Consider the following 57,671-nt stretch of genomic DNA (forward strand, 5'->3'; position numbering starts at 1 on the left):
CATTGATCATGCCAGGCGTTAGTTTGGCTACCACCTCGTACCTTCCAGAAGCGTAATAATTTTTGGTAGCAATACAAGCACCCACATGTATCTTACCATTACCTAAAAAATTGGTGGCACCATTTACAGGACCATCGTATAAATCACCATGGCCATGGAAACGTATGCCACCGGTATCAAGCAATTCAATATTTTCCGGTACTACGCCATTGTTGTTTTGTCCCCATGTTTTTTTTACTACCAGCCAATTATTAAAAGATAGGGGCTGGCCAGCTATTCCTGTAAAATGCTCTTCAAAAATACCAGGAGGGGCATGCGGATAAGATGAATTTACAAATGGATACATGGTGCCGTTATTCAACAATTCAAGGTTATCAACATACAGGGAATCCCTATTACCGCGGTAATAATAAAGTTGCATTTGTGACACCAATAATTGCAATGTATCAGGCACGGTAAATGTAAAAGAATATAAACGCCACTGGGTATCGGGCCGTATTAAAGTATCAATGAATACGCTCCAGCCGTTAATGTAATTAAGTCTTACCTGAAAGCTGGCTTCCGCGGTATGAAATGATTCTGGGTGTTCAGAACGCATATACGCACGCACAGTATAGGTGTTACCCAATGAAAGATTCGGTATCACTTCCGATAATAAAGCATCACCGTCCATGTTTTCGCGCGAAATCAATTTCATGCAAGTAGCTGAACCCTTACAGCCGTTACCGGAAAGCAGTACACGAGAAGCATCCGGTATTTGCATCCAGTCGCCAATGCCACCTTCAAAATCGGCATTGGCCACAAGGTTTGGATTTTGAAGAATGATATTATCTACATAAACGGTATCTTGAGGACCTTGATTTAATAGTACCTGGACCTTTGTTGCCTGCACATTACTTTGGTTAGGTACCGTGAAATTAAAGGAATATTGTTGCCATACATCCGTCGGATAAAAACTGGCAGGAATGACAACAGCGTTTCCGGCACTATCAATAATGATTAACCTTAAGGTTACCGGTAAGGTGTTGTTAACTGCGTGGTTTGATTTTAAATAAGCAGACATAGTGTATGTATTGCCTGTAGTAAGGTTCGATACCGTCTGACTAATAAGCGTATTTCCGCTTGCACTATCCGGGCTGATCATTCGCATGACATGGGCATTTGTATCGGAGGTTTCTCTAACAACTGATGCCTTAGATTGATCCGGGAAAAATGTCCATGCGTAATTGCCCCATTCAAAATCCATGTTTTCAACAACATTATTATCTGACCCCACAAACTGTATCTTCTTGCTGTAAGGTGTTTTGATACATGAATTTTGCGCTATAGCGGTATTGACTAAGGCAAAAAGAACGCATGCGCCTACTAGCAATCCTAATTTTCTCTTCATAACATGATAATTGACTTGTCTTAAGAAATTGTATTGAAGCAAGCAGGCATAGGATTGCGTTGCCAGCGGAAGTTGATAACCGGATATAATTGTTCTACTAAAATTATAGGATTATTATTAATTATGAGAATTTTCTCATTGAGAGTTGTTTGTAAATTATTTCATTAATGGTTATGGCTAAATCTTTTAAAGTAGGCTCCGTTTATGAAACAGCAGCAGTAGAGCAAAAAAGGGAAATCATAAGTTCGATGTTCCCGGAAAAATGGATCAGGTCCTGGCGGGTAAATGTGATCCCGTGAAATTTATTTTTTCTCGCAGCTAGAAAAAATAGAAAGGAGGTTACACACAGTATGAAGGACATTTGCCCGTGTCGGGAAGATAGGATGATCTACAATGATCCTCGGATGGGGGGAGTCCAAAAGAAATAAAGCTTGCTGCGCGGCTTTTATCTTTTGCCCCTTCTGTCCGAAAAAAAGTTTCTGACATTCGTGTCAAAAGAAAAAGCCCACGCTTTCGCGTGAGCTTTATTTCTTTTGTCGGGAAGACAGGATTCGAACCTGCGACCCCCTGGTCCCAAACCAGGTGCGCTACCGGCCTGCGCTACTTCCCGTATCCGGGCCGCAAATGTAAGTGAATAAACCGGATTGCAAAATTTTTTTTAGAAATCTGGCAAGGTTTTTTTCTAAAGTCCGCAATAACGGAGGTTCGGAAGCCACGAAAGTGCAAGGAACCATGCATAATATACGATACCCAAAAGCGGTTATCCTGCGCAACAATATACCCCTAATGGTGCCTTACCGGACCGCCACCGGTCCTATCCTACCTGCTCGGTCTGCCGCAACATCCGTAGTGCCTCCTGCTGGCTTAATATCATCCTCCTGATCTCCTCTTTTAATTGCCGGATGTCCTGCGTTAATACTTCATGTGCTTCTATAAGCACCTGTATCATCGCCGGGTTACCAGTGCCGGCAACAGCAGGACCGGGAGTATTCGCTTTTTCTTTCACCAGCAATACATCCAGGTCCACATTAAGCTTATCTGCGATCGAAGTCAGCAACAGGATGTCCATCGACTTTTTCTCACCCCGTTCTATTTTGCCGTAGGTACGTTCATCCATATAAAGGCGCTCTCCCATCTCTTTTTGTGTTATGCCTTTAGCGATGCGAAGCGACCTGATCTTTTCCCGTATGTAATTCGTGTTCATGGTGTGTCTATGGGCTTTTCTGAATACAGATGCAGGGTGTACAGACGTCCCGGCAGGAGCCGGAACAAGGATCAAATGATGAGGTAGACGGCTGATTACCGCCAGGTATTAGCAGCCAGCCTAAACGGATGACGAAAAACCAGAGATTTTCCTGCTATGACAACCGCCTGCAGATAGCAACCAGGCTGTGTTTCCACGATAGCATAACCCATCATTCTCCCGCTGTTACCTGTTACCGTAACTGTGCACAAAATTGCAATTTGCGCCCCGTCACTACAATACCGTGAACAGGGTATTTTACCGGGCTCGATTTAATACTACTTTTACGCCCGGCTACTTATCGTTTTTTATTATAAAACCAGTATGCTACTCCATGAAAATAACCGTACCGCTCCAGCAGCGGGTTCTATATATCATCTTGCTTTTACTCCTGGCCGGAATATCCTGCGATATACGGCCCGGGAAGACAAACCATGCGCAGCAAAGACTTATCGATTCCGCTATCCGGGTCTGCAGGCAATATCAAACCCTGCCACTGGACACTTTTAACCGGTACAGCAGCCTGGCCCTGGCCCTGGCAGCACAAAGCGACAACCGGTATCTACAAGCCGAGTCGGAACTCTGGAGAGCGCAATACCATATCAATGCCGGACAGTACGATTCCGCATTATCGTTTTCCGAAAAAATAACAGAACAGACCCTGGCCCATCATAACTCCGGTGATACCCTGTTTATCTACAATAGAGGCGCCGTAACAAAAGGCGTAGCGCTGTACTTCAAAGGAGCGGTGAAAGAGGCGATGGATTGGTATTATAAAATACTGCCCGGTATCGAAAACGACAAAGACCGGGATAACTATTACAGAACCTGTATTAATATCGGCTTGTGCAATGTAGCCCTGGACAGGTTCCGGGAGGCGATCAATAGCTATGAGAAAGTTTATAGGCATAAAAATGTCCCGCCTTACCTGCTGACTTTGAGCTATCATAATGCGGGCGATGCCTATGCCAACCTGGGCCTTACAGACTCCGCCCTGAAATATGAAAACCTGGCCTTAAACATCGCGCGGGACAGCAATTACGTGGTGGTGCTGAACAACGCATTGAATACGCTTGGCAAGATCTATTACGAGCAGGGAGCATACGAAAAAGCACTGGCCATCGTATTAGCATCTGTAGAAAAGAGAAAAGAGAACAGCAATGTATTTTACGAGGTAGTCGACCTGTGCCAACTGGCCCGTATTTACAGCGCCCTGCATAAAGACAGCCTCGCAATCGATGCCGCAGAAAAAGCCTCGAAAATAGCGCAGGACAATAGCCTTAGTTCCTTGTACTACTCGGTCGGATCATCTTTATATATATCCTATTACGGGGCCGGGAACTATAAACAGGCATCGGAAAAAGTGTATGGCCTGTTGGGTATTATGTACCGGTACAACGAACATGCTTCTGCAGAAGCCCTGGCCGAGCTGGAAGCCAGATACGAAGCACAGAAAAAAGAGGCGCAGATCCTGAATCAAAAGGCGAAAATCGAAAAACAGGAAATCATTATAGCCGGTGCAATCGGGGTATTCCTGTTAAGCGCCGCTGCTTTATTTATCCTGTTCAAGAACTACCGGTACCAGCAAAAGCAAAAACTGCAGGAAGTGACGATCAAAGAGCAGGACCAGGCCGCAAGATCGATCCTGCAGGCCGAAGAACGGGAACGCAAAAAGATAAGCCAGAACCTGCATGACAGCGTGGGTCAGTTGTTGAGCGGCCTGAAGCTTAACCTGCAGGCACTGGACGAACGTATTGAGACCCGGGAAGATGCCAACATTTTTCAAAACAGCATGAAACTACTGGAAGAGTCGATTAACGAAGTAAGGAATGTCTCCCACCAGATATTACCCAACAATATTATGAAGCTGGGATTGGTGCACTCGTTACAGTCGCTTATCCGGAAAATAAGCCAGGACAAGCTCCGGATCAGCTTCCAGGCAGAGGGTCCTATTGATGACATAGCACCTGATAAACAATTGATGATCTACCGGATGCTCCAGGAAAGTATCAATAACGTTATTAAACATGCACATGCCGAAAACATGGAGATTGCGCTACAGCTGAAGAATGAACGTTTAATGGCTTCGGTAAAAGATGACGGGGTCGGGTTCGATACCGGGAAGCTGAACCCGGATACCGGTATCGGTCTGGGGAATATCAGTACGAGGATCCGTTTCTTAAAAGGTAATATGCATATCCAAAGCAAGCCGGGGCGAGGTACTGTTATTCAGTTCGAACTGCCACTCCATCAACAGTCTTAGGCAAAGAGGCTTTTTAAACCGCAAGCCCGTACCATAAACCGATAAAATAATGCAACAAACCGCTACCATAAATATTGCCATCCTGGACGATCACCAGATTATCGTCGACGGGTTGAAACTCGTACTGCAAAACAAAGAGCATATCGAAGTGGTATACGACTGCACCGACGGTCATCACCTGGTCGAATACCTGGCCCGTACTCCCTCAGCTGTCAACCTGCTGATCATGGATTTAATGATGCCATCTATCGACGGATATGAAATGGCGCTTATCCTCCGGGAACAATTCCCCGAAGTAAAGATCATTGTTTTATCGATGAACACGGAAGTAGACCTCGCCTATAAACTGATCGAAGAAACGGACATAAAGGGATACCTACCCAAATCGGTAGATAAACATATTTTACTGGAAGCCATTTACAAAGTAAGCGCGGGTGATTTCTTCATACATGATGATATATTAAAAGAACTCGAAGGATATAAAGTAAATGTATTCGAACGGGAACAGTTAATACTTTCTCCCCGGGAATTGCAAGTCGTAAAACTGATCTGCGCGGGAATGAGTAACAAAGGCATAGCAGAGGCCCTGTTCCTGAGCGAACACACGGTAGCCACTCATCGCAAGAATATTTACAAGAAAACGGATTGCCATAAATCCGTTGCGCTTGCGGAACTGGCGGCAAGATTAAAACTCTGGTAAGAGCGAGATAGCAGTCTTTGATGCCTGATGTCTAAAACTATTTTTTGAAAAGCCTGATAGCATAGTCCAGCACTTCGTCTGTCCCGGCGCTGATCCCTTTTATGGTCGGCCTCACCACCCTGTCGATTTTTAATCCTGCTTTTTGCGTTTCGGATCTGTCGGGATAATAATACCCTATCCCGGAAATACCGGTTCGGATATTGCCGGGTAATACGATGGCACTATAGTCCCCGTCTGCACCCGCAGTCCGGGTACCTACAACGGTACATCCCGGCACGGTTTGTAATGCCATGGCCGTAAACTCTGCCTGGCTTTGTGTTGCCTCATTGACGAGCACAACGATCTTCCCTCGGTAATAGTCCTTGTTCCGGACACCATTGGCAAGAGGCCAAAAGCAGAACAAACCGGGTTGCTTAGGATACGGCCTTGCCATTTGTGCAAATACCGACTCCTCTTTTTTGAGCCATTTGCATAAATCGTGTACCAGGTAGTAAGCGGGGTAACATCTTAGATCAATGATCAATCCCCGCATGGTAGCATAAGTGGTTCTTAAAATATCGATATCATAATTCTTTAAACTTCCTGCATAGACATATACAAGGCTGTCCTGCAGCAGCCGGATCGCTTCCTCCGGCGCTTTACCGGGAGGAGCTTGCTTACCGGCAGCCGCAAAAACAGTTTTTAAATAACCTGAGCGATCGCGGATCGTCAGTGCTATAGCATCTTTCGAGGTTCTGAACGGTGATTCGTTGCCTGCAAGTAAATAATACCGGAGTGCACTACGATTCGAGGCCGATCTGAGCGCAGCGTATCGATTGATAAGGGTGTCGGTTGCAACACCAGCTATGGCCGTAATGATATCGCCCCTGTTGATGCTGGCTTCCCCTTCAGCGGGGTAAGGCGCAGATACCACTAGGGTATCGTCTACAAATTGCGTTTCCAGGGCGACGACCTTGGTACCCGGGTTGGCAAGCAGCGGTATACTTCTATCGACCTGGGCATGTCCGTCTTCAATTTTTGCCACCAGCTTTAAACAGGCGGTAGTATAGTCATTGGCATTGCGGGCATTAAGAAACTCGGGCAGGGATGCCATTAGATTTTTATTCCAGTCTTCCGTCATCAGGTAACGGTATGGAAAATAATACAGGATAAAGTTCCAGTACCGGAACAGGGCCAGCAGGCGGGTGCCGGCATCAGGAAAATCATGCTTACTATAGAAAGGGTTTTCATGATTCATGATAGCATTGCCATCTATGTCCACGTAATACTGGTTGCCTGTCCGGTCACAATCCTTAAGGACTGTTAACTTCCGGCGAAGCGAGGGACTTAAAAAACCGGTATCGAAAAGATAACCATAGTCCGGGTACATTTTGATATCTTTTTTCTTCAGGGTTCGTTCTGTCATTTTGGGAAACCCGCCTCCCAGGCGGTCCACCCAGGCTTCCAGGTATTGGTTCACTTCCTCATCCGTGCCTTGCACCTGCATCCCGGGAAGTATGCGAAAAAGTTCGGCATCCCAATTCAACTTACCCGTAACGACAGACGGATGATGATATTTCAAAAAGCCCCACAACATTCCCAGTTTGGTATAAGAACGGAGCGTAAAGGCATTGACCGGCAAAACTTCAATACCGGAACCATAGGTAAATGCCGTGTCCCGCTCCGCAGGTAGCTGCTCCCGGTGCCGGGCCATATCTATCGGAACACCGTCGATGTTACATTTAATATCATCAACCCATAAGCTACCGGGACCATTCAGCGTCAGGATTACTTTAAAGGATTTTATACGGGCCGTATCGACAGGTAGTATACAATGGTATGCTTTCCAATCTGCGGACATCCTTATATCTTCAGTTTGATGTGCCAGGATTTCACCGCTGTTTCCTATAGCTACAAACACCGCAGTGGCCGAACTTTTTTCCGGGAAGGCAGCCTTCGCATAAAGCGACCATGCCGCCTCATTGCCGGCAAAATCACCAGGCAGCAGGCTAAAGGCACATACATAATCGTTATCCGGGTCGTTTGTTTTTCCCGCCCTGAGCAACAAAGCTTGTTTTCCTTCTTTGCGCACCGCTGTATCCAGCACCACCGCAGCATCATCGCTGTTGGAAATAAGCGTACGCCATTGTGGAGGACAGCCTGTACCAGACTGTTCAAAATCAAGGTTAAAATGATCGGTCTGTGCGCAAAGCGGGCGGGCGAAGAAAACCCAGGCCGTAGCCAAAACGCACGACAGGATACTCCTGCAGGAATTCATACTCATTTCATATAGGATAATGGCAGGATCTGCTCTTTTGAAAACAATAAAAGCGGGAAACCCGGTCTTTCATTTACAGACAAAACATAAAGCGCTGCCAGGGCATTGGATGGCTGAATATACAGCTTAGGCCGGTCCTGGCCAAACACAAGGCCATCTGTACCCTACCATAAATTTATTTCTGTAACTGTAACCACATCGCCGGCTTACCTAACTTTGCCGGGAATAACCGGTCCGTCGTGAAACCCTATAGACGGATTAAATTCGTTTACACAGAAAAAGATATACCATGAAATGGTTTAACGAAGTCCGATTAGAAACAGAACATACCCGGCTTGTTCCCATCAGCCGGGACTACAAAGACGACCTGTTAAAGGCCGCTGCCGACGGTAACCTTTGGGAGCTCTGGTATACCTCCGTACCATCGGCCGGTGATATCGATGCCTATATCGAAAAAGCCCTGTCCGATTTCCAACAAGACAAAGGCCTGGGCTTCGTTGTGCTGGATAAAAAGGATGGAAAGGTGATCGGTACCACCCGGTATACCAATGCCACACCGGAACACAGGCGCCTGGAGATCGGTTATACCTGGTATGCGCAAAGCTACCAGAAAACCCATGTCAACTCGGAATGCAAACTGTTGTTGCTGACCCATGCCTTTGAAACCTTGCAGGCTATTGCAGTAGAGTTCAGGACCCATTGGTATAACTTTCCGTCCAGGAATGCCATAGCCAGGCTGGGCGCCAAACAGGACGGGGTATTACGCAACCACCAGGTAGGCCCCGACGGTATACTCCGGGATACCGTTGTGTTTTCGATTATCGAAAGTGAATGGGCCAGTTGTAAACGGTCACTGCATTATAAAATAGCCGCACTGCACCAAAAGGAAACCGGGGCGTAGCACTAGCTTATACCCCTACCCGCCCGGCAATTGCCAGGTTAAGATGCAACAGCCGCTTCCAGGAAGCGGCTGTTGTTGTATCCCGGCCAGCCACTTGTGCTGCCGGCCGGCCTTAAACCCGGGCCGCGTAATTATTTGCACCGAATTAAAGAAAACTTAACCTAGCACTGATCCGCTGAAACGCAGTCCCAGTAGCCAATTCAGCTCCCATTGACCGCTACCGGCCGGTTGCCGCGGTAACCGCTTCCTTTTTCAGGTATAAATACGCTTGTATATACCTTTCCCAGATATTACTTTTGATGCGGGATACAGGAAGCTCCTACCCTGCACGATCACGCCGGGTACGACTTCTTATCCTTACCAACCAACCACAAAACCAACAACTATGGATGCCCGTTTAATCTACTGCATGGTATTTGCACTGCTGCTTTTCCTGGCGATCCTGTTGCAGAAAAAGTTTTCCATCATCTGCGACACCAGTGCCAATACCCCCAAAACCTATAGCTACTCCCGCCTACAGCTGCTTTGGTGGACCTTTATCGTATTTGCATCGTTTATTACCATTCTCCTGGCTTCGGGACAGGTGCCGGTATTCGATCCTTCCACAATCATCCTGCTGGGTATCGGGGCGGCGACCTCGGCCAGTGCACGCCTGATCGACATCAGCGATCAGCAGCAATATGATGCCGAGCAGGCCAGAGTACAGGCGGCAAAAGCAGCGGGTGCCACCGAGGTGCCCGAGCCCAAAACCTTAAACAAAGATTTTGCCTCGCAAGGATTCTGGCTGGATATCCTGTCGGACCGCAACGGCGTAAGCATCCATCGCCTGCAGGCGGTACTGTTCAACCTCGTATTCGGTATCTGGTTTATCTACCAATCCGTACTGCACCTCAAAGGCGTTACGACACAAACACCGGCAACAACGCTCAACAGTATTATCCCCGTGATTAAAGAGTACAACCTGGTACTGCTGGGCTTAAGCGCCGGTACCTATGCCGTCATCAAAACCACGGAAAACAAATAACCGCGCACAATCACCAAACCATGAGTAATATCTACTATCTCCGCAACAACCAGGATCCCGTATCCTTTGAAGTACAGATCGGTACCATCGGCAACCCGGCGACCAATGTAACGCTCCGCAGGTCAGGCAGCAGTGTTAAAAAGGTAAGCGTAACACTGGACGCAACAACAGCACCGGCATCACCTCCCGGCGACACAAACACCCCGGTACCCCTTGACCCCGACCTGGCTACCTTTAATATCCCGCCTACGCGGCTGGGCATTTCGGCCGAACTGGTAGGCGCTACGATGGTGGTCACCCTGGCGATATTGTTTACGGCACAGGATGACCTCAAGCAGGCACTGGCCAGCCTCACCATGACCGTTTACCTCAGCGGCGGGCTCGACGGCACGCAATCCTATACCCTGCAGGATTCGGATAAGACCCTGTATGCAGGCCAATTACTGATCGTAGCCAGCCAGGCGATCAAACTTCAAACCAACTAATGCACCACCATGAAAAAACTGCTCTGCTGCCTGTTATTCCTTCCCCTGCTCCCGGCCTATGGCCAGGAGACCGATACCATACCCTTCCTGGACCTTACCCCGCCGGCATCGCCGGCATTTAACCTGCTGGACGTATCGCCCACTACGGTGGAACGGCCGGCCACGGTACGGGCCTTCGCCCTCAGTGTCGCCAATGCTATTGGTAACGGGGCCAACGGTTTCCCCAAGAACTTTGCCCTGCAGGTTGCTCCCTATTGGCTGTTTGCGCATCCCAATATGAATATCTATAAGTACAACGGCCTGGTGATGGATAAAAATGCAGCATCGGCCGACCGCTTACAGTTTAAACAGAATATCTTCTATGGACTGAGAAATACAAGTCTCTCCGTGGCTTCGGTCAACAAGGACAGTGCGCAGAGCAATACCGCCGCCGTGAATTTTATGGCCGTAAGCGTGAAAGCGAATGTGATCAATATCAGGAGGAGAAGAGTAATGGAAGCTATGGCCAATTCGATACAGGGTATCAACCGGTCGCTGGCCGGTAATCTTACCGTCGTTGTGCCCGGCTGTCTCGACCAGTTTGAACCGACTTCGCAGGCCTACCGGGATTGTATCGCCGCTTCGGTATTAAGTGTCGACAGCGTAACCATAAACAGCCGCAGGGCCACCTACGACTCGCTCCTGGCGGTAAGACCGCTGTTTTCCGTCGATATAGCACTGGCGACCTCGATGGGTTTTGCCAACAATAATTTCAACGACAACCACCTGTACCGCACCGGGGGCTGGATCACGGCCTGCTTTTCCAAACCGCTGGATAAAAATTCGGAGCAGTCGCTCTCTGCCCTGTATAAGGCCAAACATTACCTGAACCTGTACGGGCTCTTCCGCGTGCTTTCCGAAGAAAATACAACCGACTTCAAAAGCTTTACCACCCAAACGAATATCGACTTCGGCGGCCGGCTGGAGTTTGAGCTCAACAGTGTGGCGATATCATTCGAAACGGTATACCGGGCTGTAGCCAACGACAAAAGCAGCAGTACCGTACGTAACGTGGCCATTGTACAATACAAATTAAGCGATAACCTGTTCCTGACGGGCACTTTCGGTAAGAACTTCGGCGACCAGAATAACCTGGTATCCTTCCTGGGCCTGAACTGGGGCTTTGGTAAGACCGCCCTGTTCAAACAGGTATCTTATAAATAACCGGTAATACACCAAGCAAAGGCCCGTGCTTGTGCACGGGCCTATGTTATTATTGCCAGTCTTCCAACCGGATCACGTCGGCCTGCCGCGGAAAGACCTTTTGCATCAATATCTCGTGCACTTCTGCTTCTCGGTCGGCACAACAATCGGCAAGCACAGTAAGCCGGTAATCCTTATCTGCAGCCTCGCGCAGCGTAGACAGCACCACACCGCTGGTAGCGATACCCGTAAGTATGAGGTTCCTGATGTCCTGCGCGCGCAGCAATACTTCCAGGTCGCTGCCGGTAAAAGCGCTGATCCGCCGTTTGGTAACTACCGGTTCGCCTTCCTGTGGCGCCACCCCGGGATGGATCTGCACCCATTGTTCCGCAAAGGCGGGCGTCCATCTTTCTGCACCGCTAAAGGCCGAAAATACCTTGTTATCGCTACTGATCTCCGGGGCGCCGGGGCGAAAACCGACCACCACGTAAACGAATAAATACCGGGAGCCGCATTACTGCGGCATGCTGGCTTGTTCCTGCTTAGTTTGTGTTGTTAGTGCCTCCTGTCTGAGCCTTTGTTTGCGGAACAGGCGGGAAAATACCAGGGTGATCGCGATGCCCGCAAAACCCTGGAACAACAGGGTTAAGGGCGCGCCGATATGTTGAGATACGGCGCCGATAACCAGGGCGCCCAGCGGCAGCATACCGAATATAGCCGTGAGCAGGATACTGATGGCACGTCCCCGCATTTCGGGTGCAGACTCGTATTGTATTATAATATTGCAAATCGTAAACTGGGCCACACTGCCAAAACCCGTAACTGCGGCAAAGAGCATGGCCAGCGGGAAATAGCCGGTCAGCGCAAAGCCAACCAGCCCGGCGCTCAGGATAAATGTATTGACCAGTAAAGCCCTGCGCAGCGAGGCGGCCTTTTTCCAGGAAGCCAGCATGATCGTTCCCGCTACGGCGCCCGCGCCGATAAAGGCCGAGATATAACCATAGGTTGCCGCATCGCCCCGGAAAATAACTTTGGCAAAAACAGGCACCAGGGTATCGTAAGGCAATACCAGCAGCCCCGTAAGGCTCAACATAACGATAACCAGGCCAAGCGAAGCTTCGCGCCGGAGATAAACAAAACCCTCGGCCAGTTCGGTAAACACATTTTTACGAACCTGCCTGGGGGGCTGTTTAGCAACACGCATCAATGCGATCGATACCATGACCGCCCCGAAACTGGCGGCATTGATGATAAAACAAACCGCGGCGCCGGCTGTTTGCAGGATGATACCCGACAAGGCCGGCCCCAGCAGCTTGGCCAGGCTGGCGGTAGCCGCGCTGAGCGACAGTGCACTGGGCAGATCGGCAGGATCGGTAACTACCTCGTTGATCATCGATTGGCGTGCCGGCACATCGTAGGCATTAATAATGCCCAGGATAACACTCAGCAATAAGATCAGCCAGACCGCATCGAGCCCCGTTATCACGAACACGGCCAGCAGCACCGCCTGGATCATCGAAGTGATCTGGGTAATGTTGACGATCTTATAGCGGTCGTAGCGGTCGGCGGCGATACCGCCGAATACCGAAAAGAGGAAAGAAGGAAACTGTTCGGCAAACAGCGTAAGCCCGAGCATGAAAGCGGAATGCGTTTGTGTATAAATCACCCAAACCACCGCGGTACGCTGCATCCAGGTACCGAATTGCGATACCGACCTGCCTATAAAGTAGAAGGTATAGTTATTACTCCGGAAAGCCCTGAAGGTACTGATGTCGGTGATACGCATAAAATAAAAAGAAAACAATTTTTACGATTTGACATTTTTAGTAAAAATGTCAAATCAGGAACAAAAAAAACGGGGCGCTAGCCCGCCTGCTCCAACCAGCACATAGCCATACCGGTAAGTGTATCTACAGCGGGTTGCAACCTGGTAAAGCTATCCTCCTGCAGCAACTCGCGGCGGATACCGCGGATACCGCTGAGCAGGATAAAGATCAGCATCTCCTGTTCTTTGGGTTTAAGGCTGCGGATAGCGCCGGCCGATACGGCAGCAACCAGGGCGGCTTTCAACAAAGCGCCTTCGGCACGCATCAGTCGTTTATGTATACTGCTGATGATCTGCGCATGACGCGAGATCTCGTCGGCGTTCATACCCGCTTCGATCGCGGTGAAGAAAGGTCTCCGGTCTTCGGATGTCTTTACCTTGGTCAGGCAGAAGGCACGTAGTTTTTCCTTCAGCGTACGGGCTTTATCCATCGCAGCTTTGATCTCAGCCGTGACTTCTTCGATCAGCATAGCCATCACCGCTTCGAAAATATCGTCGCGGTTCTTAAAATAGTAGTAGAGGGTGCTCCTGCTTTTGCCGATCGCCCGGGATACATCATCCATAGTCACCTTCTTCAGGCCGTGCTTCTGGTACAATTGAAGCGCAGCCCGGAGGATCTGGTCGCGGAGTATATCTTCTTGCTCGATCGTGGACATACCGGAAATGATTAAGGCAACAAAGATACAGACATTTTCAATAATTTGACAAAAAACTAAATTTTGTCAGTATGTTAATATTGAATGCATGCCAGTGCCTGCCCGGATCAGTAAAACCCTTGCCTGAAGGCCAGCGGCGACTGTTGGGTTTTACTTTTAAACAGCTTGCTGAAGGATGCTGCATGCCCGAAACCCAGTTCATAGGCGATTTCGTTTATGGACAGACCGGTAGTCGATAGCTTTTCCTTCGCCTTTTCAATGAGCTTGTCGTGTATATGCTGCTGGGTACTGCGTCCGGTCAACGTTTTCAACAGGCTGCCGAGGTAGCTGGCAGAGAGATGCAGGTTTTGCGCCACGTACTGAACATCCGGCAAGCCTTCGCTGGCCAGGTCATCGCGGTCGAAGTAAGCAGTAAGCAAGGCTTCGAGGCGATCGAGCACTTCGTGGTTAGCAACCTGCCGGGTAAGGAACTGTCGTTGATAAAACCGTTCGGCATAATGCAACAGGGTTTCGATATGGGCAATAATGATCTGTTGGCTGAACTTATCGAGGTTACCGCTGTACTCCTGCTGTATATGTCCTACCAGCTGGTCAAGGGTTGCTTCTTCCTTTTCGGAGAGGAACAGGGCTTCGTTGACCGCATAGTCAAAATACGCGTATTTCTTTATATTTTTTGCCAGCGCCGTATTGCGGAAGAAATCCGGGTGGATCAGCAGGATCCACCCGGTATGCTCCGGCCTTGCCTCTTTTCCGTGTTCGATGCGGAATACCTGGCCCGGCGCCATAAAGAATAAAATACCGTTGTCGAAGTCATAGTCCTGCTGTCCGTACCGTATCTTGGCGCTGGTCGTCCGCTTCATAGAAATGGAATAGAAGTGCATTACCCAGCTATCATAAGCATTCCGGGCCTCCGGTTGTATCAACCGGTAATCCACCACGCTGATCAGGGGATGTCCGGGCCCGGGAATACCGCGCAACCGGTGAAAGTCACGGATTGTTCTGATCGGTACAGGCGGCTGTTGTTTCATAGCTAAAATTACTTATTTACTGCGAAATGCACGGGCGAATACCGGCGCATAGGCATCCAGGCTTATACTACCGGTAACAGCGACCTGTTGATCGTAATCTTCCCGGAGCTTGCCGGTATGTAAAGCCAGGCCCAGCTCCACGAGGTTTTCGGCTGCGTTCTGCGGCATACCATGAGCGATCAGCCCGGCCAGGACCTGCTCCGGGGTCAGCGTTTGCCATTCCAGTTCCGGCATACCGATCGCCTGCCCCAGCACCGCAGCTACTTCGTTGCAGGTACGGTCGTCGCTGGCTACATAACGTACCCGCTCCGTGCGCTCCGGAGTTTGCATTGCTTCCGCTATGGCCGAAGCAATGTCTTCGGGGTCCACCATCGTAAGCCGGTCGCTACCGCCATAAACGGCGCCGATAAAACCTGCGGTCCGGATCATGGGAATAAAGTGCAACAGGTTATAATAAAAAAATGTAGGGCGGATATGCGTCAGTTCGATACCTGGAATAGCATTCAGCTCCTGCTCTACCGCATAGGACCCGGATATAAAACCGGTACCGGAAGGCAGGTGGGCGCCATAACTGCTGAGATGAACCACCCGCTTTACGCCTGCCTGTTGTATGGCCTGTGCATAAATGCGGCCGAGACTTTGATAGTAAGCAACCTGGTCGGCCTGCCCGAAGTCGGGCGGTATCATACAATAAACAGCGTCCGCGCCGGCGAAAGCGGTAGTTACGAAATGGGAATCGGTTAGCGAACCAATGGCGGCAAGCGCCCCCAGCGCTTCAATCTCTTCCCGTTTTTCCTGCCGGCTGCTGATCACGGTTACCCTGTGTCCCTTTGCTGCCAATTGCTGCGTAAGCGGCCTGCCGATATGGCCCAATGAGCCGGTGAGTACAATTTTCATGTTGTTGTTTTTATAACGCAAAGGTCTGCATCCTGACAACCACGGATTTAGCCATACCGGCTTTTGTTATAGTCAAAACCTGGTAAAATACAAGGTCAAAAGACCTGCGCCTATACCCGCGGCAACTTATCTTTGCGATCCCGGCTGTTCCCGGCGCCGGGGCACGGCGCCGTTTTTAATGCTACCCAAAAACAAAAAACAATAATGAAAAAAGTAATCCTGGACCTGGCGATAACGCTCGATGGTTTTATTGAAGGCCCCAATGGGGAAGTAGATTGGTGTATTATGGATGATGATATGGACTTTACCGGTTTTCTCGACGGTATCGACACCATCTTCTACGGCAGGGTAAGTTATGATGCCTGGGGTAATTACCAACCCGGCACTGCCGTAACGCCTGCGGAAGAAGCCTTATGGAAAGCGGTGCACAGTAAAAAGAAATTTGTGTTTTCGGGCCAGGAGCGCCAGGACGAACGCGCTACTTTTATCCATAGTGATCTGCAGGGCCATGTGGCGGCGATCAAAAATGAAAGTGGCGGCGATATATGGCTCTATGGCGGCGCCAGCCTGGTCAAGAGTTTTATACAGGCAGGACTGGTAGACCAGTACCGGCTATCGGTGCACCCGGTGGCACTGGGCGCCGGCAAACCGTTGTTTGAGGATAGCAAAGAACGATTGTCCTTAAAACTGGTCAGTACCCGTACTTTCCGTTCGGGTGTGGTACAGTTGATCTATGAACCGGCCTGACCCTAAAACTATGCACCTGCTTCCTGCCGTATACCGGCAGGAAGCAGGTTTGCCTTTCTTACCCCGAACCTGCTATTACCGGGGCTCAGCCCCCGGTACCCCACCCCTTTACTTAAAATATACCCGCCCAGAAAAGCCGGGTACCCAACGCATAAGCGAAGATCTCCGGTCTTTCCTGCTGACTAATCTTCATCAACCCACACCGGCGCCCTATGCCGGTATGAAAACAATTGTACTATGCGTTCCAGTTTCCTGTTATTATGCCTGGCAGGCCTGTGCCTGCGTGCCCAGGGCCAATCCCTGCTACCCGATCCCCAGTTTGGCAATGCCGGTGTGGTAGTTACCGCCGAGGCCGATAAAACGAGTGTAATTCATGATATCCTGCTCCAGCCCGATGGCAAAATCATTGCCGCAGGCATGGTTTATGATAACGATGGCGAAATGAATCATCATACCTACCTGGTACGCTACCTGGCCAACGGCGCTATCGACCCCGGCTTCGGGATTAACGGGAAAGTACGGACCGAAGTAGGATCGCTTGATATCGCCTATGCGCTGGCCCTGCAACCCGACGGCAAGATCGTTGTAGCCGGCAACGAAACCGTAATTACGGCTATAGATTCCACTTCCGCAACCATTACCAGCAAGCCTTTTATACTCCGTTATACCAGCAATGGCACCCTGGATGCGACATTCGGCTCCAGCGGCGTTCATCATTTAGGTATCCTGGTCAATTACCCCGAAAAATACCTGAGTGCGATCGCTACGCGGCCGGATGGTACCATTATAGCCGGCGGCGGCCTGCTTCACAACGGCCTGCGTGAGATGTTTGCGCTGTCGCTCAATGCCAATGGCAGTTACAACAATAGTTTCGGTAACAACAGTCTTGCCCGCGTGGTTATAGAACCCGGTAAGGATGCAACGTTGAATGCCATGGCCTTACAACCCGATGGCAAACTGGTCATCGCCGGCTGCTCCGGAGCTTCGAGTCTCACAGAACCGCCTAACACCAAGGCCGCACTTGCCCGTTTACTGGTCAATGGCACGCCCGACGCGGCATTCGGAACGGCAGGCAAGGTAGTGACCGCCATTTCGACCACAGCCATGCCTTATGATGTGATCAGCAGCCTGAGCATCCGGGATGGTAAAATTATTGCCGCGGGCGCTTCCGATAAGCACCTGGCCCTGATTCGTTATCAACAGAACGGTGCGCCCGATCCCGCTTTCGGCATCAATGGTATTGTAACCGATGCCAACCGGGAGCCCGCCACGAACCTGGTCATCGATCAAAACGGCAAACTAGTTACTTCCGGCATCAAAGCCTACCAGCAACCTTACACGACGGATATCGTACTGGCGCGTCACCTGGTGAACGGGGCGCCCGATCTTACTTTCGGCAATGCCGGAACCCTGAACATTAACCGCTCCGACCGGGACAATGCCAATAAGCTGATTGCCCAACCGGATCATAAGATCGTACTCGGCGGACATACCATAGATGCGGCTACCCAGAACGGCAGTTTTACTTTATTCCGCTTTATGCCCGAAGGCGGCAACACAGGCATCGGCGGTACGGGTAGCCCGGTCGAGCAGATCAGCATCTTCCCCAACCCGGCAAAAGACGCCGTAATGGTACAACTGGGACAGGCCAACGATCGTACACAGCTCAGGCTCATCAATATCCTCGGACAGGTTTGTTATGAAGCCTACAGCCGGCAAGCGCGCACCAGGATTCCCCTGCAGGGCCTGGCACAGGGCACCTACCTGTTACAAGCCACCATAGGCAGCGATTCCAAAACATTTAAACTGGATATTGTACGCTAACCCAACCCATCTTAGCCCCTATATCATACCTACCTATAAAAGCCGTGCTGTGCACGGCTTTTATAGGTTATAACAGGAGCATAACCGGTCTAAGGGCTAACAGCACCGCTTCGCGTCAGGCGGCATTAACAGGGGATTAAAAATCGGGCCTGAAGATGTGTTCCTATGTTATTTATCCAAGGGGAAATAAACAGAGCGCGCTTAAGGTATCCCTGATAGATAAATATACCACAATACCAGGCCTTGGCGGGCGAATGAGATCGTCGGGAATTTTGGATGTCCCTGCAGGGTCTCCTGCAAAGGGACCCTGCGGAAGGCAGGCAACAACAGCAGGGCCATCCACCGCTTCCTGTAACCGGTAGATGGCCCTGCTAAAAAAAGAGGACATAAAAGCGATCCGGGGCTTACCTTTATGGTTCATTAAGCGATCGACATGATCCCCGAAGAAAAGAAAAAATTGTATGATTTCGTACGCGGCCTGTACCCACTGCAGGACGAGGAGGTTGATGCCTTTTGCAGTTCCTGGCAGGCCATGACTGTAAAAAGAAAAACAGTACTTACCGTGGCCGGCACCACGGAAAAAAATATCTACTTTGTGCTCGAGGGCGTGCAACGCGCTTTCTTCCTCGATGATAACAATAAAGAAGCCACGATCGTATTTACCTACCCGCATTCGTTCAGTGGTGTAGCCGATAGCTTTCTTACGCAAACGCCATCGCCTTATTTTCTTGAAACGCTTACTGCCAGCAGGCTGCTCTACAGCAGCTATGACAAAATATTTGCAGCAGCGGAGCAACACATCGGTATACATAAGATGCTTTTGCATGCTACGGCACATGCGTTGAAAGGCGCGCTGCACCGGCATATCGAGCTGCAATGTTATACCAGCGAAGAAAAGTTCAGGACGCTGATGGCCAGGAGCCCGCACCTGCTGCACCTTGTACCGCACAAGTATATTGCCTCCTATCTCGGTATCGATGCCACGAACTTCAGCAAGCTTTTAAGTACCGTAAAGATCTGAGCCGGGAAATCTTGGTAAATACCAAGAACCGGCCGGGTGTCGATCCCGACCTTTGTCTTGTAAAAAAACAAAGCGAAATGAAAACCTTCAATGCCAATACACTGATCGATCGCCTGCAAGGTGATATACGCAATATGCTGCTTGCAGTCAGCCAACTGCAGCAACAGCCGGCGGCTGTACTCGAAACCCCGCCGGCACCGGGCGGCTGGAGCATAGCCCAGGTTATGGAGCATCTCAATATCTATTGCCGTTACTACATAACAACCATAGAGCAGGCGCTGCACCTGAATAATACCAGCCCCGAAACACGCTTTAAACCCGGCTGGCTGGGCAATTATTTTACCGGGCTGATGCAGCCGGTAGCCGGGCAAACCATCAAGAAAAAAATGAAGGCGCCCAAGTCTGCTATACCGGCGGCACAACCCGATGCACGCCAGATGCTGGAGGAATTTACTGCGCACCAACATCACCTGCTGCAATTACTACAGATCGCACGCTCCGCAAACATCGGCCGGATCAGGATCCCCACCTCGATCAGCAAATGGATAAGACTTAAGCTCGGCGATACGTTCCGTTTCCTGATTGCACACCAGGAGCGTCATTTCGTACAGATAGAACGCGTACTCAGGCAATCGAAGACAGCGGTGAATAGAGCTTAAGTTGGGCTATCCGTGTTATTTTTTTGATTAAAATACGAAACAAAAAACACCTGTATTATTTGCGCCTGCCGGGACAAAAAAAAAAATGAAATAATTTTAAGTGCAACGAACAAACACGGGAAACAAAGGTCTGAAAAGGGTTTCAGCCCTTTCTATTTTTTGAAATGATCTATAGAATTTCAAAAATATACAGCAAAAGTCAAAACAGCGACCAACCTTTTTTTGCTTGCCCGGGTCTTACCTTACATCTAAACTAGATTCCCGAAAAAATATGAAAAGAAATCTCCTCTTCTTGAGCCTGCTGGGCTCGGGCCTGGCTATGCATGCCCAATCACTGACCGCTGTAAACAACCTCAGGTTATACGAGCATCACAGCTCCACGATCAATAACGGCGCACCTTTCGGCTCCAATGCCAATGGATCGAAATCAGGGTATGACTTCGTAAACCGTGCGTACTTCGGCAGTTTCAATGCGGCAACCTTCGGCGCCTATACCAATGGCGAACAGGCAAACATCGATATGGTGGAGCACAACAGCAGGTTTGGTAACAACGGCAAATTCGGCATTACTTCCGGTGTAAGCAGTATCTGGAATGGCGATATCAAAGGCAACAACACGACGGTATGGATGGAAGCCCCGGCCAGCTTTAATTACAACAATGCCAATAACGTAAGCCAGATCGTTACGGCATTCAACCCTGCGACAGCCTCCAAGAGCATTGCAGAGATCAAAGAGAATACCGTCTACCTGGCACGTATACGCAACACCAATCTCTATGTAGCCATGCGTGCGTATAACGTACACAATGTAACCGGGTCGGCAGCTATACAGGATGTCTATTTCGACTTCGATTACAAATACGCAACCTATGCACCAACCGGGCTGGAAGATAAAACGCTGGCTTCGGCACTGACCTTAAGCCCCAACCCTGCAACAGATCATATTACCCTGAAAAATACAACACAGCAGCCGCTTATAGCAAAAATGGTATCCGCTTACGGCCAGGTGATCCGCACCGTATCCGTATCGGGCAACCAGGACCTGGTGATGGATATAAACAGCATCAGCAGCGGTATCTATTTCGTTATTTGTTCGTTTGAAGACGGTCGTAGTTATACCCATAAGTTCATCAAACAATAAAGAGTTCTACTGGAATAGAATGCCTGAAAAAAACCCCTGCAGTTCACTGCAGGGGTTCAGGTATTAAAGTAAGGATAGGAAAGCTTAAGCCTGCTCCAGGTCGGCAATTACGAGTTTTTTCATTTTCAACAGCACCGGCATGACACGCTGCGCCCGTTCAGGATCCTTAAGCAAAGTCGTCAGTGCTTTCGGTATGATCTGCCAGCTGACGCCATAACGGTCTACCAGCCAGCCACAGGCTACTTCGCGACCACCATTATGGGTCAGTTCATCCCAGTACTGGTCGATCTGTGCCTGGTTATCGCATTCCACCACCATGGAGATCGCATCGTTAAAACCAAACTTATGATCTAAACCGCTATCCATGGCCATCATCGTGTAATGATCGATATCAAACTGGGCATGCTTTACATAGTCGAGCGGTTCGCCTTCCCCTTCGCTATAGTGAAGGATACCTTCTACCGATGATCCCGGGAATACACTGGTATAATAATGTACCGCCTCCGTGGCTTTGCCGGCGAGGGCCCCGGTAAACATCATCGTCGGACAGATCTTCTGTGTCTTATCCTCTTCCGTTGCGGTGAACAACTGCCAGGACACCCCGTATTTATCCTGGAGCCATCCGTACTTACTGCTCCAGGGGTAACTGTCGAGTCCCATCAATACCTGGGCGCCTTCGCTCAGCTTATTCCAGCTATGTTCGGTTTCTTCGGCCGTAGCCGCCACTACCATCAGCGATATGGAGGGATTGGGCAACGCTGTGGGCCCGTCATTCAGGAGCATCAGCTTTTGCCCGTGCACCTCGAGTTGGATTACGATAGGAGAAGTCTGCAATACGCGGGCCGATGCAAACGCGTCCTGGTAAAACGCTGAAGCCTCAGCAATCCTGCCTTTCAGCGTGAGGCAGGGATAAATAGCATTATTCATGGTCGTATATTTTATAGTGGACGAAAAAAAACGGATTAAATATGTGCTGTTGCTTCCTGCATCCTGACCATACAACGGCATAAGCCGCCATCGAGGTACCATTCGATACAAAAGCCGGCAGGATCAATGCGTTCGTCTGCAATCAATTTGCGGATCGCAATACCGATCTGCTCCGGATGCTGGTTATAAAACGGCACATCGATATAAAGATAAGCCCCCGCTGTAATCTCTTTCACCTGCAAACCGCCTGTCGCCAGGTCTTCGCCGGCCACGGCCGTTGTTGCCGCCAGGTAAATGATCTGTCCGTCGTAAGGCCAGGAGAGCCCGAAATAATTGCGTTGTTTATGAACAGGCAGCAAACGGTGTAAGCGTTCATGCGCCTGTTGAATGCCCTCCGGGAACGTATCGGCGGCAAGGCCATAGGTAAGCATAGATTCCGGTAGCTGCAGGATTTGCATAGGTACGGTTTTGTAGTACAAACATACAAAGCCTGTATGGCGTTTTCCGGGGTTGAAAGTGACACAAAAGGGGTAATTCGCGACAAATAGCTGCAAATTGTTATTGCATAGGCCTTTCGAAAGACAAACCTTTTAATTTTACTGCAAACTTTCACGAATCTTTATGGTAAAACGTATTGTAGCGAATATCGCGGTAACAGACCCTGCCGCTGCGCGCACGTTCTATGAAACGATACTGGGCCTGGATATGCTTATGGATCATGGCTGGATCGTTACCTATGGCAGCGACACCCGGATGCCGCTACAGGTAAGCTTTGCAACCGAAGGCGGTTCGGGTACGCCCGTGCCCGACCTCTCTATCGAAGTAGCAGACGTGGCCCTTGTGCTGGAACAGATGCAGGCAGCGGGGTTCACGGCGGTATATGGCCCTGTTACAGAACCCTGGGGTGTATACCGTTTTTATGTGCGCGATCCTTTTGGCAAACTGGTCAACATACTGCAACATGTGTAGACGGCAGATGCAGCACAGCTCCTGATAAGAAAGGGCCGGCATCACGACTGTGCCGGCCCTTTTACCCCTGGCGAACGCTTATTCGCTCCAGGGCGAATGCAGGATACAATCGCAAAAATTTTTCCGCTGAAAGCCGGGGATCATATAAGCGCAAACATCCGCTTTGATATTGCCGAAAGTCGTTTCCGTCTTATGTTCGAAACCGGAGAAGAAGGTTGGGATGATCTTCTTTTTGAAATCGTTGCGGGGAAAGGCCGCGAGAATCGTTTCGCGTTGCTGCGCAGTGAGGTGTTCGTAACCTTCGCCCATTACATCCAGGCCCACACCGGAGTACAATAAAGCCACCTCGGCTTCTTTATGTTCGGCAATACCGATGGTCGTATGTAAGGCAATGGCGTCCCAGACAAGCTGTACAGCGCCGGTAGGTATGCCATGTCCCTGCAGGAAGGCCCTGGCCGCATTGGCGCCATCCACCTCGAAGCGTTTATCGGGACTGCTGTACCTGCGGGTCAACCCGAGGTCGTGAAAAACGGCGCTGATGTAAAGCAGCTCCGGGTCGTAATCCAGCCCGCCACGCCGGCCATTAAGCGCGCCAAACAGGAATACACGCATCGAATGGTTATAAATAAACGGGGTGCCATGTTCCAGCAACAGTTCGGTTGCTTCGGTCGCCAGTTTGCTGTCCGGTATGCGGATGCCGGCAATTTCTTTGTTGGGTAATACAGACATAAAATTATTGTTTTTATACCTGCAAAATTACCCGCGTACCTTTCGCCCCAATGGTCAGAACCGGCAGATTACCTGTCGGTATTGACGAAGCGGTTGCGGAAGTCAAGCGGTGCACAACCAGTTTCCTTGCGGAAGAAATGACTGAACTGTTCGGGTGTGCTGAAGTTCATTTCATAGGCGATCTCCTTGACAGGTAAGGTGCTGAACTGCAAAGCCCGTTTGGCCTCCGCCACCAATTGACCATTGATGATCTCTTTAGCACCTTTGCCGGCATATTTGCGGCAGCAATCCGATAAGCTACGGGCCGTGATATGGAGCTGGCGCGCATAAGAAGCCACATCGTGGAGTGATTTATATTGTATGCTGACCAGTTCGGTAAACCGGTGATAACACTGCCGCGAAAACGCATCGAAACCGGGCAGTTCTTTCCTGCTTACATGAGCCAGTTTGATCATGAGGATCTTCAGGTAAGCGGCCAGTGCATCAAGCTTGTTGGGATAAGCAGGGAGCAGGTATTCGTGGTACAAGGCTGTAACCAGGGTATGTAATTGTTCGTAATCGGGAGACGTCAACACCTGGTACTGGTTATCGGCCGCATTATTGAACAGTACCGCCTTGCAGTTATTGGCGCTGGCCGGGCTGCGCTCCCAGAAACAATCGCCAAAGCTAAGCGTAAAGCCATGCAACCTGGTATCTGCCGCGCAATGCACTACCTGTCCCCGGGCGATTAGGAATAGCGTATGGTCATCGACCGGGTACGACCGTTCGTCTATGACCAGGGCGCCGCTGCCCTGCGCCACCAGCAGGATACGATGATAATACAGCCGTTCGGCAACAGGTGAGGTAGCCGCCGCCTGTAATTCCATTACGCAAAACGATTCTTTTATTTCCGGTTCCGGGATAATGTCCATAACGATTGACAGATCAGCGGCAAAACTAAGCTTTAGCCTGCGGACAAGACATCGTTAAAATTGATGGCGCTACGATAAAGGCGGGCAGACAGGATACACAACAAGCCTTATCTTTGCTGCTCGTCGAAAAAAGCAACTATCATGCCCCTTGCTCCCCCTGCCCTTCCCGCTTCTGTCCTGGACTTCCTGGTCACTCTCGGGGAAAACAACTACCGCGAATGGTTTAACAACAACAAAGACCGTTTCCTGGAAGAACAGGCCCATGTGGAAGCCTGGGCCGATGCGCTGCTCGGGGCCCTTAACCGGCACGACCAGATCGAAACACCTACGGGCAAACAGGGTATGCAACGTATCTACCGGGATACCCGTTTTTCGAAAGACAAAACACCGTATAAAACCAACTGGGCCGGCGGTTTCCGGCGCGCTACCAAATACCGGAGGGGCGGGTACTATTATCATATACAACCCGGCAAAACCTATGTTGCAGGCGGCTTCTGGGCGCCTAATGCCCCCGACCTCAAACGCATACGCGAAGAGATCAGCTATGATCCCGCAGCGCTGCGCGCCATCATCGGCAACAATTCTTTTAAAAAGATATTCGGCCAAATGGAGGGCGAACAGCTCAAGACCGCGCCAAAAGGCTTCGACCCGGCTGATGAAGCTATCGACCTGCTCCGCTATAAACAATTCCTGCTCATCCGTCATTTCCCCGACGAAGCTGTGCTGGCGCCGGATTTCGTGACCGAAGTGGATCGGACCTTCCGGCATATGCGGCCCTTTCTCGACTATATGAGCCAGGTGCTTACCACCGATGCCAACGGGCTGCAGCTTTAAATACTCCGCTGCGGTTCCTGTGTGCTGTTAATACGTGTTTCCACGTATTAAAACCCGTATATCACTACAGCCCGCCTGATCTATAGCGGGTTTCAATACCAGGTTTAACCCTATTGTCTCAAAGCAAACAGCATCGTTCCGTAACGGGGAACGATGCTGTTTGTTTATGTTGTACCTTACTTTACTTCAGGATTTCAAATTTCCGGCTAAGCTGTCCTTTACCGGTAACAATATGGATAAAATAAACGCCCGGCGCAAGCGATGCAACAGGGATATGTTGCGTGTTACCGGTCATCCTGCCGGTCAGCAGCGTAACGCCCAAGGTATTAACGATACGATAGGCTACAGGTTGCCAGGCTGCGTTTCTATGCGCTACCGTAATCCGCGTTGTAGCAGGGTTAGGGTAAAGTAATAAACCCGCGCCCTCTTCCCGGCCGGCAATACCGGTACCCTGCCCGTCAAATACATCTACAGTCCTTGATTGCAGCAGGCTATCGTTACAATCTCCCGCCAGTTTTACGCTTACGGTATAGATACCGTTGCGGGTATAACGGTGCTGTACCTGCGGCCCATCGGCCCGCGGGCTGCCATCGCCAAAATCCCAGGTATAAGTCGTGATGAACTTTGGATTATTGATATTGAAGGTATAGGTGGCGGTATCGCCGTATATCGCATTGATCATTCCGGATGGATTGGCTTTCACGATAATGTGGATGGTATCGCTTTGCTTACAGGAATAATGATCGGTAACCAGGACGCTGTACATACCTGTGGTATTGACATTCAGGGTCTGGCTGGTAACACCGGTGTTCCAGAGGAAGCCGGCCCCGGGATTGCCCGCATCAAGTAACAGGGTATTACCCCGGCAGAAAGCCGTATCCCTACCCAGGTTGACTACAGGCAAGGGCCGCATAGTCACATCGGTGCTACTGTTGATCACACAACCGGTAGTGCTTTTTATGGCTACTGACTTTATACCGCCGGTCGTTACCTCGATCGTTTGCGTGGTTGCAGCGCCCGGCGACCAAAGATAGCTGCTGCCCGTATTGCCGGCATCGAGCGTTGCCGTTGAGCCCTGGCAGAGATCCAGGGTAGCCGGCAGGTTGTTTTGCGGTACCACACCTGCCGTTATTTTAAGTGTGTCCGTGTTTTTGCAACTATTCATCGTTACCGTTACTGAATAATTGCCGGGGGTACTTGCCGTAATGGATTGAGTAGAGGCTCCTGTACTCCAGGCATAACCAGCGCCGGGATTACCGGCGTTCAGCGTATAGGTAATGCCTGGGCAAATCGTGGTATCGTTGCCGATATTAACGACGGGTACAGGTCTTACGGTAGCCACCACGGCCTGCCGTGGCGTGCTCTCGCAGGTACCGGAAGCTGCGGCGATATAATAAGTAGTCGTTGTTGTAAGAGAAGGAGTAGTAAATACATTACCGGTAAATAAGGCCGTTCCGCCGGTCAGCGCGGCATACCATTTGATACCGCCCCCTGCAGATGCAGTAGCACTCAATACCACTGTGCCCGGTCCGCAATTAAAGCTGTCCCTTTGGGAAGTAATAACAGGCGGCACGCAGGCTGTGGTAAAATTGGTTACGGCCGACCATGCGCTGGTATCGCCGGGTCCACATGCGGCACGTACATAATAACTATAAGCAGTGGCAGGCGTAAGCGGCGGATTAAGGGTATAAGGCTTGCTGGGCGTAAATATAGATGTGCCCGCCGTATTTACATTAAAACCGGCCGGACCGTATTTGATCTGCCATTGGGGTGGTGTTCCGGTTTGTGTCCAGTTAAGCGATGCCGTGGTAGCCGTAACTGCCGTTGCGGTGGGCGCGGTGGGCACGGCACAAAGTACCGGAGTTGAAGTGGTGTAGGTAATACGAACGTCCGAGAGCTTATATAAGGTTCCGTTTGGCGTAGCTAAACTTGTTTCTGCAGGATCTGTTCCATCCTGGTTTCTTGCCGCCGACCTGTTGGCTATACTCGAGTTACCAGCAATACCCTGAGCACTACCGCTACCACCATAATCCGATTTAACCATGATCATTAAATTATCGGCTGTATAACTGAAAGGTGTGGTTAGGGTGATCATCTTCCAGCCCACGGTATTGTCCTGTGTGGTATTCCCGTCGAACAGAGTGCTTAAGCCCCCGGTATAGGTCGTCGAATTCCAGGCAACCCCGGGAGCCGCGGGAACCGTGGTAGCCGTAGTAGTACGCATCCATACTTTAGTGGGCTTGGTCCTTGAAGCGGCAGTATTGTTTTTATAATACTCGATAGCTGTAATATTTCCGTATGCACCGATTTCCGACTGCAGGTACAATTCGGCATTTCGCTGATAACCGTAAAGATGAACCAATGTGCAATAGGTAGTGGTGCCTCCGGTAGTCGTCCCTATCGTTACCACAGGGTCTATCGTAACAGGGAATACACGACCGGAAGCCTGCAGCCAGGCCGCTCCGATACTGCTGCTTACTTCAATTCCCCCTTGTACAAAAGTTACCTGGTAGCTCCCCCTGTAGACATGTTTATTGATCAACAACTGTTGTTGCGCCGAGCGCTTTTCGGCAGGCAGACCTATAATATCGAATACCTCTTCCCTGGTAATACCATGGTCAAAAACGATGATATCACCAAAGTTGATTTGTTCCGGGTTGCCGGGAACAAGAATAGAAAAACTGTTGGTTTCGAAATTACTATGATGGACCTGACCGGTACTGCTTATTACCTGCCAGCCGCTTTTCAGCGGTATAAATTGAGAGAACGCAACCTGCCCGTTTGCAGAAAGGCCAGCGATATCAGGGCTGAGGGCATGAATAATCGTATTGTTCTCTACACCGCCGTTTACTACTACAAATTCTTCGGTAATATTGGGATAGATGCCCGGATAAGTAAGATTACTGCCGTCAGCAGCAACAACGGCGGCCTGCGCATGCGGAACATATTCCCGCAGCGTATTCGCATCCTTATAAGTATGCTTCGGATTTTTCCACCATTCAAAGGATAGTTGGGCTCCCGCCTGCAATTTCACAGGCGCTACCCCGGCAGTTCCCGGGAAAAAACTTTTAACCTCATTGGTCAGGTTTACATAGCGGTAAGGATTATTGAGGGCAGGGTTGGAAGTAATAGCCATGTCTATATCCTGCCAGGCGCCAAGGGCATCCTGGTAATGAATCCCCCCCGGCATAACCTGGGCAGTAGCCGTGCCATTACCGTTGGAAAAATGTTTTGTAGTCCGGCTTCGCTTTTCGAGTATCTCCTGCGCCGGCGTATAACCGCCGAAAATACCTGCTTTTCCCCACCGTTGATCGAGCCTGGACCGGTTACCGCAAACAGGCGTTGATGCAGTACCGGCCTCCTTTAAGTTGCCTGGGACCTGTGCAGGAGCAGTAAGCGAAAAAAAAGTAGTAGCAAACAGGAGCAATAGCATTTGCTTCGTGATGTAGTTTTCTGACATAAGATCGACCTTTTAGAAGAAGAGACGCGTGTAAGCCATCGCGCTTAAAATGGTTGCCCGGATGTGCTTACCCAGGCTAAACTTAATGCCATTTATTGGTCGTTCCTAGTAGCTTTACACTAATTAACGCTTATATGTATTTAATAAAAAAAATAATTGTATTAATTAACTAAAACAAACAAATGTATATTGCTCCTGTTTTAAATCATGCCCCTTAAAGCGGATCATGACGCCCGGCAACAGCATTCCAGATTCATCAAAACATTAAAAAACCGGAGCATCACCCTGTTGCGCAGGGTAATACTCCGGTCGGTTCAATGCCGGCTTGTATTAGTCTTCCGATTTATTCTTCAGCATGGTGAGCAGCACATAGGCATTATGCGTAACTAACTCATTGCCGGGTACCGCCGCTTGTAAGGCGGTAAATCCTGCCGCGCTGGCGCCCGTAGCCACGGGCACCAGGGTAAAGGATTTGCGGTCGTTTGTCGTAAACACATACCGCTTACCCTGCCAGCTTACAAGCCCCCCATCAGGAACGGCGCTTACCACCTGATCGTTCAGTTCGATCTCGCCACTTACGAAATTACCCGCAAGCAGGCCGGCGACCGGCTTTTCCAGATGACAATGTACGGCCACTGCCCGGTCGTCGTCGAGGTTATGCGCTACATAGGCCACCCGGGTGCGGAACTTCTGGTCGGGCTTGTTGTTTAAGGCACAGGTCACTACCTGCCCGGGTTTGAGGTTCTGGGCATCGTTCTCAAAAACGCGTAAGTTGATATGCAGCTCCGAAGGATCGATCAGCTCAAACAGGACATCGGTAGGCGCTACATATTTACCCTGGTTAACATTAACCTTGCTGATATACCCCGAAACTGGTGCATAAACAGCTACCGTACGCGACAACGTGCCTTCGCTGAGTTTATCGGGATTGATACCGATAAGCCTTAACTTTTCGCCCAGGGCTTTAAGCAGGACCTTCTGGCTTTCATAAGTAGCAGTGGCCTGCTGCAGCGTACGCTGGCTGTTCGATTCGGTCTGACTGAGCAGTTGCTGCCGCTCGAAGTCGGCCCGGTCGAAGTTGAGTTTCGATTTAGCCGTAAGATAATCCTGTTGCAACTGTACAAAGCCCTGGTCTTCGATTGTAGCCATTACCTGGCCCTTGCGCAATTGCATACCGGGCAACAGGTTGATGCTGCGTATATAACCGCCCATCGGGAAACTAATGGTATGCATATTGGCCGGTGGTACATCCACAACACCGTTTACCCTTAAGGTTGCGGAAATGGTGCGTTGTTCGGGCTGCCCTACCTGTAATGCGGCGTTCCGGTACTGTTCGGGACTTAGCGTAATGGTATTGTCTTCTGCCGGTTTTGTCTTTACCGCCGCAGCCTGCTTTTGAGGCTCTCCCTTGCAGGATGCCAGGAGCGCCAGTACAGGCAGTATATAAAAAAGTTTGTGGGTCATGATCTTTGTTTTAATTCGTTCCTTTTAAACGTTCGATTTCGAATGTGGCTTCATTGAGTTGCTGTACCGCATCATAGTATTGCGCCTGTATACCGAATGCCTGGTTGACCAGGATCACCCAGTCCAGGTAATTAATCTCACCGGCATCGAGCCGGTTACCGGCCGTGGCAATGATCATCTGCGCATTGGCCAATAAGACCTGCCTGCTGGCCTGTACCCGGCCCACCTGATAGCGGTAACGTGCAAGGGCCGCGCCCAGCTCGGCGCCCAGCCGGCTGCGGGTATCTTCCAGTTCCTGCTCCCGGAACCGCAGGTTGGTTTTGGCAGCCTTAATCCTTGCGGCGCCAGCCCCCCAGAACAGGGGAATACCAATGCCCAGGCTTACCGACTGGAAGCGGTCGGCCGGTGCATAGAACACATCGGACCTGTCGGGCAAGGTTTGCCAGCCTCTTAAGGACATATTGGCGTAACCAAGTGTCAGCGCCGGCAACAGCTTTTGCTTTTCGAGGCGGTAGGCTGTTTCGCTTTGCAAGCGGCCGGCCTGCTGCAGTTGCAGTTGCGGACTGCCCGATACCGTGCTGTCCGGCAGGAAGGCGCTATTATAATAAACGATACTATCTGCGGCAGGAACCAGCACCGAATCCGTACCGGTAAGATAGGCCAGCTTTAGCCTGCAGGCCTCCTCCTCTGCCAGCAATTCCTGCAGCTGCAGGTAGATCTGCATGCGCTGACTGGTAGCCGTACCGGATTCCAGGCGATCGGCATCGCCTGCCTTAAAACGGTTAAGCGCCTTATCGGCGAAACGGATATAAATACTATCGGCATGCTGCAATACCTGCTTCCGTTCCTCCAGTAACAATAACTGGTAAAAAACGCGCTTCAACTCCGTACGAAGCTCACCGGCCTGGTTCAGCGTTTGTTTACCGGCATAGACTTCATTGGCCCGCAACAGTTTCTTTTGCTGCATATACACCGTTGGAAACTGGAACGACTGGCTAATGGCAAACCGGGTATCTTTAGCTGCGCTGTTCAACTGGCCATACTCTGCGGCGACCAGCATTTTATCCGGGTCGAATGCCGTACGGGATAATTGCTGCTGATGCGTTTCGGCGAGCCGGTAGGCCTTCAGCGACAGGTTATGCTGTTGTTGTAAAGTAATGGCCTGCTGCAGCGTTACCCGCTGTTGCGCATAACCCGCTGTACCCAGCGTACCCAGCAAAACCAGTAACACAGCTACTTTGCGCGGCTTACGAAAAAAACCGAAGCCCCTTTCGAAGAGGATATAAAACACAGGCAATACAAACAATGTGAGTAAGGTAGATACGATCAACCCGCCGATCACCACGGTGGCAAGTGGCTTTTGTACCGCGCCACCCGCACCGGTGCTCACCGCCATGGGTATAAAACCCAGCGATGGCACGAGGGCCGTCATCAACACCGCACGCAGCTTGGATTTGGTGGCATGGATCACGATACGGTCTTCGTCGGTCCAGCCCATTTTTTTAAGCCGGTTAAATTCGGTAACCAGCAGGATACCATTCAGCACCGCCACGCCGAACAGGGCAATAAACCCTACACCGGCAGAAATACTAAAGGGCAGATCGCGCAGCCAGAGCGCCAGGATACCGCCAATAGCGGATAAGGGGATAGCCGTATAGATCAACAATCCCTGCTTGACCGAATTAAAAGCGAAATACAATAAGAGGAAGATCATGAGCAGGGCCACAGGCACCACAATGCTCAACCGCTCTTTGGCCGCATTCATATTTTCGAACGAACCGCCGTAGACCAGTTTGTAATCTGCCGGCAGCTTGAGTTGTTGCTGTACCTTTTGCTGCAGCTCCGTTACGATCGACTGTACATCGCGGCCACTTACGTTAAAGCCGATTACGATACGACGGCGCGTGTTTTCGCGCTGGATCTGGTTTACGCCTTCCACCTCTTCGATCTGCGCCACTTCCGACACCGGTATCTGTACTCCACCCGGCGCGGGGATCAGCAGGTTGCGCACGTCTTCCAGGTTCTGCCGCGCATCGTTATCCAGTCTTACCACCAGGTCGAAGCGCTTCTCGCCTTCAAATACCTGGCCGGCAGCCTGGCCCGCAAAACCCGCATTTACCGCGCGGTTCACGTCCTGCACATTCAGGCCATAGCGGGCCATGGCATCGCGGTCGTAGCGGATAACCACCTGCGGCATACCGGTAACGGTTTCTTCATAGATATTGATCGCACCGGGCACGGTCTGGATAATGCCGTTGAGCCGGTGGGCATAAGCGGCAAGCGAGTCCAGGTTTTCGCCGAATATCTTACAGACCACATCCTGCCGGGCGCCGGTCATCAGTTCGTTAAACCGCATCTGTACCGGGAACTGGAAACCCACGGTGATGCCCGGTACGGCATTAAGGGCTTTGGTCATTTTCTCCGACAGTTCGGGGAAAGAACGGGCCGATGTCCATTCGTTCTTGGGTTTCAGGATCACCATCATATCGCCGGCTTCAAAAGGCATAGGATCGGTGGGGATCTCGGCGCTGCCGATCTTGGTCACAACCTTGGTTACCTCGGGAAACTGCTGCAACAGGATGGCCGATGCCTGCTGCGTATATTTGATCGTATTGTTGAGGTTGCTGCCGGTAAGCAGGCGGGTCTCTACCGCGAAGTCGCCCTCTTCGATCTGGGGGATAAACTCGCCGCCCAGGCTGCCCAGCAACAGGATCGCCGCGGCAAGCAGTGAAAGCGTAACTGCTATGATCGTTTTCGGGTAACGCATTACCTTTTTAAGCAGGGGCTGGTATTTACGCTCCAGCCATATACTCATCTTATCGGCCAGCGTAGGCTTGTGCCGCAGCTTCTTGTTCAGGAACAAGGCATTCATCATCGGCACATAGGTAATCGACAGCAGGAAAGCGCCCAGTATAGCAAAAGCAATGGTCCAGGCCATAGGCTTGAACATTTTGCCTTCGATACCCTGCAGCGAAAGGATCGGGAAATAAACGATCAGGATAATGATCTGGCTGAATACAGCCGATTTGATCGTACCGGAAGTGGAATGCTCCACCTCTTTATCCATCTGTACCTGGTCGAGCCGCTCCGTACCCCTGAAATGATGGGAATGCGAAAAGCGGTGCAGGATGGCTTCTACGACGATTACCGAGCCATCGACAATAAGGCCGAAGTCAATTGCGCCAAGACTCATCAGGTTGCCGCCCACCCCAAACATATTCATCAGGATAATGGCAAAGAGCATGGATAAAGGGATTACCGAGGACACGATAAGCCCCGCCCGCAGGTTACCCAGGAAGAAGACCAGCACAAAAACCACGATGAGCGCGCCTTCGAGCAGGTTATGCTCTACTGTGCTGATCGCGTTGTCTACCATTTTGGTACGGTCGAGGAAAGGTTCGATCACGACACCTTCGGGTAAGGACTTCTGGATCTCGGCAATCTTCTCCTTGACCCGTTTGACCACCTGGGAGGCATTTTCACCTTTCAGCATCATGACCACCGCGCCGGCCACTTCGCCTTTATCGTTATAGGTCATAGCGCCGTAACGGATAGCCGATCCATAACGCACCTCGGCCACATCACGCACCAGGAGCGGCATACCGTCCGGCAGGCGTTTTACCACGATCTTGCGGATATCGTCGAGGCTGCGGGTCAGGCCCTCGCTGCGGATGTACAATACCGTAGGGCCCTTTTCGATATAAGCGCCACCGGTATTTTCATTGTTACGCTCCAGCGCATCGAATACCTCGGCAATAGTGATACCGGCGGCTTTGAGCCGGCCCGGGGTTACGGCGATCTCGTATTGCTTGAGCCGGCCGCCGAAGCTGGAAACCTCGGCCACGCCCGGCGTACCCATTAACTGGCGGCGTACGGTCCAGTCCTGCAGGGTACGGAGCTGCATGGCATCGTAGCGGTCTTCATAACCGGGTTTGGGCCGTACTACATATTGATAAATCTCACCCAGACCAGTGGATACAGGCGCCAGTTCGGGCGCACCGATACCCTGTGGCAGGTCGCGCGTTACCTGTTGCAGCCGTTCGTTGACCTGTTGCCGGGCCCAGTACAGGTCTGTTTCGTCAGTAAAAACAAGAGTCACCAGCGATAAGCCGAACCGGGAAAAACTCCGGATCTGTTTAAGGCCGGGAATATTACTACAGGCCTGTTCGACCGGGAAACTAATGAGCCGTTCCACATCGGGAGCGCCCAGGGAGGGAGATACCGTAAGCACCTGTACCTGGTTATCGGTAATATCGGGTACGGCATCGATAGGCAGCCTGGTTACTTCGTAAGCGCCCCAGCAAACCAGGGCAAGTACGAACAGGCCGACGACCAGCTTATTCCTTACGGAAAAGCTGATAATCTTGTTCAGCATAAAAATAAGTTTAGAAATACACAAATAGCAGGATACCTGCGGCAGGAGCCGCGGGTAAGCAGGTATCATTAACCTGCCGCCGGTAAGGATACCGGGTTAAGCTACAGGGTACAGTCTGGGGGGACGCAACAAGTCGTGCGGACTGGCTTCGGGCAGGTAACAATGCCGGGGCCACCCATAAACGATGCTGTAATATAAAACAGGCGGCAATAAAAGCGCCGGTGCTACAGGAGGATAAACGTCGAAATGTACATGATGCGCCACGTGTTTGAAAGGAAGCTGGTTGTCCTGTTCCTCGTCGTGGTCGGGCAGATCCTTGCCCCAGTAATGCATCCGAAGGAAACCGATCAGCGATATACTGTTGTCGCGTTGCTGGTGTTCGTGGAAATGCCGGAAAAGAAAATTGATCTTACACAACTGGCCGAACGAAGTATTCCCTACTACCATAACCACTAACAGGATGTAGAGTAATACTTTTTTCATGGGCGCAAAATTAAGTCATATCCTTTAAAGAAGCGCCAGGTGCACGCAACATAAAAATAAAAATTGTGTAGCCGGCTCGTTAGCAAGCGCAGCCAGGGCGGCCATCCTAAAAACTTAACATAAGCCCGTATTATGGCTTCGTGCTGCAAGCCGCCCTGGGAGCCGGTTACAAGCCGGGGTATCCAAGCTGACGTTGGGTAAAGCGCTAACATCCACTACATGATTATTGCAAAATTTCCAATTCCGCCATCATGGGCATGCCGGCGCAAACGCAAGCCAGCAAAGGCATATAAACAGATAAGCATATACATGATCTAAGCCCGGCTGCGGGATTAACAATTGCTTTATGTGCGCCGTGATACAAGTTTACCTAGCTTTGGCGCCGGAAATGAAACTGCTGATCAGGTTTTTACTGCTGTTGAGCCTTTCGCTGGTAAGCGAACATAGCGTATTTGCGGATTCGCAGCCTGTCCGTGTCCCCCAACCTATCCCCGTTCTTAAAGGGATAACCGCACCTGCCAGCGAGCTGCAGCAACACGATGCCGTTAATGCAGAAACCCTGAAAGCGCAGAAAAAGACGCATCGTAAAAATAACCGTAAACTGGTCCTCATCGATGATGAAGACGATGAAACAGTAAGTTTAAAAAAATATAAAAACGGCAAACCTGCTCCCTTCCTCCCTGCAGGTCATCTTATTGCCACAGCCTTCTACCAACTGTCCTCCGGTCTTCCTGGTCTACCGGATGATAACTCCCTGCTACCCGACCAGGATCGCTTTTCCGCGCCCTGCAACAGGCTTTATGTCCTGTTCCGGGTATTCCGGATCTGATCCCGTTTACAGGCAGGCCGTCCTGCATTTTTTTATTACGCAACGCTACACGCAGCCTGTATTCGCTAATGCAGCCTGATGCAGCGCCGGGACCCCTGTGTGCATCCTCCAAAAAAAATTCCCCAAGAAACATACGGTTAAACAATAAACAACATGAACAAAAAGCTCATGCTTATGGGCCTGTGTGCCCTCGTTGGCTATACAAGCTGCAAAACTTCTGAAAAAGAAAAAGAAGTGGAGACCAAACTTTTAGCGACCAGCCCTTTGCAGGTGGATACCGCGATCTACACCGATTATGTATGCCAGATCCGCTCGATCCGGCATATCGAACTCAGGGCCCAGGAACGGGGTTACCTCGAGAAGAGTTATGTAGACGAAGGACAGTTTGTACGAAAGGGCCAGTTGCTGTTCCAGATCATGCCGCAGCTCTACGGCGCCGAAATGGAGAAGGCTGCTGCCGAAGTTAATTTTGCAGAAATCGAATACCAGAATACCAAGAAACTTGCAGACAGCAATATCGTGGCGCCTAACGAGCTGGCGATGTCAAAAGCCAAACTCAACAAGGCCAAAGCCGAGCTGTCGCTGAATAAAGTACACCTGCAGTTTACCGAGATCAGGGCGCCGTTCGACGGCATTATCGATCGCTTGCAGGTAAGACCCGGCAGCCTGGTGGATGAAGGCGCCCTGCTGACCACCCTGGCCGACAACAGTCATATGTGGGTTTACTTCAACGTACCTGAAGCCGAATACCTCGACTACAGTACTAAAGAAGCCCGCGATACGCCCAAGGTAAGCCTGCAGATGGCCAACCACCAGATGTTCCCTTATCCCGGTGTTGTCGAAACCATAGAAGCCGACTTCGATAATGAAACCGGCAATATCCCCTTCCGTGCCACCTTCCCCAATCCCAAAGGCCTGCTGCGCCATGGTGAAACAGGCACTATCAAAATGCTGGTACCGCTTAAAGGCGCCGTTATCATCCCGCAGAAAGCCACCTTCGAGATACTCGATAAAAAATACGTGTTCGTGATCAACAAGGACAACCAGGTTAAAACAAGAGAGATCACCGTTGGCGCAGAAATGGAAAACCTCTACGCGGTTAAAGGCCTGGCCCCCACGGATAAGATCCTGCTGGAAGGCCTGCGCAAAGTAAAAGAGAATGATAAGATCAAGTATGATTTCCGCGAGCCCCGCACAGTGATGTCGCAGCTAAACCTGCATGCAGAATAATTCAAGCCAAAAAAACAAGACCATGTTTAATAAATTCATTCAAAGGCCGGTGCTTGCAATTGTGATGTCTGTTGTCATCATCTTTATGGGCATCCTGGCCATCAATACCCTACCGGTATCACAGTTTCCTTCTATTGCCCCGCCTATGGTGGTGGTAAACGTAGCCTACCCCGGCGCCTCCGCCGACGTACTCGTTAACTCGGTGCTGATCCCCATGGAGAAAGCCATTAACGGTGCACCGGGCATGAAATATATGACCTCCGACGCGACCAGCGCCGGTGAAGCGACCATCCAGGTGGTGTTCGATCTCGATGTAGATCCCAACCAAGCGGTGGTTAACGTAAAAAACCGCATCGAACAGGTCACCAACAGGCTACCCGAACTGGTACAACGCGAAGGGCTCGTGGTGAGTTATACCTCGCCCAACATGCTGATGTATGTAAACCTTTACAGTAAAGATCCCAAAGCCAACGAAAACTTCCTGTACAACTTTGCCGGTGTAAACCTCATTCCTGAGCTGAGCAGGCTTAAGGGCGTAGGTAGCGCCAAGATCCTGGGCAGCCGCCAGTATGCGATGCGTATCTGGCTGAAACCCGACCGTATGCGGGCTTACAACGTATCTACCGAAGAAGTCATGAGCGCATTGGCCGAACAAAGCATTATCGGTTCGCCGGGCCGCCTCGGACAAAGCTCCGGTAAACACTCCCAGGCGCTCGAGTATGTACTGACCTATCCCGGCCGCTATAATAAACCGGAACAATATAAGGATGTGATCGTAAAGGCCAATGCCAACGGCGAACTGCTGTACCTGAAAGACATTGCCGACATTGAACTGGGCAGCGAGTTCTACGATATCTATTCCAATATGGATGGCCACCCTTCGGCAGCGATCACACTTAAACAGACTTACGGCAGTAATGCCAGCGATGTAATCAAAGAGGTAAAAGCCAAACTCGAAGAGATTAAAGCCAGCTCCTTCCCGCCGGGCATGGACTACCAGATCAGCTACGACGTATCGCACTTCCTCGACGCCTCTATCGAAAAGGTAGTGCATACCCTGGCCGAAGCCTTTATCCTGGTGGCCATCGTGGTATTCCTCTTCCTCGGCGACTGGCGCTCTACCCTCATCCCTACCCTCGCGGTACCGGTATCGCTGATCGGCGCCTTTATCTTTATGAAGCTGCTGGGCCTTACCATTAACCTGATCACACTGTTTGCCCTCGTACTCGCTATCGGTATCGTGGTAGATAACGCCATCGTGGTGGTGGAAGCGGTACACAGTAAAATGGCCGAAGAGCACCTGACCCCGTACAAGGCCGTGAAAAAAGTATTACAGGAGATCAGCGGCGCCATTATCGCCATTACCATGCTGATGACCGCGGTGTTTATACCGGTGGCCTTTATGAGTGGCCCCGTAGGTATCTTCTACCGCCAATTCTCCATCACTATGGCAACCTCGATCGTGATCTCCGGTGTGGTAGCCCTTACGCTTACCCCGGTGCTCTGCGCCATGCTGCTGAAAAACACCCATGGCCAGCCCCGTCGGAAAACACCGATTAACCGCCTGCTGGACGCCTTCAACAACTGGTTCGAACGGCTTACCGGACGTTACGCCAATTTCCTGGGACTCATCGTAAACCGCCGGGTGGTTACCTTCGGCCTGCTGATCGCTTTCTGCGGCGGCATATGGATTACGGGCAACAGCCTGCCTTCGGGCTTTATACCCAACGAAGACCAGGGCCAGATCTATGCGATCATACAAACACCTCCGGGCTCGACCCTGGAACGTACCAACGACGTATCGCACCAGCTGCAGCATATTGCAGAACATGTGGAAGGCGTACAATCGGTATCGGCATTGGCGGGTTATGAAGTACTGACCGAAGGCCGTGGTTCCAACGCCGGCACCTGCCTTATTAATCTTAAAGACTGGTCGGACCGGAAACACTCGGCCAAAGAGATTATCGAAGAGCTGGAACAACAAGCCAAAGCGATACCCGGCGCCACCATCGAATTTTTCGAACCACCGGCGGTACCGGGTTATGGCGCTGCGGGCGGCTTCTCGCTGCGCCTGCTCGACAAGACCAACTCGGGCGATTACGAAGCCTTCGGCAAGGTGAATGACGAATTTATGGCAGCCCTCAAAAAACGGAAAGAGCTGACGGGGCTGTTTACCTTCTTCGCCGCCAACTACCCGCAATACGAAATCGAGATCGACAATAAAGCAGCCATGCAGAAAGGCGTATCGATCGGTACGGCCATGAACAACCTGTCGATCCTGATCGGTAGTACCTATGAACAGGGCTTTATCCGTTTCGGCAACTTCTTTAAGGTATATGTACAGGCCGCTCCCGAATACAGGGCCCTGCCCGACGACCTGCTGAAGTTGTATGTAAAGAATAACCGTGATGAGATGGTACCCTATTCGGCCTTTATGAAGATCAAAAAGAAACAGGGCCTCAACGAGATCACCCGCTTCAACATGTATACCGCCTCGGCGATCAACGGCGCCCCGGCTATCGGTTACAGTAGCGGCGAGGCCATCAAGGTGATCCAGGAAGTAGCCAAGAGCACCCTGCCCAGGGGCTATGGTATCGACTGGCTGGGTCTTTCGAAAGATGAGGCCGAACGCGGTAATGAAGCACTGTACATCTTCCTGATCGTACTGGCCTTCGTATACTTCGTACTGGCTGCGCAATACGAGAGCTTTATTATCCCGCTTGCCGTAATCCTTTCTTTACCGGTAGGGGTATTCGGTGCGTTTATGCTGCTCAAGATGATGGGGCTATCGAACGATATCTACGCCCAGGTAGGCCTTGTAATGCTTGTGGGGTTACTGGGTAAGAATGCGGTACTGATCGTGGAGTTTGCCGTGCAGAAACACCAGCAGGGCTCCACCATATTGGAAGCCGCCATCGAAGGCGCTAAAATCCGTTTCCGCCCGATCCTGATGACCTCCTTCGCCTTTATCGCGGGCCTTATTCCCCTGCTCTTCGCAACGGGTCCGGGCGCGCTGGGCAACCGTACCATCGGCGCCTCATCGGCAGGTGGTATGTTGCTGGGTACCTTGTTCGGCGTTATCGTCGTACCGGGACTGTACTACATCTTTGCCAACCTGGCAGAAGGCCGGCAGCTGATCCGCGACGAGGATGAAGTGCCGCTGACCGAAGACCTGACGGGCAATAAAATGAAAAAGAAAAAAAGGAAACTGAAACTGTTCAAAAGCAGGAAAGAGGCCGACGACCAGGCTCCTGAAAAAAATGATAACCATGAGTAATAACCGCATCAGTATTTATAAGTATTGCAGCATCGCTTGCCTGTCGCTGGTTTACGGCGCATGCGGCATACCGAAACTGGCCGAAAAGACCGAGCAGAAAAACGTACCGGCAGTATATGCAGGCGATACGGCAACCGATAGCATCAACACCGCAAAGCTAAGCTGGAAGGCTTTTTTCACCGATCCTTACCTGGAGGCGCTTATCGACACAGCACTGGTTCGCAACCAGGAACTGAACATTACGCTGCAGGAAATCGAGATCAGCCGCAACGAGATCAGGGCCAGGAAGGGCGAATACCTGCCCTTTGTAGGACTGAAAGCCGGCGCGGGCTTAGAGAAAGTAGGCCGTTATACCAGCCAGGGTGCGGGCGATGCCTCCACCGAGATTACACCGGGCAGAGAAGTCCCGGAGGCCCTGCCTGATTATAGGATCGCATTGCAGGCCAGTTGGGAGATCGATATCTGGAAAAAACTGCGTAATGCCAAAAAGGCCGCAGTATCGCGTTACCTGGCTACCGTAGAAGGCAGGAACTTCCTGCTTACCAACCTGATCGCCGAAGTAGCCAACAGCTATTATGAACTGCTGGCACTGGATAACCAGCTGGCGATCGTGAAGCAGAATATCGACATCCAGAACAATGCCTTAAGGATCGTAAAACTGCAAAAAGAAGCCACGCGGGTTACCGAACTGGCTGTACGGCGTTTCGAAGCCCAGGTACTGAATACCCAAAGCCTGCAATATGGTATCCGGCAGAAGATTACCGAGACCGAGAACCGGATCAATTTCCTGCTGGGGCGCTACCCGCAACCCATAGCAAGGAGTACGCAGGAGATGGAAACCCTGGTGCCTACGGTCATACAGCCCGGTATGCCGGCACAGCTTATGGCCAACCGGCCCGATATCCGGCAGGCAGAGCAGGAACTGGCCGCTGCCAGGCTGGATGTAAAAGTGGCCAAAGCACGCTTCTATCCCTCGCTGGGCATTTCAGCGTCTATCGGCTACCAGGCCTTCGATCCTTCTTACCTGATCAAGACACCGCAATCGCTGCTGTATTCGATAGCAGGCGACCTGGTGGCGCCCTTGATCAACCGTAATGCGATTAAGGCGACGTATTATACCGCCAATGCCAAACAGGTACAGGCCGTATTCAATTACGAACGTACGGTGTTGAATGCCTATATCGAGGTGGCCAACCGCTTGTCGCGGATCGGTAATATAAAACAGAGCTATGACCTGAAAGCGCAGCAGGTAAAGGCTTTACTGCAATCAGTAGACATATCGAACACCTTGTTTAAATCGGCACAGGCCGACTATATGGAAGTACTGATGACCCAGCGCGATGCCTTGGAATCAAGGTTCGAACTGATCGAAAGCAAGAAACAGCAGATGAATGCCCTGGTGGATATCTACCAGGCCCTTGGCGGCGGTTGGCAATAACCACACCCGTTTCCAAAAAAATCAGAGCGGCAGCCTTGGGCTGCCGCTCCTTTTTTATCCCGTATGGGCCGGACAACAGGTCAGGCTTGTTTCTTCTGCGATAAGATCCATTCCCGTACCGGGGCCGCCGCGGGTTGCCAGCCCAGGAGCTGCCGGGCCTGCAATGCCCGTACACGGCTATTGGAGCCCAGGGCAAAACGTGCCCAATCGCCCAGTTCGGCAAGGGCATCGCCCGCAGGCCAGGAGCGGGTCGCACCGCCAAAACCCAGGGCTTCGCTGACATAACCCGCCAGTTCTTTATACGACGCTTCGCCGTTTTCGGCAAAGAAGTAAGACCCGGTGGGCGCTTGTTCCAATGCCAGTTGGTACAGGGTTACCAGGTCGGCGATATGTACATTGGACCAGCGATTAAGGCCTTCGCCCATATAGATGCCTATACCTGCCTCCTGCGACTTGCGAAAGACGACCGGCAACTGATCGCTGGACACATCGAGGCCCAGGCTTTGTCCATATACCATCGAAGGCACGATCACCACAGTACGGATCCCCCTTTCCCTGCCGGCATGGAGTACCCGTTCATTAAGGGCAACGCGGGCCCTGCGGATGTCCATCGGGGTAAACGGAGTGGTCTCGTCGTAGATAAACGGGCTTTCCGTTGCGCCCAGCGCATCATCGCCAACAACACTGGATCCGGAGGTATGTATAAAAGTTTTGCCGGTTCCTTCAAGCGCCTGTAACATCACCGCGACGGCCTGCTCGTGGTCTGCATCTGCCGTATGGATCACCGCATCGCTTTGGGCCGCATATTGCGCCAGCAATGCTACGTCGTCCAGGGTACCCACTACGGGCATTATGCCCAGAGCCTGCACAGCTGCGGCTTTTTCCGGGTTGCGGACCAAGCCGTAAACGGCATGCCCCTTGTTCTTTAAATGAACGGCAACAGAACTACCGATGTATCCTGTTGCGCCTGTTAAAAAGATATTCATGCGTATGTATTTTAATCCGGCAAAATTCCAGTAGTTTCATCTATTATTAAAATAACCTGGATTATACCATTCAATTATAATTATTATAAACACAACTAAAGGTCCTCTTCAAATGGACGTTATTTTTTGCACTATTTTACATAAATTATAGTTATTTCGCAGTGTTAATAAATGCTATCGTTTTATCTTGTATGCCGATAGCAATGGTACAAGGCGCACATGCCTGATGGCTGATTTTACTGATTATTATTCTCTACATTATGTCAAAATCTACAATGCTGGCTACATTGGCGCTGGTCCTGCTGGGACCTGCTGCAACACAAGCCGCGGATAACTACTGGAGCCGTTTCGAAGGGAAAGAGGCCCCTTCCCGTTCCCCGATGACCGTTAAGCCGAAAGATTATCGGGTTTTCGCACTCGACCAGGCGCGCATGCAAAGCTTCCTGAACAGCCTGCCGGCCAACGATCAGCAGGCCCGTGCCCTAACCTTGCCCACGCCGGGCAATGGCTTCCGTACCTTCAGGGTATGGGAAACACCCGTTATGGAGCCCGAATTGGCCCGTCAATTCCCCGAAATCCGCACCTATACCGCAGTTGCCGAGGATGATCCGAATGTAACCGCAAAAATAGACTATACCCTGTACGGCTTCCGCGCCATGGTTTACGACGGCAGCCAATCCTTCTTTATCGATCCCTACAGCAGGGATGCTGACGGTTTTTACCTCGCCTTTTATACCGATAAAATAACCCAGTCGTTCCAGGGCAACTGCGGGCTCAATACCGACCTGCCCGCCCCGGATAACGGCGCACGCACAACGGTAAACGAAGGCAATGATTTCCAGAACCTGAAAAAGACCAATGGCAGCCAACGCCGTACTTTCCGCCTTGCCCTCTCCTGCACCGGCGAATATGCGATATCCGTAACCGGCGTCGCTACGCCTACGGTAACGCAAACCATGAACATCATCGTGAGCACGGTTAACCGTATGAACGGGGTGTATGAACGCGAGGTATCCGAAAGCTTTAAACTGGTTGCCAATAACCAGAACATCGTTTACGTAAACCCTGCTACTGATCCGTTCAGTACGGCAGAAGCCAACAGTAACCAATCGCTGCTTAACCGCGGCGGTAATATCGATACCGTAATCGGTGTACAGAACTACGATATCGGGCATACACTCAGCACTGTAGGCGGCGGTATCGCCCAGCTCAATACCTTATGCGCAGCCAGCAACAAAGGCTTTTCGGCCAGCGGTTCCGGCGGCCCCGACGATATCATCGCCATTACCCACGAGCTTGCCCACCAGCACTCTGCCAAACATACCTTCCAGTCCAAAGGCGGCCAATGCGGCGGCCAGCAAAGCGAGCAGGATGGCTACGAACCCGGTGGCGGCGGTACCCTGATGGCCTATGCCAATGTATGTACCGGCGATGTGGTACAGGAAGGACAAAGCCTGTACTGGCATGTAAACAGCCTGAGGCAGATTACCACCTATGTAGCCACGATCCCGACCTGCGGCAGTACCGTAACCGGCAATGCCCCGGTAACCGTACCGGCTGTCAGCAGCACGCCGCTGTTTATCCCGAAAGAAACCCCTATAGAACTGACCGCACCGCTGGCAACTATAGCAGGCACCGCGCAGATCACCTATTGCTGGGAACAATATGATATCGGCAATGCCGGTGGTAAGGAAGCCGAAAACGGCGATGCCACAGAAGGCCCGTCCTTAAGGTCTTTCTACCCCGATACCAGCCGTTCCCTTTCCCACCCGCCGGTAAGCACCATCATCAACAATATGTATGAAGAGCCCGGTGAACGCCTGCCCAAAAAGGTACGCGACCTTAATTTCAAATTAACGGTAAGAAGCCTGAACCAGGGTTGGGGTACCTTTAATACGACCGATAACAGCCTGGTGTTAAAAGTAGATGCCAATGCCAGCAAATTCAGGGTTACTTCGCAAGCCGACCCCGAAACCTGGGAACCCGGTCAAACCAAGACCATCCGTTGGGATGTAGGCGGTACAGACGGCGATTCCGTACGCTGCAAATGGGTAAACATCTACCTTTCCCGCGATAACGGAAAAAGCTTCCCCTACCTGCTGGTAGCCAATGCGCCCAATAACGGCAGCTATAATGTGACCGTACCGAATGTATATGCCGAGCAAGCCAGGGTTAAAGTAAAAGGATCGGGCAATGTGTTCTTCGATGTCAACAAAGGCGTGATTAAGCTCAACGGCGATCCGACGGGTATTAAAGACCAGGACAATGAAGATATTGCTGCAGTATACCCCAACCCGGCTACCCGCCAGGTATTTGTCCGCACCAAAACACCAAACGCTACATTCAGGGTGGTGCTGTTCAATATACTCGGACAGCAAATCAGTAAAGGTGACTACAAAGGTGAGTTTACGCTCGATGTGGCCCATCTGCCAAGAGGCGCTTATTTCCTGAGCCTGACAGACAACAATACTGCAAAACAATCGGTTAAAAAGATCGTGCTGCAATAAATGGTATCCTTTTGATACCAGTCAGGATACAGTCTTATATAGTATACTGCAAGGTATAACCAACAATCCGGGCCAATCCCAGTTAAAGGGGATGGCCCGGATTTTTTTAGGTCCGGGTACTATCGATAGCGCGCCTTTGGGAGAACCCGGGCCGCCCAACTAAAGCTTACCAGGGCAATATACGCCAGCTTATCCCCGGGTATTTGCCCCGAATTGCGCTATGGCCCAGTCCTGCAGGGCCTGCGTAACCGGTTTGAGCGATAGCCCTTTTTCCGTGAGCGAATATTCCACCGTAGGCGGTACCGTCGCATAAGCCTGCCGTTTTACGATACCCTTGCTTTCGAGCTGCTTCAGCTCCTGGACCAGCATGCGGGTATTGATCCCGGTTATACTGCGTTCGAGTTCTTTAAAACGAAGCGTCCCGCTCATCAGCGTATTGATAATGGACATGGTCCATTTACCGGAAATAAGGTCCATCGTTTCCCGAAAAGGACAGGGCGCAACTTTTTTGATTTCTTTTTTTGTTTGTAAGGCCATGAGGATCAACAATGCTTTACTTCCTGTTATTATTTACCAAAAAGATAACTACTTGCAAATATAAACCAGGGGTCAGACATTTGCGGTCTAACCAATACCACCCCATATGTCTATAATTGCTATCGAACAATACATAACCACCAGGCTGCCGGGCGCTACCCGGCTTGAAAGCGCCGGTTATATCTTTTATTTCTACGGGCAGGAGCAGATGATGCCCTTTTTGACCCTGGCCACAGCCGACCAGGAGGGCGACCGGGACTCGAACCTCGACCGGGAAGGCGTATACCGGGTAAATATAGGATTGCCCAAAGAACAGTACCAGGGCTTGTTGCCGCATACCGGCGCCGCGCCCGACTATACCGCGCTGAACGTATGGATGCCTCATCCACACTATGCCAAACAATATTATGTATGCATTCTCAACCCCGAAGGCGACAACCTATCCCGGAGCTTCGGGCTGATCGATGCGGCCTACAACCTGGCCCAAAAGCGTTACGAAAAGAAACACGGGGGCTCCGGAAGCATACCCGGAATTTGATCCGCTTCATTGCGATCCGGGGTATTAGGCCCATGCAGCAACGCCATCCCGGATAAGGGATGGCGTTGCTGGTTAATCCTATCCAGGATTAAAGGCAATACTTTATGATCACTAGTTCGTCTTTTCCAGCGTACCTACCTGTGTACCGCAATCCTGTTCGAAGCGTAAGGCGCTTACTTTACCCGTTTCGTCCTTAGTGAAATACAAACGGAAATGATCGGGCTTCTGCTGGATCGTATAGGCGCCGTCGGTTAAGCGGTAAATCCTCAATCGCGGGCCGGAGCCGGAAGGTTGAAGGTAAAGCCCCTTCGGATCCGCTCCCACTACAGCTACCGTACCCGGAGCACGGCCATAACTGCCCATAAGCGTTTGCTCTTCCGTAGCCACAGCCGGGTGGAGGTGCAGGGTTTGCATGGCAGGCCATTGATAAGTATTGGCTATGCTGCGGATCACATCCAGGGCCAGGGTAATCCCATCGTCGGAATTGGTCATTACGATGGCGCCCTGCCCTTCTAAGGTACCGAACAACAAAGCGGTATAACCCGCATTATTACCCGAATGCCAAAAGGCCGATACGTCTTTATATCCTTTCAGGTGCATGCCCAGGCCGGTAGTATTGATCTGCGGCCGCAGCATCTCCCGCAACAGGCTGCTATCGGGAAGTATAGTTGATTGTCCCTTGCGGCCTTTCTGGATCTCCAGCACCAGCAGGGCCAGGTCATAAGATGTAGTCCAGAAGCCGGCTGCAGCCATTTCGGGATATACTTTATATTTCAGTTTTTTATCGACCTTCCCCTTTTCATCATGTCCGCGGGCCATATTGTTATTACCCTGTACGTCGGGGCAACACGCGTAAGTACTGTGTCTCATGTGCAGGGGACTGAACAAAGTAGTGGTTACATATTGCTCAAAGCTTTGCCCGCTAAGGTCTTCGATAAGCTGCTGTACCACCAGGTAGCCGCCGCCTGAGTAACGCTCCGTTTTGCCCGGCTTTGTTTTTACGATCAGTTTCTTTTTTATATTGGCCGGGCGTTCGCCGTTAAGCATTGGTATCAGGCCCGGCAACGGTTGCTGCGGGTCATAACCTTCGAAGCCATAGTCATCGTCGAAACCAGCGGTATGCGACAACAGGTGGCGCAGGGTTACCTCCTGCTCCATACCTTTTGAGGCGGGTATTTTCCAGCTTTTCAATTTCTGGTTTACCGGTTCATCCAGGCCTATGCGTCCTTCTTTTATGAGTTGTAACGCGGCCAGCGCCGTTACCACTTTACCAATCGAGGCACATTGAAACAAGGTGGCCGTATCGACCAGGGAGCCGGGCTCCGAAACATCTTTAAGACCATAACCCCGGGTCCAGGTTATGCGCCCATTGTCGATCACTGTTACGCTGGCTCCATTTACCTTAAGTTCCTTCATCCGCTGGGGAATGGTGTAGGTAACATAATCCATATTGGGTTCGGCAAATATGCCCGCGCGTAGTGATTCTTCTGCGTTTTTTTGTGATGATGCAGGGTCTTGCTGGGCAAAGGTTTGCCAGCTGCCCGCCAGGGCAAGGAGAGATAAAAATAAAGAACGCATGCTTGGTTTGATGGTTTTTAGGGGATTAGCAATATACTGTTTATTTTCATGCCAGATTGCTTCTGCTCTTAACGTTAGGTTTGTTCTTTTAGTATCCGGTCGCCCTGTTTTTCACAGATAATGATTAGATTTGGTTTACCTGTCCGCAACCTCCCTATGCCCGCAAACGACCGATACGTGCCTGTTATACACCGGCAAGCCATTTATTACCGGGTCCTCACATGGCTAACCGGGATATTGCTGTGGTATTGCCCGCTACTGCCGGCATACGCCCAAACGGTATTGCGCCTGGAGCATATCGACCGGATCAGCTACCAGCCCGGCTCCGGGACACTTTCGTTTTATGAGCAGCAAGACACCTTATACCGCCAGGTATTCCCCGTGTTGGGCAACGTGATCGAAAACGGCAGTACACTGCCCCGCAAAACCGGCGCCTGGCAATGGTCACAGGACCTTTTCCACCCTGGCGACAGTATCGTCGACATCAACCAACTGGAAGCGGTCAGCGCAGCTGCGCTCTTCCGGCACCTGCAATACCGGTACCGGGTAACCGAAACCCGTAACGGGGATACCGCATACAGCATCCTGGGCCTGTTCAACCCGGGCAAGGCGCTGATACAAGACATCTACTACGATAAGAGCCGGCGCAACGACAGCAATGTAGTTGTGCCGGAATACGACTTTTACGTAAAAGACTTTGTGCTGCTACAGTTGCGTGCAGACCGGCATATCGTGCTGTACCAACGGGACGAAGGTTTCCTGCTGCCGCTGCACAGTGGTCTGTATATCTTCCTCAAAGATCATGCCTTTCATCGATTACCGGTGGAGCGGCTAAAGGCCGATGTTGCCTGGAAGAAAGAGGAAGAGCAGGTAAAACAAGTGGTACGCAACAACAACCTTCCTAACAATAACTATTTTGTTGAACATACCGATGACAACCGCGAAGTGCTTACCGACGATTTTGGTATCCGGTTATTACCGGGCACTTACGACCGTATAGAACGCACCCGGTATTTCCTGCTCGCCTCACGGGATCAGAAAACCACGGCCTGCAATATATTCCTGGAACCGCTGGCCCGGGAAGATACGGTACGCGCGCATAACCGGCAAAAGCATAGTTACGTATACACCGGGACCGACCTTGCCTGCAAGGAGCTGTTGCCCCCGGTTATGGATAGCATCAGCCGTTTCGACAACCAGGGTTACCTGAAGCTGCTGATCTGCCGCGATGGACTTAAAGGCATCTACCCGGTACATACCGAACCGGCATACCGCTACCTGGGCAAACCCACATCCGGTTTCGTACGGTTCCAACTAAAAAACGGGATAAAGGGCTGGCTTAACCTGCAACTTAAGGAAGAACTTACCGACCAGGATTGACAACAGGCCCAAGGCAGGCGATAAACATAACAACCCGGAGTACAGATTACGACTAAGGTAAAAAGAAGGGCCATCCGCCTTTTACAACAGGATAAAAACAATACAGGCCTTAGCGCCTCGCAGCCAACAGTTGCCGTATTGCGGCCAGGTGACAAAATAACACTACGGGTACTACGAATACCGGCAACCAGCTAAAGGGGAAATACAGGATAGCGATATTGGGCTGATCGAAGGCCAGGCGTTGTATGGGGGAAGGAGCAGCCAGTACCGCGCTCACGACAATATTGATCAGCAAAACAAGACCAGCAAGGTTCCAGGCCAGCAGCAGCCGCCGGTCAGGGCTTTTGCGGCGATGCACATAATAAGCGATCAAGGGGGGCGGAGATACCCGCCAGGATATCAAAATTATGTCCGGCGAAGGTCATAAGGCCCGGTACACAGCGATATACATACAAGCCATACAATACCAGTTCTACCGGGATCCGCACCACATGGATCCAGCTAAGCCTGTATAAAGGCAGCGCATCTATAAACCGCCGTCCGCGCGGCAATATAAACAGCAGTGCGATAACCAGTAAGGCAGGCAGAACTCCCATCCATAAAATAGCAGGGGGAAAGGAACGTGTATCGTCTACATACCGGCCCGATAACGTTAAGGCGGCCTGAAAGCCTAGCCAGGCTATACCTACGGCAAGCACGAGGCCGGGTTTACTGCGGCTACCGGCGGGGATAACATGTCGCCATGCCTGCATCAACAGGAACAAGGTAAGCAATACGTCAATGCGAAAATAAGCGGCAGGAAAAAAGGTAAGTGTTCGATCATATTTTTATACACAAGGAACCGGTGCAATGAAAAGCCCTGTAAAGCGTACAGCCATTATTAACCTGTGGTGCATTACCCCCGGGTGCATATGCCGCATCATCCCGCGGATCAATGGCTATGTAAAGCAGCCACCAGGGCCTGGTGGCTGCGGGTTAAAGGTTTTTTAAAAACTAAGCATCCGGGATTACGGGCTCTACCAGCTTTGCAAGTTTTTCGAGCGACTCCTGCCAGCCCAGGTAACACATCTCCGCTGGAATAACGGCAGGAATACCTTCCTGTGTAATTTTAATATCGGTACCAACCGATGTCTTACGCAGCCAAACGGATGTGATCATTTCGCCCGGCAGGTTAGGATCGTCGAACTTATCGGTGTATTTCAGGAATTCGCCGGGTTTGACTTCCAGGTATGTGCCGCCAAAAGAATGGCTGTTACCGGTACTGAAGTTCTGGAACGACATACGGAAAGTACCTTGCTGTTTTACATCCATTTCATGAACCGTGCACAGGAAACCATAAGGCGGCAGCCAGGAGGCAATGGCCAGGGCATCGGTAAAGGCCCGGTATACTTTGTCGGGCGAGGCTTTGAGTACGCGGTGTAAGGAAACGCTATTGTCTGACATCTTATTAATATTTAGGGTTCCTACTCTTATGGCTTTTCGGTTTCGCCCGTTTTTGACATGGTCGCTGCTCCATCTTTTGCCGCTCGCTTTACCGGTAAGCGATCAACAGTACAAAGATGATGGTAATATCCGACTCCGGCAGCGGCTGTATACGACAAACTAGCGGGTTATTTGCGACCCCGTAAAAGGGCACCAGGACTTGCGATAACGATAACGCCCTGCAATCCGTACTTTTACAGCAATATTCTTAAATATACCCGGATGAAGAGACCGGCAATCCTGCTCCACAAAGACGAACTGGGCCCTGTAGGCCTCGACCTGCAACCCATTTCCAGCCTGAATACCATGCAACATATCCCGCACCGGGACGACCATTATATGTTCGTGCTCCTGCAGGCCGGCAGCTTCGCATGGGAAGTGGACTTCAACAGGATTGTTTTACGCCAGCCTTCGGTATGCTTTATCGCGCCGGGCCAGGTACACCATTACCTCGACTTTAAACGGGCCAAAGGCTGGTTCGTATTTATAGACAGCCCCCTGATCTCCAGCCAATGCAGGAATATCCTCGACAGTTGCTTACATATATGCCAATCGGCCGGCATCGATAAGGGCGATACCCTCTTTACCCTGGTACCTGCGCTGGACGAAGTGCTGAACGGACCTGCACTCGCCCTGAAGAAAAGCCTGGCCGGCTCGCTGTCGGACACCCTGGCCGCACTGGTAGCTTCGAAGCTGGTACAGGCGCAGCATACCACCAACCTGGTAGGCGGGCAGAAGTACCATACTTTCGTACATTTCAAACAGATGATCAATACCCGCTACCGCGAAATGAAGCAGGTAAAGGCGTATGCGGCGGCCCTGCATATAACGCCTTTGTACCTGAACGAAGTGGTAAAAGAAATAACCGGTTTCCCGGCCAGTTACTGGATCCACCAGGAAGTATTGCTGGAAGCGAAACGTATGCTTTGTTATACCGCCATGGATGTAAAACAGATCGCCTATGACCTGGGTTACGAGGATCATGCTTACTTTTCGCGCTTCTTTAAAAGGCATGCCGGGATGACGGCATTGGCCTTCCGCGACACGAAACCATTATTTGTCCAATCATAGCCCTGAGATAGCCATCTGCCGGGCCCTCTACCCTTTCTAATTTTGTATCCGTAAAATTTATTCTTCAATACGATACAAAATGTCTGAAAAAAACCAAGCTATCCCCGGAATCCCTGAAAAGAGTTTTGCCGGGACCATTACCCCCGTTATCCTGTCTGTATTTTCCGTATACCTGACCGTGGGTATGACCCTGGGCACCCTGCCCGCTTATGTAAAAAATGAACTGCAATGCAGCGCCCTGGTGGTGGGCATCGTAGCCGGCCTGCAGTCGCTGGCCACCCTCTTAACCCGCGCTTATGCCGGCAAACTGACCGATACCAAAGGCGCCAAAACCAGCAAGCATGCCGGCCTGGCCCTGATCCTGCTTTCCGGCCTCATCTATATAGGTGCATCGATGATCGACACTTATATACTACCAGCCCTGTGCCTGATTATACTGGCCCGTATCGTGCATGGCATATCCGAAAGCCTGGCCGTTACCGGCGCACTCACCTGGGGCATAGGCCTCGTAGGCCCGCAAAAGTCGGGCAAGGTGATGACCTGGAACGGGATTGCCATGTATGCCGGCATAGCCGTGGGCGCACCGCTTGCGATCACCATGAAAAGCACACTGGGCATCAGTTATGTGTTTGCCACGATTATCCTGCTCCCGGTGCTCAGCTGGGTGGTTACTTACCGGCTGGCCAATTTGCCCGTCGATACGGGTCACGTACGGACACCCTTCTACAAGGTGATTGGCCTGATCGCGCCCCAGGGCCTGGGCCTGGCATTCGCTTCCATTGGCTTTGCCTGTATCTCTTCCTTTATCGCATTGCTGTTCAGCCAGCAGCATTGGGGCAACCCATCTATGGCCTTTATGACCTTCGGTGCATTTTATATCCTCACCCGGGTATTCTTTTCGTCCCTCCCCGACCGTTTTGGCGGTTACCGGGTAGCCCTGGTTTCGCTGGCTGTGGAGGTGGCAGGACAACTGCTGATCTTTACGGCATCCTCACCGGCCGTTGTGATCCTGGGCTGCAGCCTTACCGGCATTGGCTTCTCGCTGATCTTCCCAGCGCTGGGCGTACTGGCGATTAAAAAGGTAGCGCCGCAAATGCGGGGTACTGCGCTGGGCGCTTATGCCGCCTTCTTCGACCTAGCCTTAGGCCTGGCAGGGCCCGCAGCGGGCATCATAGCGGGTTGGTACAGTTACCAGGCAGTATATGTATTCGGCGCAGTGAGCGGGCTGTTAGCCGCCTTTATTTTATTCCTGAACAGCAAAAAAACAAGTCAGTCATGAACCCCATAAAAAAACAAGCCGAACGTTCGGTATTCACGGTTAAAGAAAAGATAAGCCTGAGCCCGCATTACACGCGGATCGTATGCCATATGTCCGACGAACAGGTATTATTGTTCAGCAGGGCCCGTGCCGGGGCCAACAATAAGATCTACCTGCCGCCACCCGGCATAACAACCGTAATCTTCCCGGGCGAGCCCGTACCCGAAGGCCTTTTGCCCGCGGTACAACGCACCTACACCACACGGCGCATAGACCCGGACCGGCAGGAGCTGTGGGTCGACTTTGTAGCCCACGGCGATACCGGTCCTGCCTCGTACTGGGCACACCGCGCCGGGCCGGGCAGCCAATTGGGTCTTGCCATGAAAATACCGGGCAGGCCACTGTTCCCGGAAGCAACCAATTACCTGTTTGTGGGTGATGCCACGGCGCTACCCGTTATCGCCACTATGCTGGAGCAGGTAGCGCCAACTGCACAGGTGACGACGCTGATAGAAGTACCCGGTAAAGCGGATGAATTGCCACTCCATACGAGCGCCAGCCTGCAGGCCCTCTGGTTCCATAATGAACAACTGGGGCCCGGCAGCCTGCTCGCAGACGCTGTGCCAGAAATAACACTGCCGGCAGATACGTTTGTGTTTGTCGCTGCAGAGTATCATACCGCGAAAAGGTTACGGCACTATTTCAAAGAGGAATTGAGCTGGCCAACGGCTAACTATTCAATTGTTTCTTACTGGAAGCAGGGCGAATCGGAAGACCAGTCGGAGATGCAGCGCCGGGAGACGACTCCGGTAAAGCCAGCTAACCAATGAGATCCTTCGCTGCGCTCAGGATGACGACTCCCTTTGATGAGATGCTGCGCTCAGGATGACAACCGATTCTTCAACAGCTCAAAATTCAAAACTCAAAATTCAAAATTATCCCGCTGCGCTCAGGATGACGCTCCCTTTTGGTACGCTTTCTCCCGGTTGCAACAACAAAAAACGCGCATCCCCCTTGCTGCCGGGGACGCGCGCATTTTTACACCAAGTCTTTGTTTACCGGCTCCGGACGATCTTCTCCGTTTTCAGGATACGGCCCTCGCGGTCGGTAATACGCAGCAGGTATACGCCTGCTGCCAGTTGCGCCACGGGGATCCGCTTCGCCTGGTGAGCCTGCAATAATACTTTGCCTGTTATATCCGTCAGTGTGAGGTTAACCGGCAGCGGTGCATTTATAAAAACCGCGTCCGATGCGGGATTGGGATATACCTCGATCGCGGCCGCGATAACGTTGATATCGTCGATACCGGTATAACCCGAAACCGTGTACACATCGGAGGTATCGGTACAGCCTTCTGCATTGGTCGCTACCAGGGCATAGGCGCCGTTGGCTGTAACCTGGTAACTGCTTGCCGTAGCTCCGGCTACGGCGCTGCCGTTTTTAAGCCATTGATAAGTCGTATATACCGCAGCAGCCTGCAAAGTATACTGGTTAGCGGTAATAGCCACCTGGAACGGTGTAATGGTCAGGTCGAGCGTAATGGTACTGTCGCAACCGGCCGCGTTGGGCAGGGTAACGGTGTAAATACCCGAATGATTGTAGGTAATGCCCCGGAAGCTATAACCGGTACAGGGTATACCCGCTTCAACAATTACCGACGAAGTGGTATCGGTGCATGCATAACGGGCTACAAAAATATTTTCTTTACTGCCGGTAGTATACAGGTTGGTGACACCGGTACCGGGGTCAAAATCAGCGGTGTCTTTAAAATGTCCTGTGGTATAGACATTGCCCGAAACATCGCCGGTGATGGCCCTGCAGGAGCTGAAGCCATGCGCTGCCACCTGTTTAGCCCATTTAAAATTACCACCATTATCGAGTTTCACAAAAAAACCGTTGGCAACCGAATTGCTGGTCGTACTCATACTGGCCGTACCGACGCCCGGATCGAAGTCTACAGTACCTTTAAAAAATCCGCTCAACAGCAGGTTGTTATATGGATCTGCCTTAAGCCCGTACAACTCGGCAGAGGCGCCTGCATTGCCCGTGGTGCTTTTGGTCCAGAGGAAAGTACCCGAAGCATCGAGCTTGGCCAGGAAGATCTCTTCATCAGCTATGGAAGACAGGCTCATGGCAGGCGCTGTACTGAAGTCGATACCGGCCAGGTAAAGCCCCGCAACGGAAATATGCTCCAGCTTATCGACCGTGATTTTAATACCGGCGGCAAAACTGAACATACCGCCGATCTGCCGTACCCATCCGAAGTTGCCGTTATTGTCGAGTTTGATCACACAGGCATCGAGAATGCCCTGTGGTTGTATATTGACCGTTGCCGAACCCGGATCGACATCGACCGGACCGTCGGAAATATTACCCATCAGGTAGAGGTTACCCGTAGCAGATACGGCCATACTGCCCGACAGGAAATTGCCGGTACCGGCCAGCTTTTTAGCCCAGACAAAATTGCCGGAGGCATCCAGTTTGGATACATAACCCGCTACACCGGTTGCAGTCATAGGAAAGGCGTTGGGCCCGGGATCGAAGTCTACAGTACCGGTAAAGGTGCCATAGGTATAGATATTACCCGATTCGTCCAATACGATCTCCGAACCGCTTTCATCGCCGGGACCACTGTAGGATTTGGCCCATACATAATTACCTGAGGCATCCAGCTTACTGATAAAAGCATCGCTCCACCCGCCGCCATAGGTAAGGTTGGCAACACCCGGCCCGGGATCAAAATCGGCCGTACCGGCATAGATCCCGGTAGTGTATACATTACCCGTGACATCGACGGCTATGGATACGGCCTGGTTTACATCGGCGCTTGGGCTTGCTCCGCCCATATGCCTGGCCCACAACAACTGCCCCGCGGCGTCCTGCTTCATAACAAAAATGTCGGCCGCGCTGTTGGCCGTAAGCGGGTATACCGCCGGTCCCGGATCGAAGTCGGCCGTACCGCTAAAACGGCCACAGGTATATATATTGCCGGCTGCATCGGTAGCGATTGCGTTGCCGTTGTTGTTGCCGGCCCCGATACCGGCTCCGGATACCTGTTTGGCCCAGTCCAGGGCAATGTGTTGCGCCTGTAATGGTCCGCAACAGCCCGCGAGCAGCGTACCAACGCATAAGGTTCTTAAAAGGTAAAACTTCCTCTTCATCACTGTAATATATTTAGGTTATTCAGGAATTGGTTTTCGCGCGACAAGCCCTGCCAGGCCATGTGTCGCGGAACAAATAAATACATCTTCGCAATAATTTTCTTAGCGGAAAACACAGATAGATTTATCAAACAACTCTTAACCCCTCATAACCAAACATAAAAGATTTTACACAGGGCACTACAATAGCTCCCTGTGCGTTTGTATTTTGCCTGCGATACCTGCCTCCTGCTTTTCTCCTGTAAACCGGGATAAAGACTTTATTTTTACGCTATGACAGCCCATAACATCGTAGATCAATACTTAACAGGACTAGAGGAACATCTTACCGAAGAGGACCAGCAGCAACTGGCCTATACCTCCGGCGCCGGCGCCGCGGCGTTACAACAATTGCAAGACCGGTTCCCGGCTTGCCCCGAATCGTTATTATACCTGCTTTCGCGTATCAACGGCACTTACTGGCAACAATATGGCGAACACGAAGTATGCGTGCTGATGCTGGGTTCGGATGTATACGAATACCCCTACTACCTGAAATCAGTAGCGCAGATACTGGAGGAAAAATCGTTTGACCGGAGTATCAACGAGGTTTATGGCGCTTATTTAGAAGAGATGCCCGAACTGATCGGCGCCGGTATTGACCCCGATATCAATATCAGGGAATGGTTATGTTTTTCGGATTGTATGAACAACGGCGGCACCTCGCAGTTGTTTATCGACTTCAATCCCGGGCCGGGCGGCACAAAAGGCCAGGTGATCCGTTTCCTGCATGACCCGGATAGCTTCGCGGTGATTGCCGGCAGTTTCGACGAGTACCTGCAACAGCTGATGGAGCAGGAATATGCCTTTATTATCCCCGAAGAAGACGAAGAAGACGAGGAGTAAAACATCGATAATGCAATATGCAGAACTTCCGGAATGCTTACCCCGCCTGCTCCATATACTGTACCGCAGTCCAGCCTTCGGCTGTGATGCCCATGATTTCCGTAGCCAGGCCCAGGGCC

Annotated in this window: 47 protein-coding genes and 1 tRNA gene (2 of these 48 running past the window's edge); 24 read left to right on the forward strand and 24 right to left on the reverse strand. The window is 51.2% G+C overall.

Annotated features, from left to right (window positions below; translation table 11 throughout):
* The 3 genes from B0I18_RS16035 to B0I18_RS16045 all read right to left on the reverse strand — a co-directional run.
* Positions 1-1,390 carry the 5' portion of a carbohydrate binding domain-containing protein gene (locus B0I18_RS16035; protein ID WP_106523746.1) on the reverse strand. It extends 893 nt beyond the left edge of the window, so the window shows 1,390 of its 2,283 coding nt (coding positions 1-1,390); the start codon lies at positions 1,388-1,390; its stop codon lies beyond the left edge, outside the window.
* Between the two features lie 536 nt (positions 1,391-1,926).
* Positions 1,927-2,000 (reverse strand) — tRNA-Pro (locus B0I18_RS16040).
* A 204-nt stretch (positions 2,001-2,204) separates the two neighbouring features.
* On the reverse strand, positions 2,205-2,594 hold the full coding sequence (locus B0I18_RS16045; protein ID WP_106523747.1) for a helix-turn-helix domain-containing protein: 390 nt from the start codon (positions 2,592-2,594) through the stop codon (positions 2,205-2,207).
* Positions 2,595-2,967: 373 nt separating this feature from the next.
* Here B0I18_RS16045 and B0I18_RS16050 point away from each other — a divergent pair, with 373 nt between their 5' ends.
* Positions 2,968-4,896, forward strand: a complete 1,929-nt coding sequence (locus B0I18_RS16050) for an ATP-binding protein (protein WP_106523748.1) — start codon at positions 2,968-2,970, stop codon at positions 4,894-4,896.
* A gap of 49 nt (positions 4,897-4,945) precedes the next feature.
* Positions 4,946-5,596, forward strand: coding sequence for a response regulator (locus B0I18_RS16055; protein WP_106523749.1), 651 nt, complete (start codon positions 4,946-4,948; stop codon positions 5,594-5,596).
* A gap of 37 nt (positions 5,597-5,633) precedes the next feature.
* Here B0I18_RS16055 and B0I18_RS16060 read toward each other — a convergent pair whose 3' ends face one another.
* A complete protein-coding gene (locus B0I18_RS16060; RefSeq protein ID WP_106523750.1) occupies positions 5,634-7,859 on the reverse strand; it encodes a S41 family peptidase in 2,226 nt (741 codons plus the stop codon).
* Between the two features lie 283 nt (positions 7,860-8,142).
* On the opposite strand from B0I18_RS16060, the gene B0I18_RS16065 reads away from it, so the two are divergent.
* The 4 genes from B0I18_RS16065 to B0I18_RS16080 all read left to right on the forward strand — a co-directional run bounded on the left by B0I18_RS16065 (position 8,143) and on the right by B0I18_RS16080 (position 11,466).
* On the forward strand, positions 8,143-8,754 hold the full coding sequence (locus B0I18_RS16065) for a GNAT family N-acetyltransferase (RefSeq protein ID WP_106523751.1): 612 nt from the start codon (positions 8,143-8,145) through the stop codon (positions 8,752-8,754).
* Positions 8,755-9,139: 385 nt separating this feature from the next.
* The gene (locus B0I18_RS16070; RefSeq protein ID WP_106523752.1) at positions 9,140-9,778 is read left to right on the forward strand and encodes a hypothetical protein; all 639 of its coding nucleotides are present in this window, start codon (positions 9,140-9,142) and stop codon (positions 9,776-9,778) included.
* A gap of 20 nt (positions 9,779-9,798) precedes the next feature.
* On the forward strand, positions 9,799-10,263 hold the full coding sequence (locus B0I18_RS16075; RefSeq protein ID WP_106523753.1) for a hypothetical protein: 465 nt from the start codon (positions 9,799-9,801) through the stop codon (positions 10,261-10,263).
* Between the two features lie 9 nt (positions 10,264-10,272).
* Positions 10,273-11,466 carry a hypothetical protein gene (locus B0I18_RS16080; RefSeq protein WP_106523754.1) on the forward strand — a complete coding sequence of 398 codons (1,194 nt, stop codon included), beginning with the start codon at positions 10,273-10,275 and terminating at the stop codon, positions 11,464-11,466.
* 49 nt (positions 11,467-11,515) lie between these two features.
* Here the strand turns inward: B0I18_RS16080 and B0I18_RS16085 are convergent, their stop codons facing one another.
* From B0I18_RS16085 to B0I18_RS16105, 5 genes are all read right to left on the reverse strand, one after another.
* The gene (locus tag B0I18_RS16085) at positions 11,516-11,932 is read right to left on the reverse strand and encodes a cysteine hydrolase family protein (protein ID WP_106523755.1); all 417 of its coding nucleotides are present in this window, start codon (positions 11,930-11,932) and stop codon (positions 11,516-11,518) included.
* A gap of 27 nt (positions 11,933-11,959) precedes the next feature.
* Positions 11,960-13,231, reverse strand: coding sequence for an MFS transporter (locus B0I18_RS16090; protein WP_106523869.1), 1,272 nt, complete (start codon positions 13,229-13,231; stop codon positions 11,960-11,962).
* 77 nt (positions 13,232-13,308) lie between these two features.
* Positions 13,309-13,926, reverse strand: coding sequence for a TetR/AcrR family transcriptional regulator (locus B0I18_RS16095; protein WP_106523756.1), 618 nt, complete (start codon positions 13,924-13,926; stop codon positions 13,309-13,311).
* Between the two features lie 107 nt (positions 13,927-14,033).
* Entirely contained in the window at positions 14,034-14,954 is a 921-nt protein-coding gene (locus B0I18_RS16100; protein WP_106523757.1) for a helix-turn-helix domain-containing protein, read from the reverse strand.
* A 12-nt stretch (positions 14,955-14,966) separates the two neighbouring features.
* Positions 14,967-15,851, reverse strand: a complete 885-nt coding sequence (locus B0I18_RS16105) for an NmrA family NAD(P)-binding protein (protein ID WP_106523758.1) — start codon at positions 15,849-15,851, stop codon at positions 14,967-14,969.
* 204 nt (positions 15,852-16,055) lie between these two features.
* On the opposite strand from B0I18_RS16105, the gene B0I18_RS16110 reads away from it, so the two are divergent.
* The 5 genes from B0I18_RS16110 (at position 16,056) to B0I18_RS16130 (ending at position 21,243) form a co-directional block, all read left to right on the forward strand.
* Complete coding sequence (locus B0I18_RS16110) at positions 16,056-16,598, forward strand: dihydrofolate reductase family protein (RefSeq protein WP_106523759.1); 543 nt, start codon at positions 16,056-16,058, stop codon at positions 16,596-16,598.
* A 237-nt stretch (positions 16,599-16,835) separates the two neighbouring features.
* A complete protein-coding gene (locus B0I18_RS16115) occupies positions 16,836-18,422 on the forward strand; it encodes a T9SS type A sorting domain-containing protein (protein WP_106523760.1) in 1,587 nt (528 codons plus the stop codon).
* A gap of 433 nt (positions 18,423-18,855) precedes the next feature.
* Entirely contained in the window at positions 18,856-19,443 is a 588-nt protein-coding gene (locus B0I18_RS16120) for a Crp/Fnr family transcriptional regulator (RefSeq protein ID WP_106523761.1), read from the forward strand.
* A gap of 77 nt (positions 19,444-19,520) precedes the next feature.
* Positions 19,521-20,102 (forward strand): DinB family protein, encoded by a 582-nt coding sequence (locus B0I18_RS16125; protein ID WP_146146769.1) that lies wholly within the window; start codon positions 19,521-19,523, stop codon positions 20,100-20,102.
* A gap of 271 nt (positions 20,103-20,373) precedes the next feature.
* Complete coding sequence (locus B0I18_RS16130; RefSeq protein ID WP_106523763.1) at positions 20,374-21,243, forward strand: T9SS type A sorting domain-containing protein; 870 nt, start codon at positions 20,374-20,376, stop codon at positions 21,241-21,243.
* Between the two features lie 84 nt (positions 21,244-21,327).
* Here the strand turns inward: B0I18_RS16130 and B0I18_RS16135 are convergent, their stop codons facing one another.
* Together B0I18_RS16135 and B0I18_RS16140 are read right to left on the reverse strand one after the other, a co-directional pair.
* Complete coding sequence (locus B0I18_RS16135) at positions 21,328-22,170, reverse strand: VOC family protein (protein WP_106523764.1); 843 nt, start codon at positions 22,168-22,170, stop codon at positions 21,328-21,330.
* A 35-nt stretch (positions 22,171-22,205) separates the two neighbouring features.
* A complete protein-coding gene (locus B0I18_RS16140) occupies positions 22,206-22,628 on the reverse strand; it encodes a hypothetical protein (RefSeq protein ID WP_106523765.1) in 423 nt (140 codons plus the stop codon).
* A 163-nt stretch (positions 22,629-22,791) separates the two neighbouring features.
* Between B0I18_RS16140 and B0I18_RS16145 the strand changes: the two genes are divergently transcribed.
* Positions 22,792-23,139, forward strand: a complete 348-nt coding sequence (locus B0I18_RS16145) for a VOC family protein (RefSeq protein WP_106523766.1) — start codon at positions 22,792-22,794, stop codon at positions 23,137-23,139.
* A gap of 78 nt (positions 23,140-23,217) precedes the next feature.
* On the opposite strand, the gene B0I18_RS16150 is transcribed toward B0I18_RS16145, so the two are convergent.
* Positions 23,218-23,868 carry an HD domain-containing protein gene (locus B0I18_RS16150; RefSeq protein WP_106523767.1) on the reverse strand — a complete coding sequence of 217 codons (651 nt, stop codon included), beginning with the start codon at positions 23,866-23,868 and terminating at the stop codon, positions 23,218-23,220.
* Positions 23,869-23,936: 68 nt separating this feature from the next.
* Positions 23,937-24,779, reverse strand: coding sequence for a helix-turn-helix domain-containing protein (locus tag B0I18_RS16155; RefSeq protein WP_106523768.1), 843 nt, complete (start codon positions 24,777-24,779; stop codon positions 23,937-23,939).
* 141 nt (positions 24,780-24,920) lie between these two features.
* On the opposite strand from B0I18_RS16155, the gene B0I18_RS16160 reads away from it, so the two are divergent.
* Positions 24,921-25,613 carry a DUF2461 domain-containing protein gene (locus tag B0I18_RS16160; RefSeq protein ID WP_106523769.1) on the forward strand — a complete coding sequence of 231 codons (693 nt, stop codon included), beginning with the start codon at positions 24,921-24,923 and terminating at the stop codon, positions 25,611-25,613.
* Between the two features lie 181 nt (positions 25,614-25,794).
* Here the strand turns inward: B0I18_RS16160 and B0I18_RS16165 are convergent, their stop codons facing one another.
* From B0I18_RS16165 to B0I18_RS16180, 4 genes are all read right to left on the reverse strand, one after another.
* Positions 25,795-29,073, reverse strand: coding sequence for a T9SS type A sorting domain-containing protein (locus B0I18_RS16165; protein WP_106523770.1), 3,279 nt, complete (start codon positions 29,071-29,073; stop codon positions 25,795-25,797).
* A gap of 330 nt (positions 29,074-29,403) precedes the next feature.
* The gene (locus tag B0I18_RS16170; RefSeq protein WP_106523771.1) at positions 29,404-30,537 is read right to left on the reverse strand and encodes an efflux RND transporter periplasmic adaptor subunit; all 1,134 of its coding nucleotides are present in this window, start codon (positions 30,535-30,537) and stop codon (positions 29,404-29,406) included.
* Positions 30,538-30,547: 10 nt separating this feature from the next.
* Entirely contained in the window at positions 30,548-34,912 is a 4,365-nt protein-coding gene (locus B0I18_RS16175) for a CusA/CzcA family heavy metal efflux RND transporter (protein ID WP_106523870.1), read from the reverse strand.
* A 96-nt stretch (positions 34,913-35,008) separates the two neighbouring features.
* Positions 35,009-35,395 carry a cysteine hydrolase family protein gene (locus tag B0I18_RS16180; protein WP_106523772.1) on the reverse strand — a complete coding sequence of 129 codons (387 nt, stop codon included), beginning with the start codon at positions 35,393-35,395 and terminating at the stop codon, positions 35,009-35,011.
* Between the two features lie 388 nt (positions 35,396-35,783).
* On the opposite strand from B0I18_RS16180, the gene B0I18_RS16185 reads away from it, so the two are divergent.
* From B0I18_RS16185 to B0I18_RS16200, 4 genes are all read left to right on the forward strand, one after another.
* The gene (locus tag B0I18_RS16185; RefSeq protein WP_146146770.1) at positions 35,784-36,224 is read left to right on the forward strand and encodes a hypothetical protein; all 441 of its coding nucleotides are present in this window, start codon (positions 35,784-35,786) and stop codon (positions 36,222-36,224) included.
* A gap of 153 nt (positions 36,225-36,377) precedes the next feature.
* Entirely contained in the window at positions 36,378-37,454 is a 1,077-nt protein-coding gene (locus B0I18_RS16190; protein ID WP_106523774.1) for an efflux RND transporter periplasmic adaptor subunit, read from the forward strand.
* A 22-nt stretch (positions 37,455-37,476) separates the two neighbouring features.
* Positions 37,477-40,731: an efflux RND transporter permease subunit gene (locus tag B0I18_RS16195; protein WP_106523775.1), complete on the forward strand. Its 3,255-nt coding sequence runs from the start codon at positions 37,477-37,479 to the stop codon at positions 40,729-40,731.
* Positions 40,724-42,169 (forward strand): TolC family protein, encoded by a 1,446-nt coding sequence (locus B0I18_RS16200; RefSeq protein ID WP_106523776.1) that lies wholly within the window; start codon positions 40,724-40,726, stop codon positions 42,167-42,169. Before B0I18_RS16195 ends, B0I18_RS16200 begins: the two co-directional genes overlap by 8 nt.
* Positions 42,170-42,249: 80 nt before the next feature.
* Here B0I18_RS16200 and B0I18_RS16205 read toward each other — a convergent pair whose 3' ends face one another.
* The gene (locus B0I18_RS16205; RefSeq protein ID WP_106523777.1) at positions 42,250-43,155 is read right to left on the reverse strand and encodes an NAD-dependent epimerase/dehydratase family protein; all 906 of its coding nucleotides are present in this window, start codon (positions 43,153-43,155) and stop codon (positions 42,250-42,252) included.
* A 260-nt stretch (positions 43,156-43,415) separates the two neighbouring features.
* On the opposite strand from B0I18_RS16205, the gene B0I18_RS16210 reads away from it, so the two are divergent.
* Complete coding sequence (locus B0I18_RS16210) at positions 43,416-45,662, forward strand: reprolysin-like metallopeptidase (protein ID WP_106523778.1); 2,247 nt, start codon at positions 43,416-43,418, stop codon at positions 45,660-45,662.
* 189 nt (positions 45,663-45,851) lie between these two features.
* Here the strand turns inward: B0I18_RS16210 and B0I18_RS16215 are convergent, their stop codons facing one another.
* Complete coding sequence (locus tag B0I18_RS16215; protein ID WP_106523779.1) at positions 45,852-46,199, reverse strand: winged helix-turn-helix transcriptional regulator; 348 nt, start codon at positions 46,197-46,199, stop codon at positions 45,852-45,854.
* A 106-nt stretch (positions 46,200-46,305) separates the two neighbouring features.
* On the opposite strand from B0I18_RS16215, the gene B0I18_RS16220 reads away from it, so the two are divergent.
* Positions 46,306-46,737, forward strand: coding sequence for a DUF6194 family protein (locus B0I18_RS16220; RefSeq protein ID WP_106523780.1), 432 nt, complete (start codon positions 46,306-46,308; stop codon positions 46,735-46,737).
* A 111-nt stretch (positions 46,738-46,848) separates the two neighbouring features.
* Here B0I18_RS16220 and B0I18_RS16225 read toward each other — a convergent pair whose 3' ends face one another.
* Complete coding sequence (locus tag B0I18_RS16225; protein WP_106523781.1) at positions 46,849-48,315, reverse strand: serine hydrolase domain-containing protein; 1,467 nt, start codon at positions 48,313-48,315, stop codon at positions 46,849-46,851.
* Between the two features lie 177 nt (positions 48,316-48,492).
* On the opposite strand from B0I18_RS16225, the gene B0I18_RS16230 reads away from it, so the two are divergent.
* Positions 48,493-49,695: a hypothetical protein gene (locus B0I18_RS16230; RefSeq protein ID WP_146146771.1), complete on the forward strand. Its 1,203-nt coding sequence runs from the start codon at positions 48,493-48,495 to the stop codon at positions 49,693-49,695.
* A gap of 109 nt (positions 49,696-49,804) precedes the next feature.
* Here the strand turns inward: B0I18_RS16230 and B0I18_RS25245 are convergent, their stop codons facing one another.
* Entirely contained in the window at positions 49,805-50,068 is a 264-nt protein-coding gene (locus tag B0I18_RS25245) for a hypothetical protein (RefSeq protein WP_219905992.1), read from the reverse strand.
* Positions 50,069-50,688: 620 nt separating this feature from the next.
* Positions 50,689-51,138 carry an SRPBCC family protein gene (locus B0I18_RS16240; RefSeq protein WP_106523783.1) on the reverse strand — a complete coding sequence of 150 codons (450 nt, stop codon included), beginning with the start codon at positions 51,136-51,138 and terminating at the stop codon, positions 50,689-50,691.
* A 261-nt stretch (positions 51,139-51,399) separates the two neighbouring features.
* On the opposite strand from B0I18_RS16240, the gene B0I18_RS16245 reads away from it, so the two are divergent.
* The 3 genes from B0I18_RS16245 to B0I18_RS16255 all read left to right on the forward strand — a co-directional run bounded on the left by B0I18_RS16245 (position 51,400) and on the right by B0I18_RS16255 (position 54,336).
* Positions 51,400-52,248 carry a helix-turn-helix domain-containing protein gene (locus B0I18_RS16245; protein ID WP_106523784.1) on the forward strand — a complete coding sequence of 283 codons (849 nt, stop codon included), beginning with the start codon at positions 51,400-51,402 and terminating at the stop codon, positions 52,246-52,248.
* A gap of 79 nt (positions 52,249-52,327) precedes the next feature.
* Positions 52,328-53,527 carry an MFS transporter gene (locus B0I18_RS16250; protein ID WP_106523785.1) on the forward strand — a complete coding sequence of 400 codons (1,200 nt, stop codon included), beginning with the start codon at positions 52,328-52,330 and terminating at the stop codon, positions 53,525-53,527.
* A complete protein-coding gene (locus B0I18_RS16255) occupies positions 53,524-54,336 on the forward strand; it encodes a siderophore-interacting protein (RefSeq protein ID WP_106523786.1) in 813 nt (270 codons plus the stop codon). Before B0I18_RS16250 ends, B0I18_RS16255 begins: the two co-directional genes overlap by 4 nt.
* 225 nt (positions 54,337-54,561) lie before the next feature.
* Here the strand turns inward: B0I18_RS16255 and B0I18_RS16260 are convergent, their stop codons facing one another.
* The gene (locus B0I18_RS16260) at positions 54,562-56,667 is read right to left on the reverse strand and encodes a T9SS type A sorting domain-containing protein (RefSeq protein WP_106523787.1); all 2,106 of its coding nucleotides are present in this window, start codon (positions 56,665-56,667) and stop codon (positions 54,562-54,564) included.
* A 273-nt stretch (positions 56,668-56,940) separates the two neighbouring features.
* On the opposite strand from B0I18_RS16260, the gene B0I18_RS16265 reads away from it, so the two are divergent.
* On the forward strand, positions 56,941-57,552 hold the full coding sequence (locus tag B0I18_RS16265) for an SMI1/KNR4 family protein (protein ID WP_106523788.1): 612 nt from the start codon (positions 56,941-56,943) through the stop codon (positions 57,550-57,552).
* Positions 57,553-57,589: 37 nt separating this feature from the next.
* Here B0I18_RS16265 and B0I18_RS16270 read toward each other — a convergent pair whose 3' ends face one another.
* Positions 57,590-57,671, reverse strand: partial view of a VOC family protein gene (locus B0I18_RS16270; protein ID WP_106523789.1) — the 3' end only. The gene runs 428 nt beyond the window's last position; 82 of the gene's 510 nt are visible here — the last part of the coding sequence; its start codon lies off the right edge, out of view — the gene reads right to left on this strand; it ends in the stop codon at positions 57,590-57,592.

This window comes from Taibaiella chishuiensis, assembly GCF_003014535.1.
Classification (GTDB): Bacteria; Bacteroidota; Bacteroidia; order Chitinophagales; family Chitinophagaceae; genus Taibaiella; species Taibaiella chishuiensis.

Bases quoted from the DNA above. Each gene is read 5' to 3' on its own strand.
- B0I18_RS16045 (WP_106523747.1), bottom strand. From the start codon at position 2,594: ATGAACACGAATTACATACGGGAAAAGATCAGGTCGCTTCGCATCGCT.
- B0I18_RS16050 (WP_106523748.1), top strand. From the start codon at position 2,968: ATGAAAATAACCGTACCGCTCCAGCAGCGGGTTCTATATATCATCTTG.
- B0I18_RS16055 (WP_106523749.1), top strand. From the start codon at position 4,946: ATGCAACAAACCGCTACCATAAATATTGCCATCCTGGACGATCACCAG.
- B0I18_RS16060 (WP_106523750.1), bottom strand. From the start codon at position 7,859: ATGAGTATGAATTCCTGCAGGAGTATCCTGTCGTGCGTTTTGGCTACG.
- B0I18_RS16065 (WP_106523751.1), top strand. From the start codon at position 8,143: ATGAAATGGTTTAACGAAGTCCGATTAGAAACAGAACATACCCGGCTT.
- B0I18_RS16070 (WP_106523752.1), top strand. From the start codon at position 9,140: ATGGATGCCCGTTTAATCTACTGCATGGTATTTGCACTGCTGCTTTTC.
- B0I18_RS16075 (WP_106523753.1), top strand. From the start codon at position 9,799: ATGAGTAATATCTACTATCTCCGCAACAACCAGGATCCCGTATCCTTT.
- B0I18_RS16080 (WP_106523754.1), top strand. From the start codon at position 10,273: ATGAAAAAACTGCTCTGCTGCCTGTTATTCCTTCCCCTGCTCCCGGCC.
- B0I18_RS16090 (WP_106523869.1), bottom strand. From the start codon at position 13,231: ATGCGTATCACCGACATCAGTACCTTCAGGGCTTTCCGGAGTAATAAC.
- B0I18_RS16095 (WP_106523756.1), bottom strand. From the start codon at position 13,926: ATGTCCACGATCGAGCAAGAAGATATACTCCGCGACCAGATCCTCCGG.
- B0I18_RS16100 (WP_106523757.1), bottom strand. From the start codon at position 14,954: ATGAAACAACAGCCGCCTGTACCGATCAGAACAATCCGTGACTTTCAC.
- B0I18_RS16105 (WP_106523758.1), bottom strand. From the start codon at position 15,851: ATGAAAATTGTACTCACCGGCTCATTGGGCCATATCGGCAGGCCGCTT.
- B0I18_RS16110 (WP_106523759.1), top strand. From the start codon at position 16,056: ATGAAAAAAGTAATCCTGGACCTGGCGATAACGCTCGATGGTTTTATT.
- B0I18_RS16115 (WP_106523760.1), top strand. From the start codon at position 16,836: ATGCGTTCCAGTTTCCTGTTATTATGCCTGGCAGGCCTGTGCCTGCGT.
- B0I18_RS16120 (WP_106523761.1), top strand. From the start codon at position 18,856: ATGATCCCCGAAGAAAAGAAAAAATTGTATGATTTCGTACGCGGCCTG.
- B0I18_RS16125 (WP_146146769.1), top strand. From the start codon at position 19,521: ATGAAAACCTTCAATGCCAATACACTGATCGATCGCCTGCAAGGTGAT.
- B0I18_RS16130 (WP_106523763.1), top strand. From the start codon at position 20,374: ATGAAAAGAAATCTCCTCTTCTTGAGCCTGCTGGGCTCGGGCCTGGCT.
- B0I18_RS16135 (WP_106523764.1), bottom strand. From the start codon at position 22,170: ATGAATAATGCTATTTATCCCTGCCTCACGCTGAAAGGCAGGATTGCT.
- B0I18_RS16140 (WP_106523765.1), bottom strand. From the start codon at position 22,628: ATGCAAATCCTGCAGCTACCGGAATCTATGCTTACCTATGGCCTTGCC.
- B0I18_RS16145 (WP_106523766.1), top strand. From the start codon at position 22,792: ATGGTAAAACGTATTGTAGCGAATATCGCGGTAACAGACCCTGCCGCT.
- B0I18_RS16150 (WP_106523767.1), bottom strand. From the start codon at position 23,868: ATGTCTGTATTACCCAACAAAGAAATTGCCGGCATCCGCATACCGGAC.
- B0I18_RS16155 (WP_106523768.1), bottom strand. From the start codon at position 24,779: ATGGACATTATCCCGGAACCGGAAATAAAAGAATCGTTTTGCGTAATG.
- B0I18_RS16160 (WP_106523769.1), top strand. From the start codon at position 24,921: ATGCCCCTTGCTCCCCCTGCCCTTCCCGCTTCTGTCCTGGACTTCCTG.
- B0I18_RS16165 (WP_106523770.1), bottom strand. From the start codon at position 29,073: ATGTCAGAAAACTACATCACGAAGCAAATGCTATTGCTCCTGTTTGCT.
- B0I18_RS16170 (WP_106523771.1), bottom strand. From the start codon at position 30,537: ATGACCCACAAACTTTTTTATATACTGCCTGTACTGGCGCTCCTGGCA.
- B0I18_RS16175 (WP_106523870.1), bottom strand. From the start codon at position 34,912: ATGCTGAACAAGATTATCAGCTTTTCCGTAAGGAATAAGCTGGTCGTC.
- B0I18_RS16180 (WP_106523772.1), bottom strand. From the start codon at position 35,395: ATGAAAAAAGTATTACTCTACATCCTGTTAGTGGTTATGGTAGTAGGG.
- B0I18_RS16185 (WP_146146770.1), top strand. From the start codon at position 35,784: ATGAAACTGCTGATCAGGTTTTTACTGCTGTTGAGCCTTTCGCTGGTA.
- B0I18_RS16190 (WP_106523774.1), top strand. From the start codon at position 36,378: ATGAACAAAAAGCTCATGCTTATGGGCCTGTGTGCCCTCGTTGGCTAT.
- B0I18_RS16195 (WP_106523775.1), top strand. From the start codon at position 37,477: ATGTTTAATAAATTCATTCAAAGGCCGGTGCTTGCAATTGTGATGTCT.
- B0I18_RS16200 (WP_106523776.1), top strand. From the start codon at position 40,724: ATGAGTAATAACCGCATCAGTATTTATAAGTATTGCAGCATCGCTTGC.
- B0I18_RS16205 (WP_106523777.1), bottom strand. From the start codon at position 43,155: ATGAATATCTTTTTAACAGGCGCAACAGGATACATCGGTAGTTCTGTT.
- B0I18_RS16210 (WP_106523778.1), top strand. From the start codon at position 43,416: ATGTCAAAATCTACAATGCTGGCTACATTGGCGCTGGTCCTGCTGGGA.
- B0I18_RS16215 (WP_106523779.1), bottom strand. From the start codon at position 46,199: ATGGCCTTACAAACAAAAAAAGAAATCAAAAAAGTTGCGCCCTGTCCT.
- B0I18_RS16220 (WP_106523780.1), top strand. From the start codon at position 46,306: ATGTCTATAATTGCTATCGAACAATACATAACCACCAGGCTGCCGGGC.
- B0I18_RS16225 (WP_106523781.1), bottom strand. From the start codon at position 48,315: ATGCGTTCTTTATTTTTATCTCTCCTTGCCCTGGCGGGCAGCTGGCAA.
- B0I18_RS16240 (WP_106523783.1), bottom strand. From the start codon at position 51,138: ATGTCAGACAATAGCGTTTCCTTACACCGCGTACTCAAAGCCTCGCCC.
- B0I18_RS16245 (WP_106523784.1), top strand. From the start codon at position 51,400: ATGAAGAGACCGGCAATCCTGCTCCACAAAGACGAACTGGGCCCTGTA.
- B0I18_RS16250 (WP_106523785.1), top strand. From the start codon at position 52,328: ATGTCTGAAAAAAACCAAGCTATCCCCGGAATCCCTGAAAAGAGTTTT.
- B0I18_RS16255 (WP_106523786.1), top strand. From the start codon at position 53,524: ATGAACCCCATAAAAAAACAAGCCGAACGTTCGGTATTCACGGTTAAA.
- B0I18_RS16260 (WP_106523787.1), bottom strand. From the start codon at position 56,667: ATGAAGAGGAAGTTTTACCTTTTAAGAACCTTATGCGTTGGTACGCTG.
- B0I18_RS16265 (WP_106523788.1), top strand. From the start codon at position 56,941: ATGACAGCCCATAACATCGTAGATCAATACTTAACAGGACTAGAGGAA.